At 60.7% G+C, this 57,373-nt stretch carries 56 protein-coding genes (1 of these 56 running past the window's edge); 13 read left to right on the top strand and 43 right to left on the bottom strand.

What is annotated here, in order from left to right; all coding sequences use genetic code 11:
- From tal to pgl, 4 genes are all read left to right on the top strand, one after another.
- Nucleotides 1-454 carry the 3' end of a transaldolase gene (gene tal, locus HMPREF2781_RS00535; protein WP_070643481.1) on the top strand. 635 nt of this gene lie to the left of the window's left edge, so only the last 454 of its 1,089 coding nucleotides appear in the window; the start codon falls outside the window, past its left edge; its stop codon occupies nt 452-454.
- Nucleotides 455-583: 129 nt separating this feature from the next.
- Nucleotides 584-2,116, top strand: coding sequence for a glucose-6-phosphate dehydrogenase (gene zwf / locus HMPREF2781_RS00530; RefSeq protein ID WP_070643478.1), 1,533 nt, complete (start codon nt 584-586; stop codon nt 2,114-2,116).
- Between the two features lie 22 nt (nt 2,117-2,138).
- Nucleotides 2,139-3,071, top strand: coding sequence for a glucose-6-phosphate dehydrogenase assembly protein OpcA (locus tag HMPREF2781_RS00525; RefSeq protein ID WP_070643476.1), 933 nt, complete (start codon nt 2,139-2,141; stop codon nt 3,069-3,071).
- 56 nt (nt 3,072-3,127) lie between these two features.
- Nucleotides 3,128-3,889: a 6-phosphogluconolactonase gene (gene pgl / locus HMPREF2781_RS00520; protein ID WP_070643473.1), complete on the top strand. Its 762-nt coding sequence runs from the start codon at nt 3,128-3,130 to the stop codon at nt 3,887-3,889.
- A gap of 115 nt (nt 3,890-4,004) precedes the next feature.
- Here the strand turns inward: pgl and secG are convergent, their stop codons facing one another.
- The 29 genes from secG to pyrR all read right to left on the bottom strand — a co-directional run bounded on the left by secG (nt 4,005) and on the right by pyrR (nt 36,495).
- Entirely contained in the window at nt 4,005-4,241 is a 237-nt protein-coding gene (gene secG / locus HMPREF2781_RS00515) for a preprotein translocase subunit SecG (RefSeq protein WP_070643470.1), read from the bottom strand.
- A 183-nt stretch (nt 4,242-4,424) separates the two neighbouring features.
- Nucleotides 4,425-5,204: a triose-phosphate isomerase gene (gene tpiA, locus HMPREF2781_RS00510; RefSeq protein ID WP_070643467.1), complete on the bottom strand. Its 780-nt coding sequence runs from the start codon at nt 5,202-5,204 to the stop codon at nt 4,425-4,427.
- Between the two features lie 42 nt (nt 5,205-5,246).
- Nucleotides 5,247-6,464, bottom strand: a complete 1,218-nt coding sequence (gene pgk / locus HMPREF2781_RS00505) for a phosphoglycerate kinase (protein WP_070643464.1) — start codon at nt 6,462-6,464, stop codon at nt 5,247-5,249.
- A 243-nt stretch (nt 6,465-6,707) separates the two neighbouring features.
- Nucleotides 6,708-7,715, bottom strand: a complete 1,008-nt coding sequence (gap, locus tag HMPREF2781_RS00500) for a type I glyceraldehyde-3-phosphate dehydrogenase (protein WP_070444886.1) — start codon at nt 7,713-7,715, stop codon at nt 6,708-6,710.
- A gap of 491 nt (nt 7,716-8,206) precedes the next feature.
- On the bottom strand, nt 8,207-9,196 hold the full coding sequence (whiA, locus tag HMPREF2781_RS00495; protein WP_070643463.1) for a DNA-binding protein WhiA: 990 nt from the start codon (nt 9,194-9,196) through the stop codon (nt 8,207-8,209).
- 168 nt (nt 9,197-9,364) lie between these two features.
- Nucleotides 9,365-10,363, bottom strand: a complete 999-nt coding sequence (gene yvcK / locus HMPREF2781_RS00490) for a gluconeogenesis factor YvcK family protein (protein ID WP_070643462.1) — start codon at nt 10,361-10,363, stop codon at nt 9,365-9,367.
- A 78-nt stretch (nt 10,364-10,441) separates the two neighbouring features.
- Nucleotides 10,442-11,323, bottom strand: a complete 882-nt coding sequence (rapZ, locus tag HMPREF2781_RS00485; protein ID WP_070643459.1) for an RNase adapter RapZ — start codon at nt 11,321-11,323, stop codon at nt 10,442-10,444.
- A 54-nt stretch (nt 11,324-11,377) separates the two neighbouring features.
- Nucleotides 11,378-13,432: an excinuclease ABC subunit UvrC gene (gene uvrC, locus HMPREF2781_RS00480; RefSeq protein ID WP_070643457.1), complete on the bottom strand. Its 2,055-nt coding sequence runs from the start codon at nt 13,430-13,432 to the stop codon at nt 11,378-11,380.
- Nucleotides 13,432-13,938, bottom strand: coding sequence for a PH domain-containing protein (locus HMPREF2781_RS00475; protein ID WP_236659274.1), 507 nt, complete (start codon nt 13,936-13,938; stop codon nt 13,432-13,434). Before HMPREF2781_RS00475 ends, uvrC begins: the two co-directional genes overlap by 1 nt.
- A gap of 202 nt (nt 13,939-14,140) precedes the next feature.
- The gene (gene ribH / locus HMPREF2781_RS00470; protein ID WP_070444904.1) at nt 14,141-14,623 is read right to left on the bottom strand and encodes a 6,7-dimethyl-8-ribityllumazine synthase; all 483 of its coding nucleotides are present in this window, start codon (nt 14,621-14,623) and stop codon (nt 14,141-14,143) included.
- Nucleotides 14,624-14,672: 49 nt separating this feature from the next.
- The gene (locus tag HMPREF2781_RS00465) at nt 14,673-15,935 is read right to left on the bottom strand and encodes a bifunctional 3,4-dihydroxy-2-butanone-4-phosphate synthase/GTP cyclohydrolase II (protein WP_070444907.1); all 1,263 of its coding nucleotides are present in this window, start codon (nt 15,933-15,935) and stop codon (nt 14,673-14,675) included.
- Between the two features lie 11 nt (nt 15,936-15,946).
- Entirely contained in the window at nt 15,947-16,585 is a 639-nt protein-coding gene (locus HMPREF2781_RS00460; RefSeq protein ID WP_070643454.1) for a riboflavin synthase, read from the bottom strand.
- A gap of 96 nt (nt 16,586-16,681) precedes the next feature.
- Nucleotides 16,682-17,710: a bifunctional diaminohydroxyphosphoribosylaminopyrimidine deaminase/5-amino-6-(5-phosphoribosylamino)uracil reductase RibD gene (gene ribD, locus HMPREF2781_RS00455; protein ID WP_083276435.1), complete on the bottom strand. Its 1,029-nt coding sequence runs from the start codon at nt 17,708-17,710 to the stop codon at nt 16,682-16,684.
- Nucleotides 17,707-18,384, bottom strand: a complete 678-nt coding sequence (gene rpe / locus HMPREF2781_RS00450; protein ID WP_070444913.1) for a ribulose-phosphate 3-epimerase — start codon at nt 18,382-18,384, stop codon at nt 17,707-17,709. Before rpe ends, ribD begins: the two co-directional genes overlap by 4 nt.
- 28 nt (nt 18,385-18,412) lie before the next feature.
- A complete protein-coding gene (locus HMPREF2781_RS00445) occupies nt 18,413-20,011 on the bottom strand; it encodes an RsmB/NOP family class I SAM-dependent RNA methyltransferase (protein ID WP_070444916.1) in 1,599 nt (532 codons plus the stop codon).
- On the bottom strand, nt 20,008-21,006 hold the full coding sequence (gene fmt, locus HMPREF2781_RS00440; RefSeq protein WP_070643451.1) for a methionyl-tRNA formyltransferase: 999 nt from the start codon (nt 21,004-21,006) through the stop codon (nt 20,008-20,010). Before fmt ends, HMPREF2781_RS00445 begins: the two co-directional genes overlap by 4 nt.
- Nucleotides 21,007-21,094: 88 nt before the next feature.
- Nucleotides 21,095-21,604 (bottom strand): peptide deformylase, encoded by a 510-nt coding sequence (gene def / locus HMPREF2781_RS00435; protein WP_070643449.1) that lies wholly within the window; start codon nt 21,602-21,604, stop codon nt 21,095-21,097.
- A gap of 95 nt (nt 21,605-21,699) precedes the next feature.
- Nucleotides 21,700-23,742 carry a primosomal protein N' gene (locus HMPREF2781_RS00430; protein WP_070643446.1) on the bottom strand — a complete coding sequence of 681 codons (2,043 nt, stop codon included), beginning with the start codon at nt 23,740-23,742 and terminating at the stop codon, nt 21,700-21,702.
- Between the two features lie 11 nt (nt 23,743-23,753).
- Nucleotides 23,754-24,977 (bottom strand): methionine adenosyltransferase, encoded by a 1,224-nt coding sequence (metK, locus tag HMPREF2781_RS00425; protein ID WP_070643443.1) that lies wholly within the window; start codon nt 24,975-24,977, stop codon nt 23,754-23,756.
- 115 nt (nt 24,978-25,092) lie between these two features.
- Nucleotides 25,093-26,352, bottom strand: a complete 1,260-nt coding sequence (coaBC, locus tag HMPREF2781_RS00420) for a bifunctional phosphopantothenoylcysteine decarboxylase/phosphopantothenate--cysteine ligase CoaBC (RefSeq protein WP_070643440.1) — start codon at nt 26,350-26,352, stop codon at nt 25,093-25,095.
- A 163-nt stretch (nt 26,353-26,515) separates the two neighbouring features.
- Nucleotides 26,516-26,818: a DNA-directed RNA polymerase subunit omega gene (gene rpoZ / locus HMPREF2781_RS00415; protein WP_010186799.1), complete on the bottom strand. Its 303-nt coding sequence runs from the start codon at nt 26,816-26,818 to the stop codon at nt 26,516-26,518.
- A gap of 38 nt (nt 26,819-26,856) precedes the next feature.
- Nucleotides 26,857-27,426: a guanylate kinase gene (gene gmk, locus HMPREF2781_RS00410; RefSeq protein WP_070444933.1), complete on the bottom strand. Its 570-nt coding sequence runs from the start codon at nt 27,424-27,426 to the stop codon at nt 26,857-26,859.
- A gap of 8 nt (nt 27,427-27,434) precedes the next feature.
- On the bottom strand, nt 27,435-27,755 hold the full coding sequence (mihF, locus tag HMPREF2781_RS00405) for an integration host factor, actinobacterial type (protein WP_010186801.1): 321 nt from the start codon (nt 27,753-27,755) through the stop codon (nt 27,435-27,437).
- A 270-nt stretch (nt 27,756-28,025) separates the two neighbouring features.
- Nucleotides 28,026-28,874: an orotidine-5'-phosphate decarboxylase gene (pyrF, locus tag HMPREF2781_RS00400; protein WP_070643437.1), complete on the bottom strand. Its 849-nt coding sequence runs from the start codon at nt 28,872-28,874 to the stop codon at nt 28,026-28,028.
- A complete protein-coding gene (gene carB, locus HMPREF2781_RS00395; protein WP_070643434.1) occupies nt 28,858-32,199 on the bottom strand; it encodes a carbamoyl-phosphate synthase large subunit in 3,342 nt (1,113 codons plus the stop codon). Before carB ends, pyrF begins: the two co-directional genes overlap by 17 nt.
- A gap of 30 nt (nt 32,200-32,229) precedes the next feature.
- Nucleotides 32,230-33,393 carry a glutamine-hydrolyzing carbamoyl-phosphate synthase small subunit gene (gene carA / locus HMPREF2781_RS00390; protein ID WP_070643431.1) on the bottom strand — a complete coding sequence of 388 codons (1,164 nt, stop codon included), beginning with the start codon at nt 33,391-33,393 and terminating at the stop codon, nt 32,230-32,232.
- Nucleotides 33,394-33,499: 106 nt separating this feature from the next.
- Nucleotides 33,500-34,888, bottom strand: coding sequence for a dihydroorotase (locus HMPREF2781_RS00385; protein WP_070643428.1), 1,389 nt, complete (start codon nt 34,886-34,888; stop codon nt 33,500-33,502).
- Nucleotides 34,889-34,932: 44 nt separating this feature from the next.
- Entirely contained in the window at nt 34,933-35,904 is a 972-nt protein-coding gene (locus HMPREF2781_RS00380; protein ID WP_070643425.1) for an aspartate carbamoyltransferase catalytic subunit, read from the bottom strand.
- Nucleotides 35,905-36,495 (bottom strand): bifunctional pyr operon transcriptional regulator/uracil phosphoribosyltransferase PyrR, encoded by a 591-nt coding sequence (pyrR, locus tag HMPREF2781_RS00375; protein ID WP_070444952.1) that lies wholly within the window; start codon nt 36,493-36,495, stop codon nt 35,905-35,907.
- Between the two features lie 160 nt (nt 36,496-36,655).
- Here pyrR and HMPREF2781_RS00370 point away from each other — a divergent pair, with 160 nt between their 5' ends.
- The 5 genes from HMPREF2781_RS00370 to HMPREF2781_RS00350 are packed head-to-tail and all read left to right on the top strand — an operon-like array spanning nt 36,656 to nt 40,159.
- The gene (locus tag HMPREF2781_RS00370; RefSeq protein WP_070643422.1) at nt 36,656-38,053 is read left to right on the top strand and encodes a TIGR01777 family oxidoreductase; all 1,398 of its coding nucleotides are present in this window, start codon (nt 36,656-36,658) and stop codon (nt 38,051-38,053) included.
- A gap of 28 nt (nt 38,054-38,081) precedes the next feature.
- Entirely contained in the window at nt 38,082-38,597 is a 516-nt protein-coding gene (locus HMPREF2781_RS00365) for a YbjN domain-containing protein (protein ID WP_070444958.1), read from the top strand.
- On the top strand, nt 38,590-39,111 hold the full coding sequence (locus HMPREF2781_RS00360) for a YbjN domain-containing protein (protein ID WP_070444961.1): 522 nt from the start codon (nt 38,590-38,592) through the stop codon (nt 39,109-39,111). Before HMPREF2781_RS00365 ends, HMPREF2781_RS00360 begins: the two co-directional genes overlap by 8 nt.
- Nucleotides 39,108-39,632 (top strand): hypothetical protein, encoded by a 525-nt coding sequence (locus HMPREF2781_RS00355; protein WP_070643419.1) that lies wholly within the window; start codon nt 39,108-39,110, stop codon nt 39,630-39,632. The genes HMPREF2781_RS00360 and HMPREF2781_RS00355 overlap by 4 nt, the downstream gene beginning before the upstream one ends.
- Nucleotides 39,629-40,159: a hypothetical protein gene (locus tag HMPREF2781_RS00350; RefSeq protein ID WP_070444967.1), complete on the top strand. Its 531-nt coding sequence runs from the start codon at nt 39,629-39,631 to the stop codon at nt 40,157-40,159. Before HMPREF2781_RS00355 ends, HMPREF2781_RS00350 begins: the two co-directional genes overlap by 4 nt.
- 3 nt (nt 40,160-40,162) lie before the next feature.
- On the opposite strand, the gene HMPREF2781_RS00345 is transcribed toward HMPREF2781_RS00350, so the two are convergent.
- From HMPREF2781_RS00345 to HMPREF2781_RS00310, 8 genes are read right to left on the bottom strand one after another with little or no spacing between them, the layout of a single operon-like run.
- On the bottom strand, nt 40,163-41,017 hold the full coding sequence (locus HMPREF2781_RS00345; protein WP_201828279.1) for a PPK2 family polyphosphate kinase: 855 nt from the start codon (nt 41,015-41,017) through the stop codon (nt 40,163-40,165).
- 25 nt (nt 41,018-41,042) lie between these two features.
- Nucleotides 41,043-41,798, bottom strand: a complete 756-nt coding sequence (locus HMPREF2781_RS00340) for a sulfite exporter TauE/SafE family protein (RefSeq protein ID WP_070643417.1) — start codon at nt 41,796-41,798, stop codon at nt 41,043-41,045.
- A gap of 6 nt (nt 41,799-41,804) precedes the next feature.
- Nucleotides 41,805-42,281: a pantetheine-phosphate adenylyltransferase gene (coaD, locus tag HMPREF2781_RS00335; protein WP_070643414.1), complete on the bottom strand. Its 477-nt coding sequence runs from the start codon at nt 42,279-42,281 to the stop codon at nt 41,805-41,807.
- A gap of 2 nt (nt 42,282-42,283) precedes the next feature.
- Complete coding sequence (gene rsmD / locus HMPREF2781_RS00330) at nt 42,284-42,886, bottom strand: 16S rRNA (guanine(966)-N(2))-methyltransferase RsmD (RefSeq protein WP_070643412.1); 603 nt, start codon at nt 42,884-42,886, stop codon at nt 42,284-42,286.
- Between the two features lie 42 nt (nt 42,887-42,928).
- Complete coding sequence (locus tag HMPREF2781_RS00325) at nt 42,929-45,025, bottom strand: ATP-dependent DNA helicase RecG (protein WP_070643409.1); 2,097 nt, start codon at nt 45,023-45,025, stop codon at nt 42,929-42,931.
- A 3-nt stretch (nt 45,026-45,028) separates the two neighbouring features.
- Nucleotides 45,029-46,447 (bottom strand): DAK2 domain-containing protein, encoded by a 1,419-nt coding sequence (locus HMPREF2781_RS00320; protein ID WP_070643406.1) that lies wholly within the window; start codon nt 46,445-46,447, stop codon nt 45,029-45,031.
- Between the two features lie 10 nt (nt 46,448-46,457).
- On the bottom strand, nt 46,458-47,066 hold the full coding sequence (locus HMPREF2781_RS00315; RefSeq protein WP_201829587.1) for a uracil-DNA glycosylase: 609 nt from the start codon (nt 47,064-47,066) through the stop codon (nt 46,458-46,460).
- Between the two features lie 35 nt (nt 47,067-47,101).
- Nucleotides 47,102-48,067, bottom strand: coding sequence for a thiamine-phosphate kinase (locus HMPREF2781_RS00310; protein WP_141750558.1), 966 nt, complete (start codon nt 48,065-48,067; stop codon nt 47,102-47,104).
- Between the two features lie 90 nt (nt 48,068-48,157).
- Here HMPREF2781_RS00310 and HMPREF2781_RS00305 point away from each other — a divergent pair, with 90 nt between their 5' ends.
- Nucleotides 48,158-49,072: a DUF3515 domain-containing protein gene (locus tag HMPREF2781_RS00305; protein ID WP_070643399.1), complete on the top strand. Its 915-nt coding sequence runs from the start codon at nt 48,158-48,160 to the stop codon at nt 49,070-49,072.
- 29 nt (nt 49,073-49,101) lie between these two features.
- On the opposite strand, the gene HMPREF2781_RS00300 is transcribed toward HMPREF2781_RS00305, so the two are convergent.
- Both HMPREF2781_RS00300 and HMPREF2781_RS00295 read right to left on the bottom strand, forming a co-directional pair.
- Nucleotides 49,102-50,172 carry a D-alanine--D-alanine ligase family protein gene (locus HMPREF2781_RS00300; protein WP_070444997.1) on the bottom strand — a complete coding sequence of 357 codons (1,071 nt, stop codon included), beginning with the start codon at nt 50,170-50,172 and terminating at the stop codon, nt 49,102-49,104.
- A gap of 21 nt (nt 50,173-50,193) precedes the next feature.
- Nucleotides 50,194-51,192: an NAD(P)H-dependent glycerol-3-phosphate dehydrogenase gene (locus HMPREF2781_RS00295; RefSeq protein WP_070643396.1), complete on the bottom strand. Its 999-nt coding sequence runs from the start codon at nt 51,190-51,192 to the stop codon at nt 50,194-50,196.
- Nucleotides 51,193-51,340: 148 nt separating this feature from the next.
- On the opposite strand from HMPREF2781_RS00295, the gene HMPREF2781_RS00290 reads away from it, so the two are divergent.
- The gene (locus HMPREF2781_RS00290; protein WP_070643394.1) at nt 51,341-52,339 is read left to right on the top strand and encodes an NUDIX hydrolase; all 999 of its coding nucleotides are present in this window, start codon (nt 51,341-51,343) and stop codon (nt 52,337-52,339) included.
- Between the two features lie 49 nt (nt 52,340-52,388).
- Here HMPREF2781_RS00290 and HMPREF2781_RS00285 read toward each other — a convergent pair whose 3' ends face one another.
- From HMPREF2781_RS00285 to leuC, 3 genes are all read right to left on the bottom strand, one after another.
- Complete coding sequence (locus HMPREF2781_RS00285) at nt 52,389-53,273, bottom strand: EI24 domain-containing protein (protein ID WP_070643391.1); 885 nt, start codon at nt 53,271-53,273, stop codon at nt 52,389-52,391.
- Between the two features lie 75 nt (nt 53,274-53,348).
- Nucleotides 53,349-53,939, bottom strand: coding sequence for a 3-isopropylmalate dehydratase small subunit (leuD, locus tag HMPREF2781_RS00280; protein WP_070445009.1), 591 nt, complete (start codon nt 53,937-53,939; stop codon nt 53,349-53,351).
- 16 nt (nt 53,940-53,955) lie between these two features.
- On the bottom strand, nt 53,956-55,398 hold the full coding sequence (gene leuC / locus HMPREF2781_RS00275; RefSeq protein ID WP_070643389.1) for a 3-isopropylmalate dehydratase large subunit: 1,443 nt from the start codon (nt 55,396-55,398) through the stop codon (nt 53,956-53,958).
- Nucleotides 55,399-55,446: 48 nt separating this feature from the next.
- Between leuC and HMPREF2781_RS00270 the strand changes: the two genes are divergently transcribed.
- Complete coding sequence (locus HMPREF2781_RS00270) at nt 55,447-56,160, top strand: IclR family transcriptional regulator (RefSeq protein ID WP_070643386.1); 714 nt, start codon at nt 55,447-55,449, stop codon at nt 56,158-56,160.
- Between the two features lie 58 nt (nt 56,161-56,218).
- Here the strand turns inward: HMPREF2781_RS00270 and HMPREF2781_RS00265 are convergent, their stop codons facing one another.
- Nucleotides 56,219-56,965, bottom strand: coding sequence for a S1 family peptidase (locus tag HMPREF2781_RS00265; protein ID WP_246821742.1), 747 nt, complete (start codon nt 56,963-56,965; stop codon nt 56,219-56,221).
- 224 nt (nt 56,966-57,189) lie between these two features.
- On the opposite strand from HMPREF2781_RS00265, the gene HMPREF2781_RS12470 reads away from it, so the two are divergent.
- On the top strand, nt 57,190-57,333 hold the full coding sequence (locus HMPREF2781_RS12470) for a hypothetical protein (protein ID WP_168163665.1): 144 nt from the start codon (nt 57,190-57,192) through the stop codon (nt 57,331-57,333).
- Nucleotides 57,334-57,373 lie beyond the last annotated feature (40 nt).

Raw genomic sequence — 57,373 nt, 5'->3', positions numbered from 1 at the left:
GCGCTTGGAATTGAACGGCGCTGACGAGGCTCTTGCCTTGCGCGGAAAAGCTGGCGTGGCTAACGCTCAGCGGGCCTACGCCCTGTTCCGCAAGGAGTTCACGGCGGGCGGCGAAGACCTTCCAACTGGCGCTAACCCGCAACGCCCCCTGTGGGCGTCGACGGGAGTTAAGAACCCCGACTACCCTGCCACACTCTATGTTTCTGAGCTAGCTGGACCGGATACCGTTAACACGATGCCGGAGAAGACCATCGATGCCGTACTCGAGCAGGGCAACCTGCACGGCGATACTCTCAGTGGCTCTGCGGAGCAGGCAGAGCGGGTGTGGTCACAGCTGGAGGCAGTTGGCATTGACTTCGCGGATGTCTTCGCAGTGCTGGAGAAGGAGGGCGTCGACAAGTTCGTCGATGCATGGGAAGCTTTGCTTGCTTCAATGACGGACCGCCTCGCTTAGACAACGGCGAACAGTGATTGCTCAACAGCGACTCACGCACCGTCTATGGCCACGCAACTATGGCCTACGCGGCGCGGGTCGCTATGCTGAGCAGTTGGACTTAACTCACACAGACCGAAAGGACACTTAGTGAGCACTACCAGCGCGTGGGTCAACCCGTTGCGCAACGCGAAGGACAAGCGCCTGCCACGCATCGCCGGCCCCTCTGGCATGGTGATTTTTGGCGTCACGGGTGACTTGGCGCGCAAGAAGCTCCTGCCTGCAATCTATGACCTGGCCAATCGCGGATTGCTTCCGGCAGGCTTCACTTTGGTCGGCTACGGCCGCCGCGACTGGGATAAACAGGCCTTCTGCGACTACGTACGCGAAGCCGCCGAGGCAGGAGCACGAACCACTTTCAGTGAGCATGTGTGGGAGCACCTCGCCAAGGGAATCGAGTTTGTACACGGCAGCTTCGATGACGAAGGCTTTGACAAGCTGTCTGCCCGACTCGCTGAGCTCAACGCTTCCCGCGGCACGGGCGGTAACTGGGCCTACTACCTTTCCGTGCCCCCGGAGTTCTTCTCCGATATTTGCCATCAGTTGGAGCGCGTCGGCATGGCAGATAGCACGGATAATTCCTGGCGCCGCGTCATCATTGAGAAACCTTTCGGCCACGATCAGAATTCCGCACGCCAGCTCAACGAGATTGTCAACGCCGTTTTCCCAGAGTCCTCGGTCTTCCGCATCGACCACTACCTGGGTAAAGAAACGGTGCAGAACATCATGGCTTTGCGCTTTGCCAACCAGATCTTCGAACCCATGTGGAATGCGCACTATATCGACCATGTGCAAATCACCATGGCCGAAGACATCGGGCTCGGAGGCCGTGCTGGCTACTATGACGGCATCGGCGCTGCCCGCGATGTCATCCAAAACCATCTCCTGCAGCTGCTAGCCCTCGTCGCCATGGAGGAGCCTTCCTCCTTTGCCCCTGAGGCGCTCCAAGCCGAAAAGATCAAGGTGCTGCGTGCCACCAACGCGGTGCACCCGCTTAACAAGACCACAGCCCGCGGCCAGTACTCCGCTGGCTGGCAGGGCTCAGAGTATGTTAATGGCCTCCGGGAAGAAGAAGGCTTCGATCCCGAATCCACGACGGAAACCTATGCAGCCTGCACCCTTGAGGTCAATTCCCGTCGCTGGGCGGGCGTTCCTTTCTACCTGCGCACCGGCAAGCGCCTCGGCCGCCGCGTGACGGAGATTGCACTCGTCTTTAAGACCGCCCCACACCAGCCTTTTGACCAAGGTCAAGCTGATTCACTGGGCCAGAATGCCGTGGTGATCCGCGTCCAGCCAGATGAAGGCGTCACCATGCGCTTCGGATCCAAAGTTCCCGGCTCCACCATGGAGGTGCGCGACGTCAACATGGACTTCGCCTACGCCGAGGCCTTCACCGAGGAATCACCGGAAGCCTACGAGCGCCTGATTCTCGACGCCCTCTTAGACGAGTCCTCCCTCTTCCCCACCAACGAGGAAGTGGAGCTGTCCTGGTCCATCCTCGACCCCATCATTGAATACTGGTCCAACATCGGTCAGCCAGAGCAGTACCGCGCTGGCACATGGGGGCCGGAGTCTGCCGATAGAATGCTGCGCCGCCGGGGTCATTCCTGGCGCCGTCCGTAGGGCCCCTAGGAGGAATGGCTTTATGATTATCCCCTTGCCAGATACGACCACGCGCAAAATCTCTAAAAAGCTCGTGGAGATGCAGGAGCATTACACGCTCACGACCGGCCGCGTGCTTACGCTCATCGTTATGACGGAAGAAGGCGATGACCTTGACAACCTGCTCACTTCAGTACGCGATGCCTCCCACGAGCACCCCTCCCGCGTCATCGTCATCGCCACGGGCTCCCTCGAAGAGGAAACCCGCCTCGATGCTGAGCTGCGCGTCGGCGGCGAGGCTGGTGCCTCGGAAATCGTCGTTATGCACCTCCATGGCGCCCTCGCCGACCAAGCAGAAGCAGTGGTTACTCCCCTTCTTCTTCCGGATACACCGATCGTTGCTTGGTGGCCTACTGCCTGCCCGCCTGCGCCCGCAGCCGTACCCATCGGTGCTCTAGCCCAACGCCGCATCACTAACGTGGCTTTCGGCAGCGGTGTTGATCAATACGACCTTCACGTGCTGTCCTCCGGCTATAAGCCGGGTGATTCCGATATGTCCTGGGGCGCCATTACCCTGTGGCGTGGCATCATCGCCTCTGCTCTTGACCGCCATCCACACGAGCCTGTCAATTCGGTGGAGATTTCCGGAGCCGAGCACCATGCCGCCGTCGATTTTGCGGCCGGCTGGCTGCTCGACGCCCTTTCCGTCCCCGTCACCCGTAGAATCTCGGAATGCGAGGCAGGCGCCTTCCCGATTACCTCCTTAGTCTTCCGGCGCCCCACCGCGGATATCACTGTCATGGCCGTCGACGCCACGACGGTTAAGGTCAGCGTCCCCGGTTCCCCAGAATCGCTCGTGAGCCTCGCTGTGCGTTCCGAAGCGGAGGTGCTCTCGGAAGAGCTGCGCCACCTTGATTCGGATAGGACATACGCCCATGCTCTCCGCGCCTTAGCGCGCGTGCACTACAGTGTGTAGGCGTAACTATTCCATCGTTTCCCCAGTCCCATCATTCAGAAGGATCTTTCTTCACCATGGTCACGCTTCGCCGCGTTAGCGACATCGACGAGCTCATATCCTCCGCCGCACTCGCCTTTATTGAAACGATTGCAGCGATTCAAGCCCCGGGCGGTGGCCTGCACAAGGACGGAGTAGCACGCGTAGTCCTCACCGGTGGTGGTGCTGGAATCGGTGTCCTCCGCGAATTGGCGCGCCTCCACGAAGCTGCCGAGCAGCAAGGCGGCGACTATCCCGCATTGGCCGTGGACTGGACGCGGGTCCATGTCTTCTTCGGGGATGAGCGCAATGTTCCGGTCAGCGATTCGGATTCCAACGAGGGACAAGCTCGCGAGGCTCTTCTCAGCAAGGTCGGTATTCCAGAACCGCACATTCATGGTTATGACTTGGGTGCGGTATCCATGGAGCACGCCGCCCAAGCCTATGAAGGCGAGATTCGTGATTTTGCGCCGGAGGGCTTCGACATTCACCTCTTGGGCATGGGACATGAGGGCCACATCAACTCTCTTTTCCCGCGCTCGGAGGCAGTCTATGAGGATACGGACTATGCATTTGCTGTCCATGATTCCCCTAAGCCCCCGTCGGAGCGTGTCACGCTGACCTACCCCGCTATCAATCGCTCTCAACGTATTTGGTTCCTTGTCTCCGGTGAGGAGAAGGCCGAAGCTGCGTCCCATCTCGTAGCCGGGGCCGCGGCTGAGGATTGGCCTGCCGCAGGTGCGCGGGGCACCGAAGAGACTCTACTTTTCGTAAGTGAAGACGCCGCACAGCAGCTTTAGCGCCACGGTTCCCCGGTCGCTTGAAGCCTAGGAAAAAAGAACGCCGCGTTCCCTCCTCCATGAGAGGAAGCACGCGGCGTTCTGCGTTGTTGTGGCCGTAGACCAGCTGGCGGTTTTAGCTGCTATATGCCTGCAGCAGGTTTAGGGCTACGATGCAAGCGAGCCAGATGACCACCATGACCACGGTATAACGGTCGAGGTTCTTTTCAACCACGGTGGAACCAGACAAGTTGGACTGCACACCGCCACCAAAGAGACTGGAAAGACCGCCGCCCTTACCTTTGTGCAGCAGCACGAAGACAGACATCAGGATTGCGGCAATCACGAGGATGATTTCCAGTGCCAAGATCATGAAATAGTTCCTTGTTTTACGCGTTCGTTCATTTTATGTGGTGGTGACAGCCTATGCCGTCAGCCCACGGAGAAGAGGGCGCCAAGAGCGGGCGCAATAATCTCCGATAATACACCACGTGGCGGGCCAGATACCATTCCGACCCGCCACGGCTCATGAGCGTTATGCTAGCTGGTATGAGGGCTATGCACCCTGGGCAGCGTTAGCCGCCAGCTTGGCAAACTCCTCGCCCTTGAGAGAAGCACCGCCAACCAGGCCGCCGTCGACGTCCGGCTTGCCTACGATCTCCGCGATGGAATCCACCTTGACGGAGCCACCGTAGAGAATGCGGATCCCCTCGGCCACCTCATCGCCGCCCAGTTCACGGACGAGCTCGCGAATAGCGGCGCACACTTCCTGCGCGTCCTCAGCGGAAGCAACCTTACCAGTACCGATTGCCCAGACCGGTTCATACGCGATGACGGTCTTGGAGAGGTCCTCGCCAGAAAGGCCTTGCAGGGAGTTGCGGGTTTGGGTGACCACGTAATCCACGTGGGTGCCTGCCTCGCGCACGTTGAGCGGCTCGCCCACGCAGACAATAGGGCTGATGCCGTTAGTCAGAGCTGCAGCGGCCTTCTCAGCAACCAGCTGGTCGGTCTCACCGTGGTACTGACGGCGCTCGGAGTGGCCAACGACTGCCCAGGAGCATCCCAGGGCGGAGAGCATTTTGCCGGACACCTCACCGGTGTATGCGCCGGACTCATGCTTGGAGATGTCCTGTGCGCCGTAGGTGAACTGCAAGTCGTCGCCGTCGACCAGCGTTTGCACAGTGCGGATGTCGGTGAACGGGACCATGAACGCCACGTCAACCTTCTCGTAGTATTCCTTCGGCAGAGAGAATGCGAACTTCTGCAAGGAACCAATAGCTTCCTTGTGGTCGAGGTTCATCTTCCAGTTACCTGCGATAAGCGGGGTACGTGCCATGATTAGCCTTTCTAAATCAGACTGAGTTGACGGTTTAAGTGCTTAGGCTTCCAGGACCTTGACGCCCGGCAGCTCCTTGCCTTCAAGGAACTCGAGGGAAGCGCCACCACCGGTAGAGATGTGAGAGAAGCCATCTTCATCGAGGCCGAGCAGGCGGACGGAAGCTGCGGAGTCACCGCCGCCAACGACGGTGAAGGAACCGTTCTTAGCGGTGGCGTCGATGATCGACTGTGCCACACCGGCGGTGCCCTTGGAGAAGGCCTCCATCTCAAAGACACCCATTGGGCCGTTCCAGAAGACGGTCTTGGAAGAAGCGATGACCTCGTCGAACTCCTTCACCGACTCCGGGCCGATGTCGAGAGACTGCCAACCCTCCGGAATACCGTCCAGGGCGACGACCTTGTTCTCTGCCTGAGCATCGAACTCGGTTGCAGCAACGAGGTCGACCGGCAGGACAATCTTTTCACCGAAGCGCTCGAGCAGCTCCTTGCAGTTGTCAATCTGGTCTTCTTGCAGCAAGGAGTTCTGGACGTTGTAGCCCTGCGCAGCCAAAAGGGTGTAGCACATGCCGCCGCCAATGATCACCTTGTCGGCCTTGCCGGCAAGCGCTTCGATCACACCGAGCTTGTCGGAAACCTTGGCGCCGCCCAGAACGACCACGTACGGGTGCTCTGGCTTCTCTGCTACCGCAGCCAGGGTTTCCACTTCCTTCTGCACCAGCTTGCCGGCGTATGCTGGCAGGCGCTTGGCGACGTCGTACACAGAGGCCTGTGCGCGGTGAACAACACCGAAACCATCGGAGACGAAGGCACCGTTGTCCGCAGCCAGGGCGACGAGTTCATCGGCGAAGGCGCCGCGCTCAGCCTCATCCTTGGAGGTCTCGCGCGGATCAAAGCGAACATTCTCCAGGAGGAGAACATCGCCATCGTTGAGGCCGTTGGCGCGCTCGTGAGCGTCTTCACCGCTGACGTCGCCGGCAAGGGCAACGTACTGATCCAGCGCCTCGGAGAGAGCCTCTGCGACTGGCGCGAGGGAGTACTTCGGGTTTACTTCGCCCTTCGGACGCCCCAAGTGTGCCGACAGAATGACCTTCGCTCCCCCCTCAATGAGCGCCTTGATAGTCGGCAGCGAGGCGGTGATGCGGCCAGAGTCGGTGATGTTTCCTTCATCATCAAGCGGGACATTGAAGTCAGAACGAACAAGGACGTGGCGGCCGGAAACGCCTTCTGCGAGCAGATCGTCCAAAGTCTTGAAAGCCATTGTGTTCTCCTTAAAGGTGGGTACTCAAGCTAAAGGTTAATGCTATTCAATTAGAAAGTGTGCCGGAACCTGATTCGCGATGTGCGTGAAAGCGCGTACTCGTTCCTTAAAGACGACTACCGGCCCAGCGCACGCCACATATTCAGAGATAGTAGGCGCGGCGCGTGGGCCGGTATCTAGCCCGCGGTGCTTCCGCAGGCAATCACAGCTTGCTTCACTGTGCTCATTTCAGAGGGCGAAGCTTTAGAGCTTAGAGGCAACCAGGGAGGTGGTGCGCACAAGCTGGCTGGTGTAGCCCCACTCGTTGTCGTACCAGCCGAGGACCTTGACGAAGTTTCCGTTGGAAACCTTGGTCATGCCAGCATCGAAGATGCAGCCGTGGGAATCGGTGATGATGTCGGTGGAGACGATCGGGTCCTCGGTGTAGCCCAGGGTCTCGCCGAACTCGCCAGTGGCGGCTTCCTTGATAGCAGCGTTGATTTCCTCAGCGGTGACGTCGCGGGATGCCTGGAAGGTCAGGTCGGTAGCGGAACCGGTGATGGTAGGAACGCGCATTGCGTAACCGTCCAGCTTGCCCTCCAGCTCCGGCAGAACCAGAGAGACAGCCTTTGCTGCACCAGTGGAAGTCGGAACCATGTTGACGGCTGCGGCGCGGGCGCGGCGCAGGTCGCGGTGCGGAGCGTCCTGGATGCGCTGGTCACCGGTGTAGGCGTGGATGGTGGTCATCAGGCCCTTCTCGATGCCGAACTTCTCGTGCAGGACCTTGGCCATCGGTGCCAGGCAGTTGGTGGTGCAGGATGCGGCGGAGATGACATTGTGCTTCTCAGCGTCGTACTCATCGGAGTTAACGCCGTAGACGAAGGTTGCGTCAACGTTCTTGCCCGGTGCAGAGATGATGACCTTCTTGGCGCCGGCCTCGATGTGAGCCTTGGCAGCCTCACCATCGGTGAAGAAACCGGTGGACTCGATGACGATGTCGACGTTGTACTCGCCCCAGTTCAGGTTCTTCGGATCGCGCTCTGCGGAGACTGCAATCTTGTGACCGTTGACAGTGATGGACTCGTCGTCGTGCTCGATCTCACCGTCGAAGCGGCCCAGAACCGAGTCGTACTTGAGCAGGTTGGCCAGGGTTGCGTTGTCCGTCAGGTCGTTAACTGCGACGACCTCGAGGTCGTTGTTGCCCTGTGCGACTGCACGGAAGAAGTTGCGGCCGATGCGGCCAAATCCGTTGATACCTACGCGAATGGTCACTGTAATGTCTCCTCAGATAATCGAGTGAAGTTCAATTGTGGGGGCTTCCGAGACTTTGTCTTTATAGGCAGTGCGGTGGACCGTTCTTGCGGCACCGTTGCCCTGCCACTTCCGTGACGTGCTCGGTGGTTTTCCCAACACGGCCGATAGTACCCACGGATTTTGCATCCTGCAGTGCGCATTCAGGTTCCCAACCAAGATGCTCGCACGAAAGGGCAAAGGGGCGTACACTAGATGGACCGCTAGTTACTTAAGACAATCCCCCAAACGCACACACCTGCAGATATGCCCGTTTATGTGGGATTGTGTTGGCCCTAAAGAGGGCAAGGTGGGATATCTCACTAAAGCAAAAAAGAGCGGGTGAATCCAAAAATAAACCGGTTATCGCCGGTCATAAATTCACCATCGATAGTCAAAAAATTGCCCCAGACGGTCGCGATGGTGCCCGAACGGGCACAACATTCGACTGCGTCTGGGGCTAAAACGAGAGACTAGGATTCCTCAAAAAGTTCCTCTGTCACTGCCTTCGTCGTATCCGGCACACCAAGTTCCTTCGCGCGCTTATCTGCCATAGAAAGCAGGCGGCGAATACGCCCAGCCACCGCGTCCTTGGTCATCGGCGGATCAGCCAAGCGTCCGAGCTCTTCCAAGGAAGCTTCGCGGTGCTGCACGCGTAGGCGGCCGGCGTCCGCGAGATGTTCCGGGACGTCATCGCCCAAGATAACCATGGCGCGTTCGACGCGAGCCGCAGCTGTAACTGCCGCACGGGCAGAACGGCGTAAGTTGGCGTCATCGAAGTTGTCTAGGCGGCGGGAGGTGTCATGGGCTTCGCGTTGGATACGTTTCTTCTCCCACGTCAGTCGAGTCTCTTGGGCCCCCATTCTGGTCAGCAACGCACCAATGGCATCGCCATCACGCACCACGACGCGATCGGCCCCGCGGGTCTCCTTAGTTTTCGCCGCTACACCCAAACGACGCGCGCAGCCTACGAGAGCGAGTGCTGCCTCCTGGCAAGGACAGGTCACCTCCAGCGCTGAAGACCGGCCCGGCTCGGTTAGCGAACCTTGCGCCAAAAACGCGCCGCGCCAAGCTGCTTCATTAGCCGCAACAGAGCCGGAGATTACTTGCGGTGGCAGGCCCACGACTGGGTGACCCGAGCGGGTCACCAACCCCAGGCGCCTAGTCAACTCCTTGGCCCCGGTAGTGATTCGCACCTGCACTCTGCTCTTTTTAGAGGATGCGGCGAGGCCGGCTACGTGGGTGCTCGCAGAAATCGAATACAACTCGTCGAGTGCGGTGACCAAGCGAGTGGCTACGCTCTTCGATTCCAATTCGACCTCGTACATCACCCTATCTCCGGTGATGTGGAGCTCGCCGGCGAACCTGAGGATCGCGGCAACCTCCGCCGCACGAGCGGACTGGCGCGGTACGGACACCGCCGTAAGTTCCTCCTTGACCTGATCGGTCAATGACGCAGACACCTCGTGCCTCCCCTTTCAACTCTTGATGTAACTCACCGCAGAAAGCAGCAGTGGTGCAACTGGCCCTAGAAGGGCCTTGAGCTCGTGCATACACAGCACGCACCACCGCGCCTGTGAAGCGCAGCGACGCTGCGGTGAGCGATGAATGCCACTTAGTCTATCGTGCACTTAGCCGCGGTGAGTGCCCGGGGCACCCGCTGAAGAATCGCGCTGAGCGGCATAGTCGGTATAAAGCTCAGTCAGTACCTGCGCGAGCTTGTCTGGGCAATGCTTGTTGAGAGAATGTCCGTTCTCATCGCTCTGGCACACATCGCGGAAGACCGCCGTAGCACCGAGCACGCTGGCCGCACGCTGCACGAAAACTCGCTCCGACTCATTCGGAAGACCAGAACCATCGACGATTACTTTGTCTACCCGCAGGTTTGGCGCATGCTGCGCTAAGACGTGCAGGTGGCGCTCAGCTGAAAAGCCCTGGGTCTCCCCTGGTTCCGCGGAAAGGTTAAGTACCACAACGCGAAGCGCATCCGAGGACGTAATTGCGTTGACAATCTCCGGTACGAGGACGTGTGGAAGCACCGAGCTAAACCACGATCCCGGGCCCAAGGTGATGAGGTCCGCATCGCGCAGGGCCGCGATGGTTTCCGGATTGGCCTGTGGCTTCTCCGGGATGATCCGGACGCGGCGAACCTGCCCCACGGTGGACGCCACGGCGACTTGGCCGCGGACAGAGCGCATGATGCGGGGATCGTCGTCAAGCCCGGCCACGTCGGCTTCGATATCGAGCGGCAGATTCACAGCCGGCAGCACGCGGCCCGCAGACTGCGTTAGCCGTCCCACCGCGTCAAGCGCCGCTTGGAAGTCCCCCAAGACCTCAGTGAGTCCGGCAATGAGGAGATTACCCACCGCGTGGCCGGCCATGGCGCCGGTGCTTTGGAAGCGGTGCTGCAGCGTTGAGGCCCACATCTGGCCCTCCTCTGAGTCACTCGACAACGCGGCGAGCGCCATGCGCAAATCACCCGGCGGAATAATGTCCATCTCGCGGCGCAGCCGTCCGGAAGAACCGCCGTCATCAGCCACAGTGACGATGGCAGAGATCGCCTCCGCGCCGGTGCGGCGCGCAGCCAAAAGGGTTTGATAAAGACCATGGCCACCGCCCAGGCTAGCCATGTGGGTAGGGAGAGACGTCACGGAAATATTAGCTTTCGGTCATCCAAGGGTAGGGAATGAATTTTTATCTTATCGCACCTAATCCCGGGCGATGTCACGGTGCAGTGTGCTCACATCCAGATCCCCGCGCTCCCTGAGACGGCGAGCAATCTCCTCCGTAACGGCCACAGATCGGTGATGCCCACCGGTGCACCCGATGCCTACGGTAATGAAGTTCTTGCCCTCGTGCCGGTAGCCGGAAAGCATCGAGTCAAGCATGGTGATGAAGTGATCAATGAAGGGTTCAGCGGCGTCCTGGGAGAGGACGTAGTCTGCGACCGGTTCATCAGTACCGCGGTATCCCCGCAATTCAGGCACCCAATAAGGATTGGGAAGGAAGCGGACATCGACGACAAGATCTGCGTCACGCGGGGAGCCATGCTTGAAGCCGAAGGACTCTAACGTGACGTGCTGTAGCTCATGACCCATCTCGCCGAAAGAGGCCTCGATCGCGCGGCGCAGGTCGTGGACAGACAGATTGGTCGTATCAATGATGATATCCGCGCGGTCACGGATGGACTGTACTGCTGCGCGCTCGCGCTGAATGCCCGCCTTGAGGGTTTCCCCGTCCTGCAGCGGGTGCGTACGACGAACTGAATCGAAGCGGCGAATGAGCACATCATCCCGCGCGTCGAGGAAAAGCAGTGTCGGTTTCATGTCTAACTGCTCGAGTTCATCAAGAGTTTCTGCCAAGGAACCCGGGAACAAGCGGGAGCGCACATCGGTCACCGCGGCAATTTTAGAAACCGGGGATTCCGGGCTCGCGCACAACTTGAGTAGGTCAACGATTGCCTTGGGGGGAATGTTGTGGGCTACGTAATAGCCTTTATCCTCCAGCACTTTAGCCGCCGACGTCAGGCCACCGCCTGACATGCCGGTGATCAAAATGGGTGGGGAATCAAACAGCGTCATGGCTTCCATTCTTACCACCTATTCAGAGTCCTCGGTGGGAATTATCTCGACAGCCAAGCCTTCTTAGGAAGCGTGAAGATGATCAAATACTGTTTGCGCTAACTTCGGCCCGAAACCCTTGACCTCAGCAATCTCTTCCACGCTGGCTTCTTTGAGCTTCTTCACCGAACCGAAGTGCTTGACCAGGTCAGTACGACGCTGGGGCCCCAAGCCCGGAACGGCATCAAGAACCGATGAGCGCATACGCTTCGAGCGCTGCTGGCGGTGATAGGAAATGGCGACACGGTGGGCTTCATCACGGAGGTGCTGGAGCAAGAAGAGCGCCTGAGAATTGCGGGGCAAAATCACCGGTTCATCATCACCCGGAACCCACACTTCTTCTAGGCGCTTCGCCAGACCGATGAGGGTTACGTCCACGATGCCGAGTTCGTCGAAAACCGCCTGCGCCGCAGCCACCTGCGGTGCGCCTCCATCCACAATGAAAAGCTGCGGTGGGTAGGAGCTACGTTTGGTCTGGCTCGCCGCCTCTTCGTGCACCATCTCTTCGGCGAAGGTAGTGTTCTCCAGCTCCTCGTCCGGAACCGCTCGCTTGTCATCGTGGTGATGCTTGAAGCGGCGGCGAGTCACCTCAGCGATGGAACCGACATCGTTGGAGCGTCCATCACCCGCAGCCTCCTTGATGCGGTAGCGGCGGTAATCAGACTTGCGTGGCAGGCCATCTTCGAAGACCACCAAGGAAGCCACGACATCGGTACCTTGAATGTGCGAGATATCCGTACACTCAATGCGCAGCGGCGCGGAATCCATGCCTAGCGCCTCCTGCAGCTCCTGAAGTGCTGCGGACCGGGCAGTCAGATCGCCCACGCGCTTGAGCTTGTGCTGTTTCAGCTGCTCCTTGGCATTCCTCTCGACGGTCTCCATCAGTGCGCGCTTGTCGCCGCGCTGCGGGACGCGCAAGTCAATCTGGGCGCCTCGCAACTCCTCGAGAACAATCTTGACTTCGTCAGCTTCATCTGGAAGGGCTTGGACCAGAATCTCGCGAGGAATGGCGTTACCCTGCCGTGTGTCAGCATGGGATTCTTGGTCCACTCCCCTGCGCTCCAACTTGGCGTCCTCGGCAGCCTCTTGGCGCTGACGCTCGACGGCATCCGAATAGAACTGGATGAGGAAGTTCTGGATCAGTGCCGGCAGACCCGGATCTGCTTGGCCCTCCTCCACCACGTCTGTCGTTGCCTGATCACCAGAGCGCTCGACCACCCAACCACGCTGACCGCGGATGCGGCCCGAACGTACGTGGAAAATCTGCACCGCCGCTTCAAGTTCATCGGAGCTAAACGCGATGAGGTCTGCATCCGTCCCATCGGACAGAACCACGGCTTGCTGCTCCATCAATTTGTCTATCGCGCCGAGGTCATCGCGCAGGCGTGCTGCCAACTCGAACTCTAGGTTCTCCGCCGCCTCCTCCATGCGCTTAGTTATCCTCTTGCGCACCGGGGCGGTATTGCCATTCATGAAGCTGATGAGCTGGTTGACCGTCTCGCGGTGTTCCTCGGGGCTGACGCGGCCAATGCAGGGAGCATCGCACTTGCCGATGTAGCCCAAAAGACACGGCCGTCCTAAGCGCTCGTGACGGTTATACACACCCTTGGCGCACGTGCGCATGGGAAAGATTCGAGTCAGAAGATCGAGGGATTCGCGCACCGCCCAGGCATGGGAATAAGGGCCGAAATAACGCACTCCTTTGCGGCGTGGGCCGCGATAGAAGAACGCACGCGGGACGGTCTCCCCCACAGATACCGCGAGCATAGGGTAGGTTTTATCGTCGCGGTACATGACGTTGAAACGTGGATCGAAGCGCTTGATCCACGTGTACTCCAGCTGCAGTGCTTCCACCTCGCTGGCCACCACAGTCCATTCGACTGAGGCCGCAGTCAGAACCATCTGGCGGGTTCGCGGGTGCAGTTGGGTGATGTCCTGGAAGTAGTTTGATAGCCGCGCGCGCAGGTTCTTCGCCTTGCCCACATAGATGACGCGGCGGTTCTCATCGCGGAACTTATAAACGCCCGGATCCGTGGGGATGCTTCCGGGCGCGGGGCGGTACTCAGAGGGATCAGCCACTAGTCATCCTGCGGCATGTAGCGGGCTTCCAGGTCACGGAAAGAGCGGACCTTGGTGATGACGTTCTGCTTATCACCTGACTGCAGGGCCCAAACCGGCACGTATTCGAAGTCAGGCAGCTCAATACGCGCCATGCGTGATCCCTCAGGGAAAGATAGGCCGTAGATGACCTGCCACGGGTAGAAGCGGGTTCCTAGAATGTTGCGGATCTCTACCCCATCAGAGTTCGCGCGGAGTCGCGGCCGAGTCAATGCCAACCACGACAGGATCGAAATCACCACGCCCACCCCGGGGAAAGCGAACTTATCAATAGTCGTCACCGTTGCGCCGGTAAAAGACAAGCCCACAGTGAAGCCCATAAATAAGTGCGCTGCCATGACGAGGATGATCCAGATGATCGCCACCTTGCGCAGGTAAGGCGACGTCGCTTCATATTCCCAAGGCTTGGATGAGGTCTGGGCAAAAGGATCAGCGCTGGTATAGGCCAACAACTGCTCCTCGCTCATGCGCGGTGCGCCCCCCGCAGAGCTCGATGCGGCTGGCCGCAAGGATTGCGAGGACGAATTGGCGTGAGCTGACTGTTCCCGCTCTTCATGGCCCAAGGGCACCTGTGGGTCCGTCATCGAGTTTTCCATCTCCTCATCACTCCGCTGAGGCAGGCCACGGCTCTGTGCTGATATGCAGGGCGCCGTGGTTGCGCGTGGCAGCCTACTTTAGGTTTGACTCGTCCAGTGTACGCAAGGTGTGCACGGTTTCTAAAGCTGCCTGCATGGCCTCTGCACCTTTATCTTCCGCGGAGTCTGCAAAGCCAGCGCGATCAACTGCTTGATCATAGTCGTTGACGGTGAGCACACCATTAGCCACCGGAGTGGATTCATCGAGCGCGATGCGGGTCAGCCCCTGGGTGACGGAATCACACACATAATCAAAGTGCGGAGTACCGCCACGGACAACACAGCCCAGTGCCACCACGGCGTCATGCGTGCGCGCCGCGGCCTGGACCACTACGGGGAGCTCCAAAGCGCCCACAACGCGCAGCGGGGTCACAACGGCACCGGCTGCTTCAGCGGTCTCCAGTGCGCGACGATGCAGCTGATCACAAATCTCGGCGTTCCACGTGGCGGTGACAACCGCGACGCGGAGTCCTTCACCCGAGACATTCTTCGGGGTTGGCAAGCCTTCCTTGCTCATTGGGTGCTCCTTTGTTTTAGTTTTCAGCTCGATTTTCCGGCTTAATGCCTTACGAGTGCTTCTGGTCCCATTCAGCGACCTGTGGCAGATCATGCCCCATCCGGTCGCGCTTCGTGCGCAGATAGCTGATGTTCTCCGCCGTCGCGGGGGTAGCCAACGCGGTGCGTGCGGTGGCATCAATGCCAAAGCCCTGTAGACCCTCGCCCTTGTGCGGGTTATTGGTCAAGAGGTTCACGGACTTCACGCCTACATCCCGCAGGATTTGGCCTGCCACGGAATACTCGCGGGCATCTTCGGGCAGGCCCTGCTCCACGTTGGCATCAACGGTGTCCATTCCCTTGTCCTGCAGGCGATAGGCTTTGAGTTTATTCACTAAACCGATGCCGCGGCCTTCCTGTCCGCGCAGGTAGATGACGATCCCGCGTCCTGCTTCCTGCACCGCACGAAGGGATTCCTGCAGCTGCGGCCCACAGTCACAGCGCTGAGAGGCAAAGACGTCCCCTGTAAGGCACTCAGAGTGGACACGAACGGGCACATCCTCCGCACCGCTATAACTCTCCACGTCACCAACGAAGAGGGCGATGTGCTCGCGCTTATCGACGTCACTCGAATAGCCCACCGCGCGGAACTCGCCGTACTCGGTGGGCAGGCGGGTTTCTACCTCGCGGCGGACCTGTTGTTCGTTGTGACGACGCCACTCGATGAGCTGCTCGATGGAAATCATCGTCAGCCCGTGAGCGTCGGCAAAGCGACGCAGCTCCGGCGAGCGGGCCATGTCCGTGGGGTCCTCTTCGGAGACGATTTCACACAGCACGCCGGCAGGGCGCAGACCGGCCAGCCGGGCCAGGTCGATGGCAGCTTCCGTATGCCCATCGCGTTCGAGCACACCATTCGGGCGGGCAGCGAGCGGGACCACGTGGCCAGGGCGTGTGAACTCCGACGGTTCAGAGGAAGGATCAGCCAAGCGCCGAATGGTGTCGCAGCGCGAGGTGGCGGAGATACCCGTCGAGCCGTTAGCCAAGTCCACCGTCACGGTGTAGGCGGTCTGGCGCACGTCCTGGTTCACCGCCAGCATTGGAGGTAGGTTCAACCGCTCACAGTCTTCCGGGAGCAGCGGCGCGCAAATGTAGCCGGAGCTATAGCGCACCATAAAGGCCACAAGCTCCGGGGTGGCGAGCTCAGCGGCGAAGATGAGGTCGCCTTCGTTCTCACGGTCCTCATTATCTATGACGACGACTGCCTTGCCGGCCGCGATGTCGGCGATGGCTTGGTCGACGCTATCTAAACTAAAAGCTGAATCTGCAGCGCTCATAAGGACTAACTCTATCCCTCTGTTCCCGCGCCGTGGGCGTTAGGGTGAACCATTTTCTCCACATACTTGGCAACCACGTCTACCTCGAGATTTACTCGGGCGCCTGGCTTCATGGAACCAAAGACGGTATCGCGCAGGGTGGTGGGAATGAGTGAGACTTCAAAGAAGGCTTCCGCACCGGGCTCTTCCTGCCCATCTGACAAGGCCGATACCGTCAGGGAGGTCCCCTGCACCGCGATGGAGCCCTTTTCCACCACGTAGCGCGCCAGCTCAGCCGGCAGACTAAAGCGCAATACCTCCCAGTGCTCTGAAGGCGTGCGGGACAGCAAGGTCCCGGTGCCATCGACGTGCCCCTGCACAATATGGCCGCCCAAACGCGTCGTCGGGAGCACCGCACGCTCGAGGTTAACCGGCGAGCCCTCCGCGAGCTCGCCGAGAGAGCTACGGTTTAAGGATTCCTTCATGACATCGGCGATGAAGGTCCCTTCTCCTAACTCAGCCACGGTCAGGCACACGCCGTTGACCGCGATGGAATCACCTAGTCGCGCGTCATTCAATACGGTAGATGCCGCAATACCCAACCGCACGGCATCACCCTGCGGTTCGACGCTATCGACGAGACCGATCTCCTCAACGAGTCCGGTAAACATAGACCGCACTTCCCTTTCTTTTTAACACTCTAAATCTTCTAGTCATTGAATCTTCTACCCATTGAAAGCTTGCCAGCTTTCAATGTTTCCCAGCTTTCAAAGCTTTTCATCCTTGCGATATTCCACAAGCAGGTCCTCGCCGAGCTCGGTAACCGCGCAACGCCGCCATCTTTGGGCGCGGGCCAAGTTCGACGACACAGCACTGGTGAGAACACCCCTGCCTTCACCGAGGATGACATTTCCTATATAAGCCTGGATCCGGTCGACACAACCTAGCTCCATGAAGCTTGTTGCGAGCCCCGCGCCGCCTTCGACGAGAATATCTCGGGCACCCGTGGCATATAGCTCATCTAGGGCCTCCTGTGGAGAGGCATAGTGCTCAAAACCTAGTCTCTCAAGGTTGGTTTGTCCTCCTTGAGACACATCCCGGGAGCCGATGACAACACGCCGCGGTTGCTGCGGGCGCAAGGAACCATCCGCACAGCGCGCCGTCAAAGACGGGTTATCCGCTAAGGCTGTGCCAGTTCCGATAAGGATGGCATCGCGCTGAGCTCGGTCACGGTGCACATGCTCGCGGGCCTGCTCCCCCGTGATCCACTGGCTGCTGCCATCCACTGCGGCGGTGAAACCATCCAGGCTCTGTGCGAACTTCAACGTGACGTGCGGGCGACCGAGTGCAACGGCGCACAGCCACGGCTCCAGCGCATCTGCTCCTTCTGCCGGTTCCGAGAGCTGTCCCACGGTGATGCCGGCGCGACGCAGAGTGGTTGACCCTCCCCCAGCTTGCGGGGTGGGGTCCGGGTGGAAGTAGTAGACAGCGGATACGGACGCATCGATAAGCGCCTGCGCGCAGGGACCAGTACGGCCCGTGTGATTGCAGGGCTCCAAGGTGACCACCGCGGTTCCACCGCGTGCCTTGTCCCCTGCATCGCGCAGCGCCATGACTTCAGCATGCGGTCCGCCCGGGGGCTGGGTTGCGCCGACGCCAACCACCTGCCCAGCGGAATCAAGGATGACTGCTCCCACCGGTGGGTTTGGGCTCGTTGTACCGCGCACCTGCTCGCCGGCCTCCATGGCTAGGCGTAACGCTTGCGCAAGGACAGCAGAATCGTGGCGTGGGTTCACAGCGTAGCCAATCGGCGCAGCTCCTCGATGGCCGCCGCCTTATCCGCCTGCTTGTAAATGGCTGATCCCGCCACGAAGGCATCGCAGCCCGCCTCGGCGGCGGAGCGGATCGTCTCGGCAGAAATGCCGCCATCGATTTCGATGAGGACGTCGAGGCCGCGCTCGTCAATGGCCGCACGCAAGGTGCGAACCTTGTCCAACTGATCCGGCATGAAGCTCTGACCACCAAAGCCAGGCTCAACAGACATGACGAGAACCTCGTCGAAGTGCTCCAAGGCATCCAGCCAGGGCTCAATCGGGGTGCCTGGCTTGATGGAGAAGCCCGCGCGCACCCCTAGGTCACGGATCTTGCGGGCCAAGGCGATGGCCGCTTCCTTATCGGCCACGGCCTCGACGTGGAAGATGATGCAATCAGCCCCGGCCTTGGCGTAGGTTTCCACCCACTTCTCCGGCTCCTCGATCATGAGGTGAACGTCGAGGGTCTGCGAGGTAATCCCGTCCACCGTCGCCGTAATATCCGGGCCGAAGGACAAGTTGGGCACAAAGTGACCATCCATGATGTCAACGTGGATCCAATCCGCGTTGGCCACGGCCTGAACCTCCTCACCCAAGCGGGTGAAATCAGCGGCCAGAATGGATGGGGAAATGATGGGACCAGACGAGTGTGCAGACATGACACTCAGCCTAGTCCCTCACGGGGCGCTAGTCCGCTACTCGGCGGAGGACGGCGAAAAACATTGCATCTGTTCCGTGGCGGTGCGGCCACATTTGGGCGGAGAGCTCGCTGCCGAGGTCTCCCATTTCCGGCAGCACCTCCCGCGCATCCAGCTCCTCGATACGCGCCTCTGTCCCAGCTCCATGGCGCTCCAAGGCCGCATCCACAATGCCTCGGGTCTCTCGCAGATCGGGCGAGCAGGTGGAGTACACCACAACACCACCGGGACGAACGAGCTCTAATGCGGATTCGAGGAGCTCGCTCTGGAGTTTGTTGAGCTCCGCAATATCGGACTCGGCCTTGCGCCAGCGAGCCTCTGGGCGGCGACGGAGCGCACCCAGGCCGGAACAGGGGGCGTCGACAAGCACGCGGTCGAAGCCTGCACCGAGACCCGGCGCACGACCATCCGCCCGATGCACGCGGACAGGTAGGTCTCCCACGGTCTTTTCCACCAAGGTAGCGCGGTGCGGAGAGACTTCTACGGCATCGACTTCCGCCCCCTCAATGCGGGCGATGGCACCCATCAAGGCAGCCTTGCCACCGGGGCCCGCACACAGGTCCAACCAGCGTCCGGTGTCGTCGCCGATGAGTTCAGCTTCCGTCACTGCGCGTGCGATCAGCTGTGATCCTTCGTCCTGGACCGCTGCCAACTTCTGACGGACGGGCTCTAGCGAGCCCGGGTCACCCTGCTCAAGATACACCGCATAAGGCGAATAACGCCCTTCCTCACAACCGGTAATGAGCGCAAGCTCTTCCGCAGAGATTTCGCCGGGCCGCGCTACCAAATGCACCAGAGGCCGCTCAGAATCCGCTTCGAGTGCGCGTTCCAACTCCGCTGTCTGTTCGGCGTTGAGCTTGCTCTCACCAGCGGCGTCCAGCAGGCCCAAGGCGCGTCCGAAAGAGCGGGCAATCCACTCCGGGTGGGCATGGCGGAAGGCCACAGCCGCGACCTCTTCCTTTGGAGCAAGCTTGTCTAGCCACCCTTGCGCAGGTGTGCGGGTGATGGTGCGCATAATGCCGTTGGCAAAGCCCTTGGCCTTTTCGTGGCCAGCTGCCTCCACGAGGCGGACGGTGGTATCGACCGCAGCATGCGCTTCAACGCGGGTGTACAGCACTTGGTAGGTGCCCATTCGCAAGGCGATGAGAACGTCAGGTGCAATGGCCTCTAGGCCGCGCGAAGCGCACTCGGCGATAACCGCATCAAGCACGCCTTCGCTGCGCAGCGTGCCGTAGGTGAGTTCCGTCGAGAAGGCTGCATCACGGCCGCTAAGGTTGTTCGCACTTACTACCTTTGGCAGCGTGAGGTTGGCAAAAGCATCATCGGCCTCTACACGCTGCAACACCTCGAAAGCCACCGCGCGTGGGACATCCACTCCGCAGCGCCGCGCTGCGGACATGAAGGACGCTGGCTGTCGGTCCCGGCGGCTGTGCTGGCGCTGTCCGCCTCGATTCTCTCGCTTTCCTTTAGTCTGGCGGTTAGTACCGCCACGTGCGGTTCTGCGTCCACCGCTGCGTTGCTGTTCGGCGCGCTCGGTGCGAGCTGCCGGATCACCGGACTTGCTGCGGGATCGGAAACCTCCACTCATGAAAACTTCACCTCATCCTGGCTGCCCTCTGCTGCTTGGGAAGCCTGGCTAGAAAGCCCGCGGCCCCAGTCGGCGGCATTCATCATCTTTTTGCCGGGCGGTTGGATCTGGCCTAGGCGCACCGGGGTGCTTCCGGTACCGACCACTACCTCCTTCTTCGCCACGTGTACTTCGCCCGGTTGCAGCGAAGTCAACGCGGTGGTGTCTGGCAACTCCTCTAGTTCTGCTGGCTCCACGATGCTGACCGGGCCTACCTTTAAGCGCGACTCCCCCAATAGGGTCCACGCGCCCGGCCCTGGAGTATGCGCACGGATATGGCGATCGACAACATCGGCCTGCGCGGTCCAATCGATTCGGGCGTCTTCCGTGGAAATCTTGTGCGCGTAGGTGGCCTCACCCGCCTGCGGCTGCGGGGTGATGCTGCCATCTTCCAAACCATTCATCGTCTCGACGAGCAGATCACCGCCGGCATACGCCAAGCGCGTCAGCAGGTCATCCGCGGTATCAGTGGGCCGGATTGTCTCTTCCATGGTGGCCAAGATATCCCCGGTGTCCAGGCCTCGATCAATCCGGAAGGTTGTAGCACCCGTTCGCTCATCTCCCGCAGCAATAGCAGCCTGCACTGGGGCAGCGCCACGCCACGCTGGGAGAAGGGAAAAGTGAAGGTTGACCCAGCCGTGCTTGGGAAGGCTCAAGAGGTCCTCGGTGATCAGGTTTCCGTAGGCGACCACTGGAATGGACTCGGGGGCGATCTCTGCTAGCCGTGCACGCAATGCATCGCCGTCCTCGGTGCCCTGCTTGAGGGTGGTCGGCGTGAGCACCTCGATGCCGTGTTCCTCAGCTAAGGCTTTCACGGGGCTCGGATGGACGCTGCGTCCGCGACCACGGCGGGCGTCGGGCCGAGTGATGACTGCGGCTACCTCATGATGGGACTCGATAAGCTTCTGCAAAGCCACAACAGCGGGCTCGGGGGTTCCGGCGAAAATAATGCGCACTGTGAAGGCAGGCCTTTCTTAGTTCACGTTGCTTGGGTTCTAGTTTTAATCGATGTGGGGCCGCACTGGCGTCAAAGCGTACGCGCGGCTATGAGTTAAACCACTCCGCTTGGCGGATGGTTTTCATAGATTCCTTGCGCAGTTCGTCGCTCAGGCGCTGGAGGAACAAGACACCATCCAGGTGATCTGTTTCGTGCTGTATACAACGCGCCATAAGCCCCGAAGCCAGCATCGATACAGGCCGGCCCTGCGGGTCGTAGCCCCGCAGACGCACCGTGGAGAATCTTTCGGTGGGCTGCGAAATACCTGGGATGGACAGGCAGCCCTCAGTTCCTAACTGCATGTCCTCCCCTACCGCTTCCCACTCTGGGTTGATTACCGCACCGCGCAGGCCGCTTTGAAAGTGTGAGCAATCGAAGACGAAGATGCGCTTAGTCACACCAATCTGGTTGGCGGCTAATCCGACTCCCCCAGCATCTTCCATGGTTTCCAGCATGTCCTGGGCCAAGCGTTCCAGTGACGGCCCGAACTCGGTGATTTCCTCGGCACGGGTGGTCAGGACCGGATCGCCATAAAGGCGAACCTCGCGCACAGTCATAGTGGTACTCCTCGAGGGCTAAACAGTGTGTCGGCTACCGAGAATAGTTCACCTCCAGCAGCGCGCGCCCGCCAGGGGTGAAAAGAACGCAGCCCTTAACCGATGTTGATTGGGTCCACGGTGATGCGCAGTGGCAACACATCCTTGCGTGCACTGCGCACGGAATTAGCCTTTCTCAAAGCCTGACCGAGCTCTGAACGCGGACCTAGTGGGGTACGAATCAATAGCCGCTGCGGCTCACCGCCGCGCTCATGGTCATAGTCACCTGGCAGGCTCACTCCCGGCGGCAACGGGACGGGCCCGAGAAGCTCCGCATGTTCCGGCAGTTCCGCCAACTCCAAAAACGCATCGAGGGAAGCATCGGCGCCATCGACGGCCGCCATATGCACAGCAGGTGGAAAGCGTACCTCGCGGCGTGCCTGCAATTCCGCTGCTGCAGCTCCCACCATGTCCCAGCGGCTCAAGAAGCCCACGAGTGGCAGTTGCTCATCGGCGGCAACGATCACCGCACCGCCGTCGCGTGCCGGCGCGACGAGAGTCGCAGCAGCCGCCCACTTGGCCAAAGTGTCCTCCGTGGCTCGCAGATCCTGGCGGCCCAGCAGCGCCCCGGTTTCCACCAAGAGGGCGGCGCCGTAGTGCCCACCCTCCGCGATGCGCGGTTCCGCGCCCGGTGTAGCGATAACCAGCGAGGGACCCGTAGGGATCTCATCGAGGACTGTGGAGCCGCCCGACTGAATCACCCTGGTATTGGGAAAAGCGCGGCCCATCTCTTCCGCCGTGCGTTCGGAACCCAGCACGATGGCGCGCAGCCGCGGCGAGCCGCAGTCGGAGCACCGATAATGAGCGTCAACGCGCCCACACCACCGGCACGTCGGCAGCGCAGCCGAATCTGTCGATTCATCCCTCGAAGCACCAGCGGAAGGCAGACCCAAGGGGCCATTGCAATGACGGCAACGCGCCGGGGACGCGCAGTGCCCACAAGCCAAAATCGGCGCATAACCCTTACGCGGGACCTGTACGAGAACAGGCTCACCGCGGTCGAGCGCCGCACGTGTGGCCTGAAATGCCGGGCCGCTGACAGCCGTCGTCCCGCCCTGCATGTGGCGGGCCAGATTAATCCCGTACGCACCCACCGCAAGGATGTTGGGGCGTCTCTTCTCCAGCGCTGTGTCGCTAGGTAAAAGATCGTGGGCCCACCCCGATTCAACAAGCAACTGGGCTTCTGCGGTGCGCGCATGGCCGGCGAGGACAAGGCTGCAGCCTTCCTGTGCCGAGCGGGTGCTAAGCACCTCCCTCGAATGGGCATAGGGCTTGAGGTTATCCACCAAATTATCGTCGCCGTCATTGAGGACAACGGCCAGCTTGAGGCCCTTGACTGGGGCAAAGGCTGCGGAGCGAGTACCGATGACGATCCGTGCTTGACCAGTTAAGGCGGAAAGATAGCGACGATAACGGGCCTGGGGCCCAGTACTGTGCGCGAGGACAGTGATTTGTTTGGCAGAAACGTGACGGCGAAACGCCGCCTCTAGGCAATTCAAGTCACGCTGATCGGGGACGACCATGAGCACGCCCCCGCCCTGCAGGGCCACGCTGGTTCCAAGGGCTGCCAAAGCACCGGCCCAGTCTTCCCCGGGTGCTATCTGCCAGGCTGCCCGGGCAATGTGCCCGGACAAGATCGAATCTACGAAGGACTCCCCGTGCTGGTAGCCCGACCACGCGGAAAGATCCGGATACTCGGCAGTGCCAAGTTCCTCCCACGGCGTATCCACGTCTGCTTCTTCGGCCTTGGCGTGGCGCGCCGGGATCGCGGTGCGAATGATGTCGGAGCGCACGCCGCCATAACGAGCCGCGAGGGATTCGATGAGCGCTGACATTGTCGGGGTGTACACCGCATAAGGAGAAATGACGCGATCAATATAACGAAGCGAACCCGCATAGTCGGAATCGCTAGCCCGCGACAACAAGATGGCGTCAACCAGACGACCATTGAAGCGGATGCGCACCCGCACTCCGGGCTGAGCAGCCTGTGAATCCGATTCATCAATGAGGTAGTCGAATTCTCGGTCCAAGTGGGCCACCCCTAACAAAGGCAACACCCGCGCGACCGGTTGTTGGGCGGCGGGTGTCTTCTTGGGCATAGGGCCCGATTCTACAGGCCGGCGGCGCGACGCAGGCCGTCGGCTCGCGAGGTGTCCTCCCACGGCAGATCGACATCGGTACGCCCGAAGTGTCCATAGGCTGCAGTCTGACGATAGATTGGACGCTGCAGGTCGAGCTCGCGAATAATCGCGGCCGGGCGCAGGTCGAAGACCTTATTCACCGCTGCCTGAATGTCAGCGTCGCTCAAGCCCTCGTGGGCAGTGCCGAAGGTCTCCACATACAGACCGACCGGCTTTGCACGTCCAATGGCGTAGGCAACCTGCACCTCGGCACGGTCAGCCAGGCCAGCGGCCACGATATTCTTAGCCACCCAGCGCATAGCATAAGCCGCGGAACGGTCCACCTTGCTTGGGTCCTTACCGGAGAACGCACCGCCACCGTGGCGGGCCATGCCACCGTAGGTGTCCACGATGATCTTGCGGCCGGTCAAGCCCGCATCACCCATGGGCCCGCCCAGAATGAAGGAGCCGGATGGGTTGATGAGAAGCTCAGTATCTTCGGTGTAGTACTGGCCCAAGTCAGCATCGTTCACGACCCACTCAACGACATGGGTGCGAAGTTGCTCGGCCAACCACTCCTGGGTCACATCCGGATCATGCTGCGTGGAGATCACGACCGTCTCCAAGCGCGTCGGCACATCATTTTCGTCGTAAGCGAAGGTGACCTGAGTCTTTCCGTCGGGACGGAGCGAAGGCACGATACCTTCCTTGCGGACGTGGGTAAGACGGCGCGAAAGGTGGTGGGCCGTCGAAATCGGCAGCGGCATAAACTCTGGAGTTTCATTCGTTGCGTAGCCAAACATGAGGCCCTGATCACCAGCGCCATACTGGTCATCATCCTCAAACGTCCCCGAACGCACCTCTGTGGAGGCGTCGACGCCGGCCCCGATCTCCTGGGACTGTTCACCAATGGCCACGTTGACGCCACAGGTGTGGCCATCAAAGCCCACATCGGAAGAGGTAAAACCGATCTCTACAAGGGTCTTGCGGACGATCTGCGGGATTTCAACATAACCGGAGGTGCGCACCTCGCCCACGACGTGGACTTGGCCCGTCGTCACGAGAGTCTCCACAGCGACGTGGGCGTCAGGATCTTCCTCCAGGAGGGCGTCAAGAATGGCGTCTGAGATCGCGTCACAAATCTTATCCGGATGACCTTCTGTCACGGATTCGCTAGTAAAAAGGCGCACCGCCTGAGCAGCTTTATCAGTCACAAATCTTCCTTAAACTAATTCCGCGCGCCGTGGGCAGGACTTCGCCTCACCCACGCCTCGGCTGTTAACACCGCCCCATCGTAGACCAAGCGGTCTACAACTGCAAGAACGAGCGCTACTTTTCCAACATTTCATTCACCACATCAAGAATCTGTGCGGCCACAACTTGCTTTGAGCCCGGGGCAACCACCACTGGGTCGGAAGAGCGACGAAGGATCCACCCGGCACTCGTGGCTTGGCCAAAGACCTTGCCCTCTCCGACCTCATTAGCCATGAGCACATCACAGCCCTTCTTCACAAACTTCTGCTGGGCATACTCAAGCACGCTAGTAGTCTCATCACCAGTCTCCGCAGCAAAGCCAACGATGATTGCCTCGCGCTTAACTTCACCATTCTCACGCCGCTGCACCAGACCCTTGAGTATGTCCGGGTTCTCCACGACCTCAAGGCTGGCCAAGTCCTCGTCTGCTGCGCCCTTCTTCATCTTCGAATCCGCCACGGACGCGGGACGGTAGTCGGCAACAGCCGCGGCCATGATAATGATGTCGGCATCGGCAGCTTCGCTATTCATCGCCTCCTGCATATCCCGCGTCGATGTCACGCGCACCACGGAAGCGCCTGCAGGGATGGGAAGCGCTTCAGTGTTTCCAGCAACAATAGTGACATCCGCCCCGCGTTGCGCAGCGATCTCCGCCAAGGCAAAACCCTGGCGTCCAGAAGAACGGTTGCCAAGGTACCGCACTGGATCGAGGTTCTCTTGGGTACCTCCGGCAGAGATCACAACCTTCCGGCCCTGCCAATCATGCTTCACGCGATGCCCCGCGATAATCGTACGAGCAAACTCCGCTATCTGCTCTGGTTCCGGCAGGCGGCCGGCACCCGTATCGGTGCCGGTGAGTCGGCCATGCGCCGGCTCCATCACGGTGATACCGCGCCGGCGGAGCGTTGCCACATTGTCCTGGGTTGCCGGGTTCAGCCACATCTCCGTGTGCATGGCGGGGGCAATGATGACGGGGCACGTAGCAACCAGCACGGAAGCGCTCAAAAGATCATCGGCGCGGCCACAGGCCAACCGGGCGATAAGATCCGCGGTGGCAGGAGCGATGACGACTGCATCAGCCTGCTGCCCCAAGGAAACGTGTTGGACCTCATCCACGGCATCAAAGACGGTTGTGGAGACCGGGTGTCCTGACAAAGCTTCGAAGGTGGCCGCCCCAACGAAGTTCAATGCGACCTCCGTGGGAACGACGCGGACATCATCGCCCTGTTCTTTAAAATCCCGAATAAGGTGACACGCCTTATAGGCAGCAATGCCGCCTGCCACGCCGATAAGGATTCGGCGGCCCCCTGCGGGCTTGGTCGACGCAGGTCTCAACTCTGAACTATCTGGGGTTTTCTGTACGTCCTTCACTCGGCCGATAGTACCCAAGACACAGCAAACCCACCGAAGCGCCTAGAGAGACACTTGGGTGGGTTTAGATTCAGAATGGCGCTAAGGCACTTTAAGAAGCTGCCTTGTTGCCTTCACGATGAGCAGGCTAGTTGCCTTCCTCGTGGTCCAGCAGGCCCGCGTCAATCTCGCGGAGGGCGATGGACAGCGGCTTCTCACCCGGTTCCGGGGTTACCAGTGGTCCGACGAACTCGAAGACGCCTTCATCCTGTTCCTGGTAGTAGCTGTTGATCTGGCGTGCGCGCTTCGCAGCGAAAATCACCAGAGCGTACTTGGACGAGACCTTGCCCAGCAGTTCATCAATCGGCGGATCGGTAATACCCGTCGGCGGATCGAATACTGGCTCCGGCTTCACGGCCTCAGAATTGGCAGGTGTGGTCACGTTGGTCACATGCACCTTTACTGTTGGTAGATGGTCAAAATCGTGGTCTATCCACGCAGGATAGCACTAATTGCAGCAACGGCCTCATCGAGATCTTCATTCACAACGATGTGGTCGAATTCCTTTTGCGCGGCAAGTTCCGTCTCTGCAGTATGCAGTCTGCGGTCAATGACATCCTGCGGTTCGGTCCCGCGCCCAGTTAGGCGCTCAACCAGAACTTCCCAGGACGGTGGGGCGAGAAACACGGTTTCCGCCTCCGGCATCGCCGCCTTCACGTTGCGGGCGCCTGCAAGATCAACCTCCACCAACACCGGACGGCCGGCCACCATCGCTTCCTGCACCGGCTGAGCCGGCGTCCCGGAGCGCTGCAAACCACCGTGGATCTCAGCCCATTCGAGCATGTCACCGGCATCAATATGTTCTTGGAAAGCCTCCGGGGAGACAAAGAAGTAATCCACCCCATCAGTCTCGCCGGGGCGGGGTTGGCGCGTCGTCATTGAGACGCTGAAGTAGAGGTTGTCAACATCATCACGCAGGCGCGAAACCACAGTGGACTTACCCACAGCGGACGGCCCGGCCAGAACGACCAGGCGCCCGCGTGCAGTTTCGTCAGCCATTGTGCTAATTACTCGCCGTAGCCGAAACGCTCGAGCAGGGCGCGGCGCTGACGGTCACCCAGGCCACGCAGGCGACGGGTCTGAGCAATCTCCAGGTCCTCCATGATTTCCTTGGCCTTGACCTTGCCAACCTTCGGCAGAGCCTCGAGGAGAGCGGAGACCTTGGTCTTGCCGATGATCTCGTCGGTCTCGGCCTTCTCCAGAACTTCCTGCAGGTTGGTCTCGCCGCGCTTCAACGCCGCCTTGAGCTCAGCGCGAGCCTTGCGGGCCTCAGCGGCCTTTGCGAGAGCTTCTTTGCGCTGCTCATCTGTCAACTTGGGAAGGGCCACGGGTTTCCTCCGATTTCATTAGTACGAACATTGTCATCTGATGGCTAGCACCAGAATCTCGGCTCACGGTGGGAAGATTTCCCCAGCGCGGGATAGCTTTTGCTACCTCCACGAACCGACTTCTGGCAATCCTAGCACTGGTCTGTACGCGGTGACGCAACGCGGCCCCTTTCATTTAAAGGTTCCTGCACGTCAACGCACATGCCTTAAACAAAATACCAGGTAAACAGCGCTCCTGTTAATCCAGCACGCCGCTACCTGGTCTGAGTATTAGTCCCGGAACTCCGCCGCCGTATCCACCACGGCTTTCCGCAGTTCAGAGGCATTAGGCCCCTGCGAAAGAATAGCCCTGGAGACGTTAGCAAAGCCCAGTTTGGGTGCCGCTGCGGTGAGTTGCCTTACATCCGCGGGCGTTGCGCCCTGGGCGCCGACTCCCGGCAGCAGCACTGGACCGTTTAATTGGTCTAATGCAGGCGGAGCTTCCACCGTCGCGCCCACGACCACGCCGAGAGCACCCACGGTGTTGTCTGACCCAGCCGCAGACGCATTGCGCTGCGCAAGCTCATCGACGACTCGTTGCGCCACGCTGCGGCCGTCGACACTCAACGACTGCAACGCCACGGCCTCCGGGTTGGAGGTCGCCGCAAGGACGAAGACCCCGCGTCCAGTGTCCTCCGCTAGGTCGAAGACTGGGCTCAAAGCGCCCACACCGAGGTAGGGCGAGACCGTCACAGCATCGGACCGCAGCGGCGAGTCCTCCCCCAGCCAGGCCTGTGCGTAGCCCGCCATGGTGGAACCGATGTCACCGCGCTTCGCGTCCGCTAGGCTCAAACAGCCCTGCTCTCGAAGGCCCGCCAGGGCCTCCTCGAGTACAGCGAAACCGCGAGAGCCGAAACGCTCAAAGAAGGCCACCTGCGGCTTCACCACCGCCGCGGTCTCCGCGAAAGCCTCTACACAGCGCAGCGTAAACGTGCGCAGACCATCCACATCAACCGACAGGCCCCAGGCCTCCAGCAAGTGCGGGTGGGGGTCGATGCCCACGCACAGGCGCCCGCGCTCCGCACCGGCTGCCACGAGGCGCTCGCCGAAAGACGGCGTCTTCCTAGTTGGCTGGGTCATGCTTAAGCTCCTGCAGCGCGCGTACCTTGAGGTCTCCGCGGCGCAGGGCTTCGATGCCCTGCACGGCTGCGGTCACGCCTTGGACGGTGGTCACCAGTGGAACACCCACGGATACCGCAGCGGCGCGGATGTCATAGCCATCGTGACGGGCGCCGGCGGAGCCTGCCGGGGTGTTGAGGATGAGGTCGACCTTGCCGCCGAGGATCTGGTCCACGATGGACTCCTCACCCTCCCCAGCTTCCGAGACCTTCCGGGCCACCTCGCACTCGACGCCGTTGCGGCGCAACATCTGCGCGGTACCGGCAGTGGCCACGATGGTGTAGCCCATGTAGGCCAGGCGCTGAATCGGGAAGATAAGGGTGCGCTTATCGCGGTTGGCCACGGAGACGAACACGGTGCCCTCGGTGGGCAGCTCACCGAAGGCGGCCATCTCACCCTTGGCATAGGCGGCACCGAAGTTATCAGCCAAGCCCATCACCTCGCCGGTGGACTTCATCTCTGGAGAAAGCAAGGTATCCAGCAGCTGGCCGTCGGGGCGACGGAAGCGGTTAAACGGCAGCACGGCTTCCTTGACCGCAATCGGGTGCTCCAGCGGCAGGGAACCACCGTCGTAAGTGGACGGAATGATGCCTTCCTCGCGCAGCTCCGCAATGGACGCACCCAGCATGACGCGTGCGGCAGCCTTAGCCAGCGGCACGCCGGTGGCCTTGGAGACGAAGGGCACGGTACGGGAGGCACGCGGGTTGGCCTCGATGACATAGAGAGTGTCATCCTTCAGGGCGTACTGAACGTTCATCAGGCCCTTGACGCCGATGCCGTGCGCTAGGCGACGCGTCGACTCCCGCACCTTCTCAATATCCTCCGGCCCCAGCGTCATCGGTGGCAGCGCACAGGAGGAGTCACCGGAGTGGATACCTGCTTCCTCGATGTGCTCCATGACTCCGCCGAGGTAGACCTCCTCGCCGTCACACAGCGCGTCGACGTCGATCTCAATGGCGTTATCTAGGAAACGGTCGACCAAGACTGGGTGATCCGAGGTGATCTCGGTAGCGCGCTCGATGTAATCGCGCAGCGAATCCTCGTCGTAGACGATCTCCATGCCGCGGCCACCCAGCACGTAGGACGGGCGGACCAGCACCGGATAGCCGATATTCGAAGCGACCTGGCGGGCCTCCTCAAAGGAGGTAGCGGTGCCGAAGGCCGGTGCAGGCAGCTCGGCTTCGGCAAGCACCTTGCCGAATTCACCGCGGTCCTCGGCCAAGTCGATGGCAGCGGCCGAGGTTCCCACGACCGGAACGCCGGCAGCCGTTAGGCGCTCAGCCAGGCCCAGCGGGGTTTGGCCACCCAGCTGAACGATGACGCCGGCAACTTCACCACAAGCGGCCTCCGCGTGGTAAACCTCCATGACATCCTCGAAGGTCAGCGGCTCGAAGTAGAGACGGTCGGCGGTGTCATAGTCAGTCGACACCGTCTCCGGGTTGCAGTTAACCATGACCGTCTCGTAGCCCTCACGGGAAAGCTCCAGGGCGGCGTGCACGCAGGAGTAATCAAACTCGATGCCCTGGCCAATACGGTTCGGGCCGGAGCCTAAGATGATGACCTTGCCCTTGGTCTTCTCGCTGCTCTCGCGCACCTCGGTCTCAGCGTTCGGGTCCATTTCATAAGAGCTGTAGTGGTACGGGGTCTGGGCTTCAAACTCACCCGCACAAGTATCAACGGTCTTGTACACCGGGCGAATGCCCAAAGACCAGCGCAAGGAGCGCACGCCATCCTCACCGGCGAACTCTGGGCGAAGAGCCGCGATCTGGGCGTCGGACAGGCCAAAGACCTTAGCGCGGCGCAGTAATTCAGCGTCCAGGACTGGCGCGCTCACGAGCTCCTCGCGGAACTCAACAAGCGCCTCAAGCTCGGCGAGGAACCACGGGTCGATGTGCGAGTGCTCGTGCAACTGCTCCACCGTGGCACCGAGGCGCAGAGCCAGCTCGACATCGTAGATGCGGCCCTCGGTCGGACGCTCCAGGTCCTTGAGAACGGCCTCCACGTCCGTTGCGCGCTCCCCAGCGAAGTACTCATCCGGCTTGGTCCAGAAACCAGAAGGCTTGCCCTCCAGCGAGCGCATGACCTTGTTCAGGCCGGAAATATAGTTGCGGCCGATACCCATGGCCTCGCCCACAGACTTCATCGTGGTGGTCAGAGTGTCATCGGCGCCCGGGAACTTCTCAAAAGCAAAGCGCGGGGCCTTGACGATGACGTAGTCCAGAGTCGGCTCGAAGGCCGCCGGGGTCACGCCAGTGATGTCGTTGCGTACCTCATCCAGGGTGTAGCCAATCGCCAGCTTGGCTGCCAGCTTGGCAATCGGGAAACCGGTGGCCTTAGAGGCCAGCGCGGAGGAGCGGGACACGCGCGGGTTCATCTCAATGGTGATGATGCGGCCGTCATCCGGGTTTACAGCGAACTGGATATTGCAGCCGCCGGTGTCGACGCCGACCTCGCGGATGATGGCGATACCCTGGTCGCGCATCTTCTGGTACTCGCGGTCCGTGAGGGTCAATGCCGGGGCCACGGTCACGGAGTCACCGGTGTGGACGCCGAGGGCGTCGACGTTCTCGATGGAAGCGATGACCACAACGTTATCGTCGCCGTCACGCATGAGCTCGAGCTCGAACTCCTTCCAGCCCAGGATGGACTCCTCGATGAGGACGTTCGCCTCCGGTGAGGCAGCCAAGCCACCGCCGGCAATGCGCTCAAGGTCCTCTTCGTTAAAGGCCAGGCCGGAGCCCAAGCCGCCCATGGTAAACGATGGGCGTACAACGACCGGGAGGCCAAGCTCGGAAACGGTCTCGTGGACCTCCTCCATCGTGTGGCAAACACGGGAGCGCGCGGATTCGCCACCGATGGAGGCCACGATGTCCTTGAATTTCTGACGATCCTCGCCGCGCTCAATGGCGTCGATATCAGCACCGATGAGCTCGATATCGTACTTCTTGAGGATGCCCAGCCGGTCCAACTGTACCGCGGCGTTCAGAGCGGTCTGGCCGCCCAGGGTTGCCAGCACGGCGTCGATGGGGTTGCCCTCTTCCTTTTCCTTCTGGAAGATCTTCTCGATGAACTCGGGCTCGATGGGCTCCACATAGGTGTGGTCGGCGAACTCCGGGTCCGTCATGATCGTTGCCGGGTTGGAGTTAACCAGCGTGACGCGCAGGCCTTCCTCCTTGAGCACGCGGCAGGCTTGGGTGCCGGAGTAGTCGAACTCGCAGGCCTGACCAATAACAATCGGACCGGAGCCGATAACCAGGACGTGATTGATGTCGTTGCGCTTTGGCATGTGTTTCTTCTTCCTTTTCCTGGTTGCGTTCTACTTGTTCGGGGACTTTTCAGTCATGAGCTCGATGAACTGGTCAAAGAGCGGGTTGGCATCGTGTGGGCCGGCGGCGGACTCAGGGTGGTACTGCACGGAGTACGCCATGCCATCCTTGAGCGCAACACCTTCGATGGTGTTGTCGTTGAGGCAGGTGTGGGAGACCACTGCCGGGCCGAAGTCGGTATCGAATTCCTCGCCGGCCGGGTCTTCCTTGCCCGAGGGGCTGGCCAAAGCAAACCCGTGGTTCTGGGAGGTGATATCGATCTTTCCGGTCAGCTGGTTGCGCACCGGAACGTTGATGCCGCGGTGGCCGAACTTCAGCTTGTAGGTGTCCATACCCAGCGCACGGCCGAGGATCTGGTTGCCAAAGCAGATGCCGAAGAAGGGGTACTTGGCAGCAAGGATGTCGCGCACGATGCCGACCATGGTGTCAGCGGTAGCCGGGTCGCCCGGACCGTTGGAGACAAACACGCCGTCTGGGTTGTACTGCTTGATCGTCTCGAACGGGGTGTTGGCGGGAACCACGATGGTCTCGATGCCGCGCTCGGCAAAGTGCTTCGGGGTGGCGGTCTTGACTCCCATGTCATAGGCCACGACGGTAAAGCGCTTCTCCCCTACGGCTGGGAAGGTATAGACCTCATCGGTCGAGACTTCTTCGGACAGGTCAAGGCCGGCCATGGAAGGTTGGTTCTTGACCTCAGAGACGAGCTCCTCGACGTCCCGCTCAGCGGCCTCTCCGGAAAAGATACCTGCCTTGATGGAGCCGTGATTGCGCAGGTGGCGCACCAAAGTGCGGGTATCGATTCCCCCAATACCGATGATTCCCTGCTTCTCCATCTCCTCCGGCAGGGAGCGGGCGGCACGCCAGTTGGAAACGCGGCGGGCCAGATCACGGATAACTAGGCCGGCAACCCAGATCTTGTCGTCATGGGACTCGTTGTCCTCATCGTTCCAGCCCGTATTGCCAATCTGCGGCGCAGAGGCGACGACGATCTGGCGGTGGTAAGACGGGTCCGTCATGGTCTCCTGGTAGCCCGTCATGGCGGTGGTGAAGACGGCCTCGCCCAGAGTCGTACCGGTGGCGCCGAAGCCGAAGCCTCGGAAGGTGCGGCCATCAGCGAGGACCAGGATGGCGGGGGTGGTGGTAGTGGAAGTCACTGTGTGTTGAACCTTTCAGTGAATTTTCTCGGTGAAGGGTTGGTTGTTTTGGGGACGTGCGTTGGTTACTTAAGTGTCGAGCAACTCTGATTGTCGATTATCCCGATTACTTGGCCGCCTCGCTGGCGCTTTCAGCCGCTAGGTCGTAGGTCACCGCGCCACGCAGGATGGTGTAGGCCACGCGTGCACCGAATTCCTCCCCCTCATAGGGGTTGTTCTCCGACTTCGAAGCCAGACGCGTGGAATCCGATACCCACTTGTGCTTGGGATCGACGATGGTGAGGTTGGCTGGCTCGCCCACCGCAATCGGGCGGCCATGACCAGGCAGGCGAGTAATCTCTGCCGGACGCTCCGACATGACGCGGGCGACGAAGCGCCAGTCGGCCAGGCCGGTGGCGACGAAGAGCTTGGCGATGACCGCAAGGGAGGATTCCAGTCCCAGCATGCCCGGCTTAGCGTGCTCGAACTCGACACACTTGTCTTCGCTGCCGTGCGGAGCGTGGTCTGTGGCCACGACGTCGATAAGCCCGTCAAGCAAGGCCTGGCGCAGGGCCAGGGCGTCGGATTCCTCGCGCAACGGTGGGTTGACGCGGTAGACGCCGTCGTAGGTCACCAGCTTGTCATCGGTCAGCAGCAGGTGGTGCGGGGTCACCTCGGCGGTCAGCGGAATACCCTGTTCCTTGGCCCACTTGAGCAGCTCCACGGTGCCCTTCGTCGAAGCGTGGCAGATGTGCATGCGGTTGCCGTAGTCACGCGCGAGCAGTGCGTCGCGGGCGACGATGGATTCCTCAGCGACGCGCGGCCAGCCGCGCAAGCCCAGGCGGGCGGCGACCTCGCCCTCGTGGGCGCTAGCGCCTTCGGTCATGCGGTGGTCTTCTGCGTGCTGGGCCAACAGGACGTCAAGGCCCTTGGCGTACTCCAAGGCACGGCGCATGAGCTGCGGGTCTTGGACGCACTTGCCGTCGTCAGAGAACATGCGCACCTTGGCGTCTGAGCGGGCCATCATGCCAAGCTCGGTCAGGGTCTTGCCCTCGAGGCCCTTCGTGATGGAGCCGACTGGATGGACGTCGCACAGGCCATGTGCCTGGCCCTTAGCCCAGACGGACTCGGCGATGATGGGCTGGTCCGTCACCGGTGAGGTGTTGGCCATGGTGAACACGGCGGTAAAGCCGCCCTTGGCGGCAGCGCGCGAGCCGGTTTCGATGGTCTCGGTGTCCTCGCGGCCCGGCTCACGCAGGTGAACGTGCATGTCCACCAACCCCGGCAGCAGCACGTTGCCGCCACCGTCGATAGTGCGGTCCACCTCAACTGCCGGGGTCACGGCCCCGGCGTCCCTGGCGTCCCCGGCATCGGCGGCAGTGCCGATGGCCTCGATAACGCCATCCTTGATCAGGAGGCTCGTGGGCTCGCCCTCGCCATAAGGGCGGACGTTGGTGATGAGCAAGGTGCCCGCCGCAGGAGCCGAGAGCACGCCGGTGTCTGGATAAATAGTCATGGTTTCTGAAAAGCTCTCCTCGTTGGTATGTGAGATAACTCGATTTAGATACCGGCGTTCTCGCCGTTCGTCAGCAGCGTAAAGAGGGTGGCCATGCGCACATGGACACCGTTGTTGACCTGCTGGAGCACTGCGGTGTTGTCAAAGTCAGCCACGGCATAGTTGATCTCCATGCCACGAACCATGGGGCCTGGGTGCATGATGATGGCATCCTTCTTCATGGCCGCGGCGCGGTCTTTGGACAGCCCGTAGAGGGAGGCGTATTCGCGGTGCGAGGGGAAAAAGCCACCGTTCATGCGCTCTGCCTGAACGCGCAGCATCATGACGACGTCCGCCTCCGGCACCTCGGCGTCGAAGTCATGGGAGACCCGCGCCGGCCAAGTGTCGACGCCGAAAGGCAACAGCGTCGGCGGAGCGACGAGCGTGACCTCGGCTCCCAGGGTGGACAACAGGTCCACGTTGGAGCGCACGACGCGGGAGTGCTGGCAATCACCAACGATGGTGACTTTCAGTCCCTCGAAGCCCGTGCCTGCAGCGGAGCGATCCGCTCCTAGGTGCAGGCGCTGGCGCATCGTGACGGCGTCGAGAAGCGCCTGCGTGGGGTGCTGGTGAGAGCCATCGCCGGCGTTGATGACGCTCGGCCCCTGCCCTTCAGGTGCCACCCAGCCGGCGAGCTGCTGCGCAGCACCCGAGGAAGGGTGGCGCATGATGATGGCATCTGCGCCGATCGACGTCAAAGTCAACCCGGTGTCCTTGAGGGACTCGCCCTTCTTGACCGAAGACGTCGACGCGGAGAGGTTGATGACATCAGCCGACATCCACTTACCCGCCGTTTCGAAAGAAGAACGGGTGCGGGTGGAGTTTTCATAGAACAAGGTGAAAACGGTGCGCCCGCGCAGCGTGGGCAGCTTCTTGACTTCGCGGCCTTCGAGGGCTTCCCGGAAACGGTCGGCCTCATCCATCAGCCCAAGGATCTCCTCGGCGCTGTGGTCGGCGATATTAATGAGGTGCTTCATTTATGCCTCCTTGCCGGGCTGTGCAGTGAAGCGGGTGAGAACGACGGCATCGCGGCCATCGATATCAGCGTTGTACACGGTGACGTCCTCGTCGCGCGCGGTGGGAATGTTCTTGCCCACGTAATCAGCACGGATGGGGACCTGGCGGTGTCCACGGTCCACGAGGACTGCGAGTTGGATGATGTCGGGACGGCCGATGTCCGCGAGGGCATCGAGTGCGGCACGGATAGTGCGGCCGGAGTATAAGACGTCGTCGACAAGAATCACGGTGGCGCCGTTAATGCCGCCGTCGGGCACCGTCGTAGGCTGCAATGCACGGTGCGGGCGGGCATAGAGATCATCGCGGTACAGCGTGATGTCTAGGGAGCCCCAAGGAACCTCCACCCCGGAGAATTCCTCAATTTTTTCGGCAAGGCGCTGCGCCAACGGCACGCCACCAGAGGGAATGCCTAAGAGCAGGACTCGAGCGGAATCACTCGAATCTAGCGCTGTCTTTTCAATGATCTGGTGCGCGATGCGTGCGACAGTGCGCGCGACGTCTTTCGAGCTCAACAGCTCGTTGGACTCCGCGTGGGTGCCGGTTTCACTCATCGTGACCTCCTTCCCCGCCTCACGGTGCGGTCTTTAAAGGATGTCGGACAATGGTTAAAAGGACTTGTCTATGCTTGAAAGCCAGCACTAACCATAGCACTCTTCAGGCGTGCTGTGTACGCCCTCGCACCCCGAATCTTTTGAGGCAGGTCCCTAGACAGTGAGTTTTACTACCCAGCACGTTGTTCCAGCCCCGCGCGAAGAGGTTTGGCAATGGCACACCCGCCCGGGAGCGCTCGCGCGCCTCACCGCGCCTTTCGGTTTCATGACTCCCCTGCAGCAGGCTGAGTCATTAGCTGATGGGACTTCTATCTTGGGGTTTCCTGGTGGTTTGAAATGGGTCGCCCGGCATGATTTGAGTAGGTACCAGCCGCGGCGTTCTTTCGCTGATGTCTGCATCAATGCCCCCTTCCGTTCGCTGGCCAATTGGCGCCACGAACACGTCTTTGAAGACCACCCAGAGGGCACACTCATCACCGACAAGGTGGACACCCGCATCCCCACGGGGGCAGTGGAATCGATTTTTGCCTACCGGCAGCAGCAGCTCATTGAGGATTTTCGCTTTGCTCAGCGGCTGGGTGCTCTCAACGCCGAGCCCCGCACAATAGCAATAACTGGTACGCACGGCACGATAGGCACTGCTGTGGCCGCACAGCTCGGCACCTTGGGCCACACCGTCATTCCGCTCGTGCGCTCTAAACCAGGTGTCGGCGAGCGCCTGTGGCGGCCTACTGTGCCCGCCAAAGATTTGCTGGACGGCGTTGATATCCTCATCCACCTGGCCGGCGAGCCGATTTTCGGGCGCTTTAATACCGCGCACAAGGAAGCTATTCGGGATTCACGTGTAGGCCCTACTCACCTGCTGGCGCAGCTGGCGGCCGAGACTCCCTCCGTGACTGCGATGGTCTGTTCTTCCGCTATCGGTATCTACGGCCCGGACCGGGGCGATGAAGAACTGACCGAAGGCTCGGAGCGCGGTGAGGGCTTTTTGGCCGATGTCGTGACGGCGTGGGAGGATGCTTGCGCGCCGGCACGTGAGGCCGGGAAACGAGTAGTGAACCTGCGCACCGGCATCGTGCAATCTGCCAACGCGGGAATCCTGCCGCTGCTGCGGGCGCTGTTTTCTACTGGCCTAGGCGGTGCATTTGGCAAGGGCAGCATGTGGAATAGCTGGGTTGCGCAGGATGATCTCTCAGATATGTTCGTCCGCGCCGCCCTCGACCCTGCCTGGAGCGGTGCCATCAACGCGGTCTCTCCCACCCCGGTGCTCAATCGCGATTATGTGGATGCCCTCGGCTCACTCCTTCACCGGCCGACCGTCATCCCCATTCCCAGCGTTGGTCCAGCGCTACTGCTGGGTAAGGAAGGTGCGCGTGAGCTGGCACTGGCCAACCAAAAGGTCCTTCCCACGCGCGCGGAAGCGCTGGGCCACACCTTCCGCTACCCCGACATCGCTCCAGCGCTCGCCCACGAGCTCGGTGGCGAAAAACTCGTCGAGGCCCCCACCTGCGCACCCGGGGAAGACGGCTCCGGTAGTGTCGGGGCCGGAAAAGATTAAGAAAAATGTAGCGAAGTGAGTAGAAGAATTGACGGACACCACTAACCATGACCACGCACAGCAGCGCCAGCTGCAGCCTGACACACCCATCGAAGAAGTCAGCCTCGAGCGCATAGCGGAAATCTTTGAGTCAGAAGGCTTGGAATACCGCATCGAAGAGCAGAAGACTCAAGACGGCCAAACGGTCAACCTCTTGCGCACCGGCTTCTCCAACGCCGCCATCGCCTTCCAGCTCGTTGGCTCCTCTCTCATCGTCGATTCCGTATGGCGCGGCTCTGTCCCCGCCTCCGAAGGCCCTGCGTTGCTCATGCACATCAACGCATGGAACCAGGACCACTTCACGCCGACGTTCCGCTTCTTCGAAGCGCCAGACAACGCTTTGGCGGTCTCTGGTGCACGCGATCTGGACGTGACCCATGGTGCATCCCGCAACCAGCTCGGCGCGTTCGTCATGTCCACCCTGGATGCTGTGTTGCAATCCTTCGAGTGGATGGAACAGCAGTACCCGCAGCTTGTCACCTGGAAGGAGCACAACCATGACTAATCCGACAACGCCTACCGCCGAGGATCCGCACGCACTGCCGGAGGTCACCCTTGACCGCATTATCGAGGCAATGAAGACCTTCGACATCGAACTCGAGCCGGTCACCGGTCGCGACGACGCCGCGACCGCTAATCTCAACGGTCTGCCGTGCATGTTCGCCGTCCTGGAGAGCGTTGCTATCGTGCGCTGCGATGTTCCGACGGACGTCAACTATGCCAAGGCAGACGCAGGTCTTTTCTTGGCCGCTAACCAGATCAACTCCGTGGCTATGGGGGCACGCGCCGTCATTGCTGACTTCGATGGCATGCTGCTCGTACGCACCGAGGCTGACATTCCTTGCGCGGCCGGAATGACCGATGAACAACTCGCGGCCGCACTGCGCGCCTCTGTGGACGGCGTCATCAACGCCCAGAACGCCATGGTCGCCGCTGCCGAAGAAATGGCCAAGCTCGGTTCCGAGTCAGCCGCGCAGGCGGGCGAGGGGGCCGAGGGCGCTCAGGGTGAGCAGCAGTGACCGATCTCCACGTGGTTGAGCCGGTCACCATCGACCGGTTGGCGCAGTTGTGCGAGCTTATCGCCGCCGACTATGCACTCATCGAGGCAACCCCAGAGCCAGAAGACGACGCTGACACTGGCGCCGACAGTGCCGATTCCGCGCGCCGCGTGCTGCAGACCGGTGTCCCCCATATCGCAGTGCACTGTGAGCTCGACGCTGAAGGCGAGGTACTCAGTGCCTTCGCCTCGTGGGAGGGCACTCTTCCAGCACTCCTCGAACCGGAGGTAGCCGCCGTGGTGGCGGAGCTGAACTGGGCCAGCGTTGCGCCCACCCTGAACTTCCTCGTAGAAGAGGATGCGAAGGGTAACGCGGAGATCCACCTAGGCGCCAACCGCGCCATGGGCGTGGGCGAAGGCCTCTCCTTGGCTCAGCTCGGCCATTTCCTGCTGAGTTCACTGGCCAGCTTCGCTGAGATCTTCGACGTCGTGGCACAGCGCTTCCCGCAGGCTGTCACCTGGGATAAGGAGGAGCAAGCATGAGCCAGGACCCACATCAGAACCAGAATGCATCCGGCAGTTCCGATCCTTTCGACATTCTCTCCGGGTCACCGCTGGCCGCCGTCGGCCGGGACCGCGTGTTGAGCGTGCTCAACGGCGCCGAGCTGGATATGGCAGCCACCGCGCACCCAGAAGATGCGACAACCGCAGTTGCCCGCCTCAACGACCTTGACTGGGTCATCACCGTGGAAGAGGGCCTCGTGCGCATCGAGAGCGTGCTGTCCACACAGCTCAATGCGGAGATGCTCCCCATCTTCCATGTGCTCTGCAACGAGTTCAATTCCGGTGCTTTCGATGGGCGCGCGCTCGTTGGTTTAGCTGAGGATGAGGTTGAGCTGCGCGGTGATGCGTGCTTCGTCACCACCGCTGGTCTGAACGAGGACCAGCTCTTTCACGCGCTCAACCTCGGCATCATCAACGCGCAAGAAGCGCTGCTGTCTGTTCTGGATGCGTTTAACGCCGCCGCCCGCGAGCTGGCCAGCGACGTCGATGGCACAGAGAGCGACTAGCTCTTAGTCAGCGTCCTTAATACGCTGGCGCTCGACTTCCGGATCAAAGTCGGGCGCCGGCCATTCCAGATCTAGGTGGCGCAGGAGATCCACGATGAGAAACTTCAGCGCCATCCGGGCATACTTCTTGTTATCGGTAGGAATGACGTACCAGGGCGCGTAGTTTTCATCCGTGCGCTGAATAGCATCCTCGTAGGCCGACATGTACTCATCCCAATAGGCGCGCTCCTCCACATCAGCCGGGTCGTATTTCCAGAACTTATCCTCCCGCTCCGTGCGCTCCAGCAGATTCTCCTTCTGGGCTTCCTTGGACAAGTGAAGGAAGATTTTGATGACCTTGACTCCCCTGGCCGTTAATTCCAGCTCATAGTCACGGATGGCCTCGATGCGCCGATCCACCTCTTCTTCATCCACCCACTCGTGCACGCGCTGAATGAGGACATCCTCGTAGTGGGAGCGGTCGAAGGCCACGATTTGTCCCGGCTGCGGGTCGTGTTTGCGGATGCGCCACAGGAAGTCATGCTCTAGCTCCTCTTCGGTGGGTTTACCGAAGCCGACGGTCGTGGTTCCTTGCGGGTCGAAGGTGCTCAACACGTGGCGGATAGCACCACCCTTGCCCGAGGTATCCATGCCCTGCAGGACGATGAGCACCGCCGGGGCGTCCTCACCGTAGCTGCGGCCGTTGGCAAAAAGCCGCTCCTGCAGCTCATAGAGCTCATCGTCATACTTGGAGAAGCGGGCGTCGAGCGCCGCTTTATCGCCGTCGAAGCCAGGCGTTGCCGAGGCATCAACCGAGTCAATCTGAAAATTTTTGCCAGCTCGCAGGGCGAGCGCGTCCTCAATCTTGAATTTCGCCATGGACTCCACCATACCGAGACGCTGTTTAAGCACCCAGAGTAAAAAGGCCTCGCAGCAATGCGCTGAGCGCTCCTAGGCTGGCCAGCCACAGTGATAGCTTATGGGCCTTGTCCCGAGAGACGCGCCCAGCAATCTTCTTTCCTAAGAGAATGCCAACGCACATTCCAATTGCCCCGCAGGGCCACACCAGCCAGTGCAAACCGTCAAAGCCGCCGGAGCCCAGGAAGTACTTCGTGAGAACCGAAGACAATCCACCGATGACAAAGCAGGGTTGCAGGGTCGGCGCGAGAACCTCCTTGGGCCACCGCGCGGCCTGGGCATAGACCGTGATGACCGGGCCGGCCACGCCGGCCAGGGTATTGGTGAACCCGCCCAAAATACCCGCGGAGATGGCCGGGCCCGTGCCACTCATCTCCGGGACGAACTTGCGCCCAAAGACCACCACGGCCAGCGCAATCAATAAGGCGGCACCAACCAGAACCAACAACGCCGCAGTATCAATACGGGCGATGAGCAGCGCCGCCGGAATTGAGCCGAGGACCATGAAAGGACCGATGCGCAGCCACTTTCCCCAGTCCACATTCTCACGCATCGAATAGGTCGTGAGGATGGCATTGAGGCAGGCCAAGACGTTGATGACCATGATGCCTTCGACGGGGCCGAGGAAAAGCGTCAGGATGGGCCCACCAATGAGGCCCAGGCCCATGCCGGAGACTCGCTGCAAGCACGAGCCAGCGATGACGGTAAGGAGGACAACGAGGGGTATTGCCAGTACAGACATATCCCTTTAGCCTCGGTAGCGTTCCATCACTGCGGCAGCCACATGATCCGGGAACATACCCGTAACATCACCGCCGTACTGCGCCACCTGCTTGCACAGCGAAGAAGAGATATATCCGTATTTCTCATCCGTGAGCAAAAAGACGGTATCGATTCCGGAAAGGCGCCGGTTCATCTGCGCCATCGGCAGCTCATATTCATAATCCAAGGAGGAGCGCAAGCCCTTCACAATCGTGTCTATGCCATGGGCGCTGGTGTAATCCACCAACAATCCGCCCCACCAGTCCACCTCGATCTCCGGGGAAACGGTACGGCGAATAAGGTCCACGCGCTCCTCCATGCTAAACAGCCCAGAAGGCTTGTCGGGGTTTCCCGTCACCAGCACCGTGACCTTGTCAAAAAGCTCGCTGGCACGATTAAAAACGTCGACGTGCCCCAGCGTGATGGGATCGAAAGAACCGGGGCATACGGCGTGAGTCGGCATGGCTAGTCCTCCTGGGTTCCGGTGGTATCGATCTTCGAGCTATCCGCACTGCGGTGATAGATCGCCATATCAAAACGCGCGATGCCAAAGGTCCGCTTCTTAAGCTTCTGACCGGTGGGCTCAAAGCCATCTGGCCACTGTGTGTACGGCGAGTCCACGTGGCGCTCGATGACAACTATCGCGGCATCATCCAGCACCGGCTCGATGGCGGCGAGAAGACCATCAACATCATCGAACTCATAGGGCGGATCCGCGAGCACCATGTCGAAGTAGCCGCGCGGTGCGGTGGCAAGGTATGACGAGGCTTTCATTTCTCGTACTTCCACGCGCGGGTGCTTCACCACCCCAATATTGTGGCGAATGACTTTCACGGCCGCGGCATTATTCTCCACGAGGACGACTTCCTCAGCGCCACGGCTAGCTGCCTCAAGGCCTAAGGCGCCGGAACCAGCAAAGAGATCCAACACGCGAGAATCAATAAACCCCCAGCGCACATTCAACGATGAGAAAAGGCCCTCGCGGGCACGGTCGGACGTGGGCCTCGTCCCAGCTTCGGGCACCTTGATGGTGCGCCCGCGGGCTTCTCCGGCGATGATTCTGGTCATGGCTTCTACCCTATCTCCCCTCAGTTTCCCGCGGTGACAAGCCTAGTTTTTCTCCAAAAATCCCTGTTCATCTGCGCTTAGGTTGTGCGTCAGTTCCTCCGCTAATTCAGGGTTACGCTCGACCAACGCGGCGGCATCAGCATGCGTGCGCTCGACGATGTCCCGGTCATTGATGAGGTCCAGCAACTTCAGCGTGCGCTTCGTACCGGATTGCAGTGTTCCCAAGATATCGCCTTCGTGGCGTTGCTGTAGGTCGAGCTCAGCTAGGTCAAAACCAGATGGCGTATCCGCGATAGCTTTGATACGCCGGAAAGACTTGCTATTAGGCTCAGCCGTCGTGTGCAGCAGGCACACCGATTCATTGCCGCCGCGTCCCACGCGCCCGCGCAACTGGTGCAGCTGCGAGACTCCAAAGTTCTCCGATTCCCGGATCAGCATGACGGTGGCATTGGGAACATCGACGCCGACTTCAATGACCGTGGTGGCCACGAGGACATCAATCTCCCCGCGCGCGAAGCTCTCCATTACTTGGTCCTTATCGGGCATTTTGCCGTGGAGCATCTCCACTCGCAATCCGCGCAAGGGAAGGTTGCGCAGTTGGACCGACATGGTTTCCACACCGCCCTCTCCTTCAATCCGCGGGCAGACGATATAAGCCTGGTGACCCTTGCCTACCTCTTCACGGATGCGCTCGATGGCGCGGCGTACCCACTCCGGCTTCCATTCGGGAACCACCGCGGACAAGATAGGTTTGCGTCCACCGGGCAGCTCCTTGAGCGTCGATACCGCTAGATCACCGAACACCGTCATGGCAATCGTGCGCGGGATAGGTGTCGCAGTCATCACCAACAGGTGCGGGCTGGTTCCCTCCCGAGTTTTGGTGCGCAGGCTATCGCGCTGTTCGACGCCAAAGCGGTGCTGCTCATCCACGATGACGAGGCCCAAATCGAAGAATTCAACGCTGTCCTGGATGATGGCGTGGGTGCCAATCACGATATCGGCCTCGCCAGAGACAATCTCCAACAAAGCTTTGCGTTTCTGCGCCGTCTTCATCGAACCCGTTAGGACCGTGACGGTGACACCTTCGGGAACGCTGGCGCTAATCGACGCCCCATGCTGCGCCGCCAGTACCTCCGTCGGGGCAAGCAGTGCAGCTTGTTTTCCAGCATCAACCGCCTGCAACATGGCACAGGTGGCAACGAGCGTTTTGCCTGAACCGACCTCACCTTGCAACAGCCGCATCATGGGCGCGGTGCCACACAGATCTGCGTCGATCTCGCCGATGACACGTCGTTGACCGTCAGTCAGCGCGAAGGGTAGCTCGCTGAGCAGCTCATCGCGGTAACCTTCCAGAATTGCCGGCATCGGGGTTGCCGTGCGCGCCTTGACATCGCGCTGACGCAAGGCCATAACTAGGCCCACCGATAGGGCCTCGTTGTACTTGAGGCGCTGGATAGCGCGCTCCGGGCCACTATCACCCGGTTCGTGGATCTCGCGCACGGCTTGATCCAGCGTCACCATCATCCGATAGTCCAGCGGCTCCGGGATCGGAGGGGTGTGCTCGAGCACTTTATGGATAGCGCCCATGATGTACCACGACGTCACCTTTCCGCTAGCCGGGTACACGGGAATCCATTCGCGCTGCAGGAAGGTCTCCAGCGAGCCGAACTGGGAGAGCTTCTTCAGCGAACCTGTCCCCTGCCCAGTAGTGCTATCCAGCAGGGACTCCTGATAGCGGCCGGGGTCGAGGATGAGAAAATCGGGGTGCTGCAAGCTGGGGTATCCCCGGAAGTATTTCAGCTTGCCGGAGAGCATGACGCGCATGCCGCGCCCCAGCACGCGCTGCACGTAGTGCGCATTGAAAAAGGAGGCCTGGACTCCGCTATCCATGTAGAGGATAAACACCATGGCTTTAGAGGTGTGCTTGACGCGGAGTTCTTCGATGACGCCAGTGATGGTGACGTGATCACCATCCTCAGCACCGCCGAGGCCCACGTCCTTATTGTGGCGGATGTAGTCGCGCGGATAGTGGCTGAGCAGCTCCCCGCACGTGGTGTATCCGAAGGCGCGCTTGAAAGCCGCGGCATCCTTCTTTGCCAAGATATCCGTCAGTGCGCGGTCATCCTGCCAGCCCAGCATGGTCTACTCCACCCCAATCTCAGTGCGCAGTCCAGGCACGTGCAGAACCACGACATCAACCCCCAACTCTCGGGCTAACTCGTCTTCCTCTAGCTCAAGGCCAGTCAGCACCGTGATCTGCTCGCCGCCATAGCCCAGCTGAGTACGACATGCCGCTAGAATCCCAGCCACGTTTTCTCTATCTGGGTAGGCTACCCGCATGGAACGGGCAGCGTCCTTCATCGCGGCGAGCACGTCGTCGGTGTGCGCGGAACTCGGCGCATAAACCGAGAGCGCCGCCAGCCCGGCTACCAGGGAATCGGTCGGAATGACAGTAGCCTTGCCCGGGTCACCACCGCAGCCATTGGGCAAGAAAAGATCTCCCTCCCCGGCGCTTTGCAGTTCTTCGCCGGGCTTGACGACGTCCGCCCCCGCCTTCTCAAAAAGCTCCCGCGCTGCCTCTTCAGGCACCGCGGCAAAGATACGCCGCTGTGCTCCCCCGCCACCACCAGAATCTTGGCAGCTGGCCGCCTGACCCGTCTGCGGTAGCGCTTCGAGCCGCAGGTTGCTGACCTTTCCCAGGGAATAGGCCTTTTCGATCACGGTCCCCGCCTCAGCGCTATGGATGTGCACGCTGGCGGAGGTTTCCGTCGCCCGTGCAATGACGAGACTATTGCCCAGCTGAGCCAAGGTCTCTTCGATGTCGCCCAGGTTGCCCTCAAAGAAGAAGATGGTTTCGATCTCTGCGAGCTCTTCTCCTGCCTGTGGCTCCCGCACGGCAGGCTCCTCGGAGTGAAGTAGCACCGACTCCGTCAGGGGTTGGCTGGCGGGATCGTGCCCTGTGACCTGAGTGAGCAAGCACTCGAGCAAAATTACGAAGCCGGTTCCACCGGCATCCACAACGCCGGCTTCGCGCAGGGCCGATAGCTGCGAGGGGGTCTCAGCAAGGGCCTTCCGTGCGGCCTCGACCGCTGCGAGCAAGATGCCGTGAAGCTCGGCCCCAGGCTGCTCGGCAGCCTGATTGGCGGCGATGGCCGCGGCTCGCAACACGGTAATAATCGTTCCTTCCACCGGTGCGGCAAGCGCGCGGTCCACCAAAGTGACAGCCAAGGTCAAAGCATCGGCGAGTACCGCACCGTCCACGCGCGAATCCGTCGTGGCATCGGCAACCCCCCGCAGCACTTGGGAGAGCACCATCCCCGAATTGCCGCGGGCACCGCGCACTGAGCCGATGGCCAGGGCTTCGGCCACGTCCACCTCGCCCTTATTGGCCTCCGCCAATGCGGACTCCATGGTGTGCGCCATGTTGGATCCCGTGTCGGAATCGGGCACTGGGAAAACGTTGAGGGCATTGATCTCGGCGCGGCGGCGCTGCAGCTCCTCCACGGTTCGGGCGGCCCACTCGTGGAGGCCACGAGCATCCAACTCAGCGGGATATGACATGCTGGCTAGTCTACAAGCGCCAGTCCACCGCGGGGACGCCACGGGCCTCTAAAGCCGCATTGGCCCGGGAAAAGGGACGCGACCCGAAGAATCCACGCCGCGCTGACAGCGGCGAAGGATGCGGGGAGGTAATGCACTCTGTACCGGGCAGGAAAGCTTGGCAGGCTTGGGCATCGCGGCCCCATAGAATGGCCACGATATCGCGCCCCGCCAGTGCTCTGATAGCGGCCTCGGTAATCGCTTCCCACCCGAGCCTGCGGTGTGAACCGGCCTGGCCCGGGGCCACGGTAAGCACTCGGTTGAGCAGCAGCACTCCTTGCTCAAACCAGGCCCGTAGATCACCATCAGCGCGGCCGGGGATGCCGAGGTCGTCGCCAAGCTCGGCGTAGATATTCTTCAACGAACGCGGGGCCGGCACGCCCGATCGCGTGGAGAAGGACAAACCCATGGCATGCCCCGGCGTGGGATAGGGGTCCTGGCCCACGATGAGCACCCGCACGTCCTCGAGCGGCATAGACAGGGCGGCGAATACATTCTCGGCGGGCGGCAGGAACTCTGCGCCAATCTCGCGCTCAATGCGTGGAAGGTTTTCCTCCAGTGCCTGCCGGATGTAAGGCATCCACGAGTAGTGAATGTGAGAGGTATCAATGTGGCTCACGCGAATCCCTCCCAGCCCTCGCTATAGCGCGGCTCCTCTCCGTCAATGGTCACGCCGCTACCGCGCATCACCCGACCAATTTCCCGGAAACCGGAGGGAGGGGCCTTGTACGTGGTAGCCAACAGCGTGTGGTCCTCGCCGCCGGTTAAGACCCATTCCCAAGGATCGATATCGAGCACCGCGCCGGCGGCAGCCAGCAGCGGGTCAGGGGCAATCGCTCCACGGTCAAGGTCGATGTGCACCCCGGAACGCCCAGCTAAGTGTCCTATATCGCGCACGAGGCCATCCGAGTTATCCGTCATCGAGGTCGAACCGGTTGCCCGCGCGATGACACCACGCCCCGGGGTGAGGGAGGGAGCGCAGTGGACGTCGACCAAAGGCCAGAATTCTTCTAACTCCGGCGGCAATGCGCGGCCATAGCGTTGCAACAGCGCCAGGCCCGCCCCGGAATACCCAATCTTGCCGTGTGCTACCAACTTCTGGCCCGCCCGGGCACCATCCAGAGTCAGCGCTGCACCACTTCCACCCAGGGAGCCTAACGCCGTGACGTTGATGACCAAGCTCTCACTGCGGGTCAGATCTCCGCCTACGAGCTCCGCGTTATATACCGCGCAGCGCTCAGCGATACCCTGCGCAATCCCCCGCACGAAGTCCACCGAGGTATCTCCCGGGGCGGCAATCGCCAGCAATGCCGCTGTAGGGCGCGCGCCCATTGCCTCAATATCCGCGAAGTTGCGCACGATGGCTTTCTGCCCAATCTCCGCGGCGGTGGACCAGTCCCGCCGGAAGTGCCGACCTTCCACCATCATGTCTGTCGCGGCCACCGTGCGCGAATTAGGTGCTGCCGGGTAGAGCACTGCCGCATCGTCGCCGTTGAGCGCGCTCGGGGCTGCAGTGACAATCTCATGGATAACGTGCCGTTCACCGGCTTGATCGAGGGTATGGGACAAACCCACCGTCACGGACTCCTTTTCCTTGCGCGGGCTACACGCCACTCGTGCGCGCCGTCCACGTTCGTTCTTCTCGGGCTATCAGCGATAGGATAAGCCCCTATGGATACCCAATTTAACCGCACCGCTATTTACATCTCACTCGGGATCTCCATCGCGATGGTCTTCGCGGTGATTTTTGGTGCCAAATACGTATTCACCAGCGCCGCGCAACAGCCAGTGGCGCTGCCTCCCACTCCCTCTGAGGCAGCGGACTCCCCCGAGTGTGCCGCTGTCGTCGATGCGCTGCCGGACAAGCTCATGGGTTACCCGCGCGTCGACTTGGTCGATCCTGCCCCGGCGGGCGCCGCCGCGTGGGCAAAGAACTCGGAGGACAAAGTAACGCTGCGCTGTGGTGTTGACCTGCCGCAGCAGTTTACCGACTACTCCCACACCGTCGAGTCCGACGGCGAATCGTGGCTACAGGTCCTCGACGCCACCCCCGGCTCCACCCTCACGACGTGGTACAGCACCAAGCACACCCCCGCCATCGCGGTGACAACCTCCTCGGAGGAGGCCCACGATGACGCTCCAGAGGGGCTAGAAGCAGCCTTCAAGCAACTAGAAAAAAAGGCACAGAAGGCCAACCCAGCGCCGCTATCGCAGCTCAAGGCTGGACCGGATTCCATGTGTCCCGCTCTAGAAGAGGCCCTGCCGGAAACACTTGCAGAGGGCTATACGCGCCGCGCGGATGTGGGAGATAAGAACACCTGGGTTTATAGCGCACCGGGTCAGGAAGAGATTGTCGTGCGCTGCGGCGTGGCCTCTCCGGAGAACTACCGAGCAGGTGTTCAGCTCCAGCAGGTCAACGACGTCCCGTGGTTCGAAGACACCACGCTGGCGGAGGGCACCACGGCCGGCACATGGTTCGCGCTCGGCCGGGCGGAGGACCTCGCGTTGTCTGCCCCACAGGATGCTGCGAATTCCGCGCTGGTGCGGCTTAGCGACGCCCTCGTGGCAGCCACTCCCTCCCAGTAGGTGTGAGAGGCGCGGCCTACATCGTCACCCTAGAAACGCGCGAGGGCCGTCTGAATAAGGGTGTCGAGCAGCTCGGCATAACCTACCCCTTCCGCAGCAAAGACCTGCGGGTACATAGAAATCGGGGTGAAGCCGGGGAAGGTATTCACTTCGTTGATGCAGTAGGAATCATCACTGACGAAGAAATCCACGCGCGATAGGCCCGAGGCACCCAGCGCCCGGAAAGCCTCAATAGCGCGCTGACGAAGTTCGGCGGTCAGCTCCTCACTCAACGGAGCAGGAATTGCTGCCGAGACGCCCTCGTCGATGTACTTGGCATCGAAATCATAAAAGCCTTCCTCAGACTCCGTGGTGCCCAAGAGCTTGGCGGGGACAGAGGCCTGGAGGCTGCCGTCGGGGCGTTCAAGAACTCCCACCTCCACCTCGGCGCCGCTGATTTCTGGTTCGATGAGGACCTTGTCATCGGATTCATAGGCCAGGGTTAGTGCTGCTTCAAGGTCTTCCCATGCGGAGACCTTGGACACACCGATGGAGGATCCGCCCCGCGCCGGCTTCACAAAGACGGGCAGGCCAAGGCGTTCCTTTTGGGCGTCATTAAGCGTGGCTTCCCCTGTGAGTACTTCTTGCGGCGCTACCGGAAGGCCTTCCGCGACCAGAAGCTTCTTGGTGAACTCCTTGTCCATTCCCACAGCCGAAGCCAATACGCCTGCGCCGACGTAGGGAATCCCGGAAAGTTCAAAGAGGCCCTGCACTGTGCCGTCTTCCCCATAGGGGCCGTGCAGAACTGGGACGATGACATCGACCTCTGTGTAGTGCTCGTGGCGGGTGACATTGTGGATGCGCCCACGCGTGGCAGGGTTGAGGGACAACGCCAGCTCATCGTGCAGTTCTACTTCGGGCAGCCGCCCGTCAACAATGTCGAGTCCCGCGCGGTTGCCCTGCGTCCAGGTGCCTTCCCGCGTGATGCCAATGGGCACGACTTCATACTTTTCCGGATCAAGGTGCTCCATGATTGCGCCGGCGGAAATGCACGACACCGAATGCTCGGAGCTGCGACCGCCGTACACAACGGCAACGCGCACAGGTTTCGCTTCAGTCATACCGAGCAACTTTACTCGGCTTTACTCAGCTTTCTTGGTGCGACCCATCAGAGCAACAATCATGTCGTCGACAGTCACCCCGCGGTGGCACACACCGTAGACCGCTTGGGTAATCGGCATCTCTACGTCTGCGCGCTGCGCCAACCTAAAGATGGAATCAGATGAGATAACGCCTTCCGCAACCTGCCCGTTGGTGGCGGCAGTTGCTTCCTCCAGCGTGCCACCCTGGCCGAGGCGATACCCAAAGGTGCGGTTACGCGACAACGTCGAACTGCACGTCGCCACGAGGTCTCCCATGCCTGCAAGACCAGAGAAGGTGAACGGGTCCGCTCCCAGCTTCACTCCTAGGCGAGTAATCTCCGCGAGCCCGCGCGTGATGATGGTGGCCATGGTGTTGTTGCCTAACCCCTTACCCGCCGCCATGCCGCAGGCAAGTGCAATCACGTTTTTGCAGGCGCCGCCGATCTCCGCGCCGATGACATCGGTGTTGGTATAGGGCCGAAAATACGGTGCTGCGGCGGCATGTTGCACGGCCTCGGCACGGGCAGCATCGCTGCAGGCAATCACCGTGGCTGCTGGTTGCTCCTGGGCCACCTCCTTGGCTAGGTTGGGCCCAGAGAGGACCGCGATACGGTCGGAGGAGACACCAGCGGCGTCTGCGATAACTTCGCTCATTAGGTTGAGTGTGGCCTTCTCCACGCCTTTAGAGATCGACACCAAGGTCGCGTCCTCAGGCAAGAGTGGCGCCCACTTTTCCAGGTTTCCGCGCAGCGTCTGGGAGGGAACGCCGAAGATCACAATATCCGCGGCCTGCAGCGTTGTTGCCGGCTCTGTGGAGGCCTTAATCGACTCAGGAAGCGGGAGTTCTGGGAGGTAATCCGGATTCTCGTGGCGCGTGTTGATGGCATTCGCCAATTCCTCGCGGCGCGCCCACAAGCGGACGTCGTTGCCGGCGTCAGCAAAGACTTTTGCCAGCGTGGTTCCCCACGAGCCTGCCCCCATTACTGCCACGTTTGCCATGTGCCACCTCACTCTAGATTCCTCTGCATTGGCTTTTCCCATTAAAGCACGCCTGGCATTCCTGCACGCTCGGCGCGTAAGGCTGCATCGCGACGGCGAGTGGAGGAAGATAGAGAAGGTTGAAAGCTACCGGCGCAAAAGGAGCAGCATGCCCAAGGCAAAGAACATGCACGAGACGGACAAAGACATTCGCTCGGAAGTCTTCATTTCCGGACGCCACCAGGAGATCCCCGTCGATCCGGCAGAAGAATTCAAGCGCACGACGCTTGCCGCCGGCGCGGTTCTCTGGCGTGGCGACCCGCACGATCCGGAGGTTGCACTTATCCACCGCCCCCACTATGACGATTGGTCGCTGCCCAAGGGCAAGGTCGATCCGGGCGAATCGCTCCCCGCGACCGCCGCGCGCGAGATCTTCGAGGAAACCGGTTACTCCGTGCGCCTAGGCAAGCTCATCGGCAAGGTGGCCTACCCGGTGCAAGGCCGCACGAAGGTGGTCTACTACTGGCTGGCCCGTGTACTCGACGGTGAGTACACCCCGAATGAAGAGACCGATGAGCTGCGTTGGATGAAGATCGACGAGGCCAGCTCATTACTCTCCTACGACGTTGATGCCCAGGTGCTAGGCAAGGCACACAAGCGCCTGCGCCTTGCGCCTACGACCCGCGTTCTTTATGTTCGCCATGCACGCGCACACCAGCGCCGCTCGTGGGAAGGCGATGATGACCTGCGCCCGCTGGATAAAAAGGGGCGCCGCCAAGCGGAGATGCTCGTACCGATGCTCACGCCATTTCATCCGACCGCCATTTATAGCGCTCCGCCGCAGCGTTGCCAGCACACCGCTGCCCCGCTGGCCGATGAACTCGGCATGGACATCGCCGTGAATAAAGCATTCGGCGATGATGTCTTTGCTGAATCTCCCGACGACGCACGCGCCGCCTTCCAGCGCGTGGTCGACGGCGGCGGTGTTCCGGTTATCGTCAGCCAAGGGCTGACCATCCCCGGCATCATCGAGTCCTACGCGCCGAAGTTCCTTAAAAAGTCGATCGATGAGCTCAAGTTCAAGAAGGCTTCGGTATGGGTTCTTTCCTTCAACGACGGTGAGCTTACCGGGGCGGACTACTTGGCTAGCCCGCTTCCTGTGCGCTAAGTACGGCATCGCCGCCGTCTCTCAGGAACTTCAGTGCTGCCCTGCTGTCTTATTCCCACCGCGCTGCAGGGCGGCGCTGCATAGCGCGAGTGAAAAGGACCATCCCGAGCGCCCAGATCGGATAGGCGGCAAGGAAGCCGACTATGGGAATAAAGACAAGCAAGCTCGCGATGAGGGAGCAGACCAAGATAAAGAGCAGCGACTGCCCTAGATTCTCCATGACCAGGTTGAGGGCCTCTCGGAAGCAGTCCATGAGAGGCTTATCAGGGTTATCCGCCTTAATCACGGGCGCTGGCCACAGGAGCGCAAAGAGAATCAGACCAGGGAAGCCGCCCGCAATAGATCCGAGCATTACCAAAGTAAAGAAGCAGGCATAGACGCCGGCGCAACCACTCAGCTGGGCAAACCTAAAGTAGTCGCGGAAGGTGACCTGCTCCCCATCAGCGATCTTCCGGGAACCATTAAAGAGGTTCGCCATTAGCCAGAAAAGATAAGCGAAGGCGACTAGCCCCATGACAACTATGAGAGGGATCCCGACGGTAGGCACCAAAGGCTCAATGTCCGTGCCGTTTTCTTCCATTACTGCGAAGATGCCGCCTACAGCGGTACTCGGAACAAGAAGAAGAGCAAAAGTGATGATGAAATGCACCAGCATGGCCAACATCCCTGGCACAGGCTGCTTCAGGTAGCCCTTGAATGATTGGCCCACAATATCCATGGCGTCGATGGGTTGGGCGGGCGCCCCGCCTGGTGGATTTCCAGCCCAGGCGCCAGGCTGGCGCTCACCGTAGCTGCTGGACTGCTGATAACCGTAGTTCCCTGGCTGTTGATAGCCATACCCCGAAGTGTTGTGATAGCCATACCCGCCATACCCGCCTGCGCCGCCGAACTGATTGCCTCTGTCTCCGCTAAAGCTTTGATAAGGATTGCTCATGCCGAGGATGTTAACGGCGCTATGTGCACCGCGCCACAGGAGGCGGGGAATGCTCCCACACCTTTATTGCTCACGTTAAGATGCTACGACGCGGGGCTTGAACGCGGGGCGCGTGGATTCGAAAGCCTCGATATCGGCCTCATTGCGCAGGGTCAGACCGATATCATCGAGCCCCTCCATAAGGCGCCAGCGAGTGTAATCATCGATCTCAAAGGTGTAGCTGTTGCCGCCGACGGTAACCGTGCGCGCTTCCAAATCGACGGTGGTTTCGGTCTCGCCGGCCTCCAACTGTTTCCAGATGAGCTCGATGTCTTCTTGTTCCATGAGCCCCGTCAGCAGGCCAGCCTTTCCGGAATTGCCGCGGAAGATATCGGCGAAACGGGAGGAAAATACCGCCTTGAATCCATACTCGGCAAGCGCCCATACTGCGTGCTCACGAGAGGATCCGGTACCAAAGTCCGGCCCCGCGAAAAGCACAGAGCCTTCCCTGAACGGTTCCTGATTGAGAATAAAGTTGTGATCGCTGCGCCAGTTAGAAAACAGTCCGTCGGCAAAGCCGGTGCGTTTAACGGACTTCAGGTAGCGCGCCGGAATAATCTGGTCAGTATCCACATTGGATACTCGCAGCGGAACGCCGATGCCAGTGTGAGTTACGAACTTCTCCATTGTCTTCTCCCTTTCCTTAGGCGCCGGCTACGGCGGCATCGTCGATATCTGCTGGTGCGGCCAAGTGGCCCAGGACTGCTGTCGCTGCCGCAACGGCCGGGGAGACCAAGTGGGTGCGGCCACCGGGGCCCTGGCGGCCCTCAAAGTTGCGGTTGCTTGTCGACGCCGACCTCTCCCCCGGCTTCAACTGGTCCGGGTTCATGCCCAGGCACATCGAGCAACCAGCGGTTCGCCATTCAGCACCAAAATCGGTGAAAATCTTATCCAAGCCTTCTTCCTCCGCTTGTGCCTTGACCACGGCCGATGACGGAACCACCATCATGCGGGTATCAGCCGCGATACTGCGCCCTTTGACTACCTCAGCGGCTGCGCGCAGGTCTTCGATGCGAGCGTTCGTGCAGGATCCCAGGAAGACAGTGTCGATCTGGATATCGCGAAGCGGCGTGCCAGGCTCCAGGTCCATGTACGCCAAGGCCTTCTCGACTGCAGCCTTCTCACCGTCGTCACCGCACTCCTCCGGGTTGGGCACCACAGCGCTCAGCGGCAGGCCCTGTCCCGGGTTCGTGCCCCAAGTGACAAACGGGGTGAGGGCAGAGCCGTCGATCTCCACGACGGTATCGAACTCGGCGCCTTCGTCAGTCGGCAGCGTCTTCCAGTAGTCAACCGCTGCGTCCCAGTCTTCGCCCTGCGGGGCGAACTCGCGGCCCTTGACGTACTCAAAGGTGGTTTCATCCGGAGCCACCATACCCGCGCGGGCACCAGCCTCGATGGACATGTTACAGATCGTCATGCGCGCTTCCATCGACATTTTGCGAATGGCCTCGCCGCGGTACTCGATAATGTGGCCCTGGCCGCCGCCAGTGCCAATCTTGGCGATGATAGCCAGAATCAAGTCCTTGGCCGAAACACCTTCCGCCAGCTCTCCGCTAACCTCGATAGCCATGGTCTTGAAAGGCTTGAGCGAAAGCGTCTGGGTGGCCATGACGTGCTCAACCTCGGAGGTACCGATGCCCATGGCGATGGAGCCGAAGGCGCCATGCGTCGAGGTGTGCGAGTCACCACACACAATGGTCATGCCAGGCTGGGTAATTCCCAGCTGGGGGCCTACGGTGTGAACGATGCCTTGCTGAGCATCACCCATCGAATGCAGGCGCACACCGAACTCTTCACAGTTCTTGCGCAGGGTAGATACCTGCGTGCGGGAGACCTCATCTTTAATTTCTAAAAGGTTGCCGGTCTTAATTCCGACGGTGGGCACGTTATGGTCTTCAGTGGCCAAGTGCAGCTCAGGGTGACGCATAGTGCGACCGGCCAAGCGAAGACCGTCGAAAGCCTGGGGGCTGGTAACTTCGTGCAGGAGCTGAAAGTCAATGTAGATAAGATCGGGCTCGCCGCCCTCGCCCTTGCGCACAACGTGGTCGCGCCATACCTTCTCTGCGAGTGTCAGTTTCTCAGTCATGTATCTCTCCACTTGAAATCTCAATTAATGGGACGTAGATTTCATTATATGGGAGAGTATAGCGCAGTATCAGGAATTAAGGTATTGGATCGCGCAGTAGCCATCATGATGGCCGCAACCAACCAACCTTCTACGCTCAACGAGCTTTGTGAGACCACCGGACTGCCTCGGGCAACAGCCCACCGTCTCGCCACGGCGCTCGAGGCGCACCGAATCCTCACCCGCACCCCCGATGGAAAGTGGGGCGCTGGGCCGGCCCTACCCGGCAACCGTGATCGCATAATCGAAACCGCCGGCCCCATTATGGAGGAGCTTCTCGACGCCACCGGTGAGTCCGTCCAGCTTTACGAACTCTCCGGCACCACGCGCACGTGCATCGCCACGCGTGAGCCGGAAATCGGGCTCCACAACGTGGTGCCCGTAGGCCGCCAGCTTCCGCTCACCTCCGGTTCCGCCGCCCGCGTCTTCGCCGCCTTTGCAGATGTCCATGTTCCTGATGCCATCTTTAGCGAGCACGACGTCGAGCTCGCGCGCATCAACGGCTACTCCGAATCAATCGAAGAGCGCGAGTCAGACCTCGCCTCCGTTTCCGCCCCCGTCTTCGACGGCGCAGGAAACTTCATCGCCGTCCTTTCCGTCTCCGGTTCTGCCGAACGCTTCCGTCCTTCCCCGGCGGACAAGTTTGCAGATGTCCTGGTTAGCGCATCCAACCGCCTAAGTGCCGCTCTCTCCAATGGCACGCCACACGACGGCCACCGCTAAGAACTGGGCACTTAGCGCACTGCAATGCAGTGGAGCCTAAAGCCTCGGGGCTGCGTTCCTAAATACTGAGACCGAAATACATCGCAAGGCCGCGCAGCCCTTCAGGTCCCGCGCTACTCGTCGAGGACAATGCCTCACCTTTTTCTTGGGCCACCCGAACTGGATTTCCTGGCTCCCGGTTGGGGCGGCGCGGTACCCAACCCTGGTGCGGCAGGCGCGCTAGTTCATCCGCATGAGGCATGCGCGCATAGTTTGAGAAAGTAACTGTCCGACCACCCCGGTTAGCCTGGGTAATCCCCTGGTAAATGCCCACAACGCCCGGCTGCCCTGGGACGGACACTGCTCCACCGCTATCCCCTGGAGCCAGCGACACGTCGGCCGCATAGTTCATGCCAGGAAAGAGGCCTGGCCCCTTCACCGCGGTGCCGCACTGACGCGACGCAGCCTGCCCGTCGAAGCACACAGTTGAGCCTTCACCAGGCACCGGCGCCATGCCATCCCCGGTGAGCGGGTTGCCTGCCGAATAGCTTCCACCGGCGAATTGAATATACGCCAAGTCATGCCCCGCGGCCCCTGAGGGCGTGAACCAACGCAACGTTCCTAGGTGCTGGCCTGCTTCGTTATACACTTGTTCGCCATTTAAGCCACAGTGCGCCGAAGTCCACGCCCGATTAGCTTCGACGTAACCCACAGTGCACAACGCACCATCAGAAGCCACGATCTTTTGCCCTTGCCGAACCGGCACCCCCTCGGCAGCGGTTGCGGGGGCAGCGAGAGCAAAGGCCAGCGAGCACGCGCCAGCCATGAATGCAAAGCCTGGTAAGACACGGGAAAAGCGAAGTTGCGGAGACCTTTTCATCATCACCTTACTCTAGCCTGGGCTACGCCAATTCACCCTTGACGCTCCGCGTTCAGCTCCGGCGATACCCCCACCTACCCCCACTATTGAGAGCGTATTGGAAACGCGCTTTACCAACGATGACAGCTACTGAAAATGGAGTGAAAATTCCCGACTTTCAAGGAGAAACCATGCTCCACACCATCTATGACGAGCACACCCACGTCCACGGCGAAGGCTGCGAGCACGTCGCTATTCCCCATGGCGACCACGTGGACTGCCTGCACGATGGTCACCGCCACGCGGCACATGACGGCCACAGGGATTGCCACTAAGAGCAACCCCCGATTCTGTTTATTGAGCTGCCCAATCTGA

Origin of the sequence: Corynebacterium sp. HMSC062A03 (assembly GCF_001811145.1) — a bacterium.
In the GTDB taxonomy this organism is placed as follows: domain Bacteria; phylum Actinomycetota; class Actinomycetes; order Mycobacteriales; family Mycobacteriaceae; genus Corynebacterium; species Corynebacterium aurimucosum.
The sequence above is the reverse complement of the archived record's forward strand: the minus strand, read 5'-3'. Positions and strand labels throughout refer to the sequence as shown.

Coding starts and splice junctions, on each gene's coding strand:
- HMPREF2781_RS00525 (WP_070643476.1), top strand. CDS start 2,139: ATGATTATCCCCTTGCCAGATACGACCACGCGCAAAATCTCTAAAAAG.
- HMPREF2781_RS00295 (WP_070643396.1), bottom strand. CDS start 51,192: ATGGCAAACGTGGCAGTAATGGGGGCAGGCTCGTGGGGAACCACGCTG.
- HMPREF2781_RS00320 (WP_070643406.1), bottom strand. CDS start 46,447: ATGTCATATCCCGCTGAGTTGGATGCTCGTGGCCTCCACGAGTGGGCC.
- HMPREF2781_RS00430 (WP_070643446.1), bottom strand. CDS start 23,742: ATGCCCAAGAAGACACCCGCCGCCCAACAACCGGTCGCGCGGGTGTTG.
- rsmD (WP_070643412.1), bottom strand. CDS start 42,886: ATGACCAGAATCATCGCCGGAGAAGCCCGCGGGCGCACCATCAAGGTG.
- HMPREF2781_RS00340 (WP_070643417.1), bottom strand. CDS start 41,798: ATGTCTGTACTGGCAATACCCCTCGTTGTCCTCCTTACCGTCATCGCT.
- coaD (WP_070643414.1), bottom strand. CDS start 42,281: ATGCCGACTCACGCCGTATGCCCCGGTTCTTTCGATCCCATCACGCTG.
- pyrR (WP_070444952.1), bottom strand. CDS start 36,495: ATGAGTGAAACCGGCACCCACGCGGAGTCCAACGAGCTGTTGAGCTCG.
- pgk (WP_070643464.1), bottom strand. CDS start 6,464: ATGGCTTTCAAGACTTTGGACGATCTGCTCGCAGAAGGCGTTTCCGGC.
- HMPREF2781_RS00460 (WP_070643454.1), bottom strand. CDS start 16,585: ATGTTTACCGGACTCGTTGAGGAGATCGGTCTCGTCGATAGCGTCGAA.
- HMPREF2781_RS12470 (WP_168163665.1), top strand. CDS start 57,190: ATGCTCCACACCATCTATGACGAGCACACCCACGTCCACGGCGAAGGC.
- leuC (WP_070643389.1), bottom strand. CDS start 55,398: ATGACTGAGAAACTGACACTCGCAGAGAAGGTATGGCGCGACCACGTT.
- HMPREF2781_RS00285 (WP_070643391.1), bottom strand. CDS start 53,273: ATGAGCAATCCTTATCAAAGCTTTAGCGGAGACAGAGGCAATCAGTTC.
- HMPREF2781_RS00475 (WP_236659274.1), bottom strand. CDS start 13,938: ATGAGCGAGGAGCAGTTGTTGGCCTATACCAGCGCTGATCCTTTTGCC.
- HMPREF2781_RS00290 (WP_070643394.1), top strand. CDS start 51,341: ATGCCCAAGGCAAAGAACATGCACGAGACGGACAAAGACATTCGCTCG.
- ribH (WP_070444904.1), bottom strand. CDS start 14,623: ATGAGCAAGGAAGGCTTGCCAACCCCGAAGAATGTCTCGGGTGAAGGA.
- HMPREF2781_RS00465 (WP_070444907.1), bottom strand. CDS start 15,935: ATGAGCGCTGCAGATTCAGCTTTTAGTTTAGATAGCGTCGACCAAGCC.
- rapZ (WP_070643459.1), bottom strand. CDS start 11,323: ATGGAAGCCATGACGCTGTTTGATTCCCCACCCATTTTGATCACCGGC.
- HMPREF2781_RS00300 (WP_070444997.1), bottom strand. CDS start 50,172: ATGACTGAAGCGAAACCTGTGCGCGTTGCCGTTGTGTACGGCGGTCGC.
- HMPREF2781_RS00345 (WP_201828279.1), bottom strand. CDS start 41,017: ATGGCGAAATTCAAGATTGAGGACGCGCTCGCCCTGCGAGCTGGCAAA.
- HMPREF2781_RS00385 (WP_070643428.1), bottom strand. CDS start 34,888: ATGACTATTTATCCAGACACCGGCGTGCTCTCGGCTCCTGCGGCGGGC.
- def (WP_070643449.1), bottom strand. CDS start 21,604: ATGACTGTGCGCGAGGTTCGCCTTTATGGCGATCCGGTCCTGACCACC.
- rpe (WP_070444913.1), bottom strand. CDS start 18,384: ATGTCTGCACACTCGTCTGGTCCCATCATTTCCCCATCCATTCTGGCC.
- leuD (WP_070445009.1), bottom strand. CDS start 53,939: ATGGAGAAGTTCGTAACTCACACTGGCATCGGCGTTCCGCTGCGAGTA.
- HMPREF2781_RS00325 (WP_070643409.1), bottom strand. CDS start 45,025: ATGCTGGGCTGGCAGGATGACCGCGCACTGACGGATATCTTGGCAAAG.
- yvcK (WP_070643462.1), bottom strand. CDS start 10,363: ATGGCTAGCCTGGGCGGTGGCCATGGTCTTTATCAAACCCTTTTGGCT.
- HMPREF2781_RS00265 (WP_246821742.1), bottom strand. CDS start 56,965: ATGGCTGGCGCGTGCTCGCTGGCCTTTGCTCTCGCTGCCCCCGCAACC.
- HMPREF2781_RS00305 (WP_070643399.1), top strand. CDS start 48,158: ATGGATACCCAATTTAACCGCACCGCTATTTACATCTCACTCGGGATC.
- carB (WP_070643434.1), bottom strand. CDS start 32,199: ATGCCAAAGCGCAACGACATCAATCACGTCCTGGTTATCGGCTCCGGT.
- tpiA (WP_070643467.1), bottom strand. CDS start 5,204: ATGGCACGTACCCCGCTTATCGCAGGTAACTGGAAGATGAACCTCGAC.
- gmk (WP_070444933.1), bottom strand. CDS start 27,426: ATGGCTGACGAAACTGCACGCGGGCGCCTGGTCGTTCTGGCCGGGCCG.
- HMPREF2781_RS00360 (WP_070444961.1), top strand. CDS start 38,590: ATGACTAATCCGACAACGCCTACCGCCGAGGATCCGCACGCACTGCCG.
- pyrF (WP_070643437.1), bottom strand. CDS start 28,874: ATGACCCAGCCAACTAGGAAGACGCCGTCTTTCGGCGAGCGCCTCGTG.
- secG (WP_070643470.1), bottom strand. CDS start 4,241: ATGATCTTGGCACTGGAAATCATCCTCGTGATTGCCGCAATCCTGATG.
- HMPREF2781_RS00380 (WP_070643425.1), bottom strand. CDS start 35,904: ATGAAGCACCTCATTAATATCGCCGACCACAGCGCCGAGGAGATCCTT.
- pgl (WP_070643473.1), top strand. CDS start 3,128: ATGGTCACGCTTCGCCGCGTTAGCGACATCGACGAGCTCATATCCTCC.
- HMPREF2781_RS00350 (WP_070444967.1), top strand. CDS start 39,629: ATGAGCCAGGACCCACATCAGAACCAGAATGCATCCGGCAGTTCCGAT.
- HMPREF2781_RS00315 (WP_201829587.1), bottom strand. CDS start 47,066: ATGCCTTACATCCGGCAGGCACTGGAGGAAAACCTTCCACGCATTGAG.
- HMPREF2781_RS00270 (WP_070643386.1), top strand. CDS start 55,447: ATGGGAGAGTATAGCGCAGTATCAGGAATTAAGGTATTGGATCGCGCA.
- HMPREF2781_RS00445 (WP_070444916.1), bottom strand. CDS start 20,011: ATGAGTGGAGGTTTCCGATCCCGCAGCAAGTCCGGTGATCCGGCAGCT.